We start from the raw sequence: 54,515 nt of genomic DNA on the forward strand, positions 1-54,515 counted from the left end.
CGGTCGAAGGTACGGCTGACGGTGTCCGAGAAGATCAGGCTGCCGGCCACGAAGGCCACCGACAGCACGACCGCCAGCGCCGAGAGCAGCAGCCGGCCCTTGTGCGCGAGGAAGCTCCTGAGAGTCGCCTTGAGCACGGCGGGCCTCAGTCCTGGCCGCGGGGGGTGTCGGAGGGGGCGCCCGGCGAGGCGTCGGAGGACCGGCCGGGGGCCGAACCGGGGGACTTGACCCCGGGGCCTGCACGTTCGGCCTTCTCCTCCGAACCGGGGGCCTGATCGCCGTGACGGCCGGCCTGCCCGTCCGGGCCGGGGGCGAGGCCCAGACCGACCGCGGTGGCCGACCCGCCGTGCGGTGCGCGGATCGTGTCGAAGCGCTTCATCCGCTCCAGCACCGCTTCCGCGGACGGCCTGGCCATCTCATCCACGATCCGCCCGTCCGCGAGGAAGAGCACCAGGTCGGAGTGGGCGGCGGCGCCCGGGTCGTGGGTGACCATCACCACCGTCTGGCCGAGTTCGTCGACCGCCTCGCGCAGAAAGCCGAGGACCTCGAGCCCGGCGCGCGAGTCGAGGTTGCCGGTCGGCTCGTCCGCGAAGATCAGCTCCGGCCGGGAGGCGAGCGCCCGGGCGCAGGCCACCCGCTGCTGCTGACCGCCGGAGAGCTGGGACGGCCGGTGCCGCAACCGGTCCCGCAGCCCCAGGGTGTCGATCACCCGCTCGAGCCACTCGCCGTCCGGCTTCTTTCCCGCGATGTCCATGGGCAGCGTGATGTTCTCGGCCGCGTTGAGCGTCGGGATGAGGTTGAACGACTGGAACATGAAGCCGATCCGGTCCCGGCGCAGCCGGGTGAGCTCGCGCTCCTTGAGCCCGGTGATCTCCGTGTCACCGAGCCATACCTGACCGCCCGAGACGGTGTCGAGCCCCGCCAGGCAGTGCATCAACGTGGACTTGCCGGAGCCGGACGGACCCATGACGGCCGTGAAGCGTCCGCGCGCGATGTCCACGTCGACCGAGTCGAGCGCCAGTACGGTCGTCTCACCCGAACCGTAGGCCTTGGTGAGACCGCGGGCGCGGGCGGCGATCCCGTCCGCGTCCGTACGGCCGGGGGCGTGCGTCGCAGCGGGAGTGGACAAGGCGCCTCCTTGGTCGGACTCCGGTGTCCTCGCCGAGCCTAATGTGATCCACGGCACATCGGGTATCCCTCCCAGGTCCCGGTCAGCCTCCTGCGCAGGTCGGGTGCCTCGGGGTCCGTGTAAGGGGCACTCGAACGGTGGGTCTTCTGAGGTCGTGCGACGGCGCGGGGGGCGGTCGGTGGACCCGCCGTCTTGCGGGTGCTAGCACTTCGGCGCTAGCGTCGAGACATGGCCAAGACCCAGCTGAACGTCAGGGTGGACGAGGACACCGCCCGGGCCGCCCGTGAACGCGCCACGGCCCGCGGCATCAGTGTCAACCGCTACATCGAGGAACTGGTGAAGCAGGACACCGGCGAGGTGGGCCACACGTTCGTGGAGGCCGCCTCCGACTTCATGAAGCAGTACGAGTCCGTGTTCGCCGAGGAGTTCGGCCCGGAGCGAGAAGGTCGTCGCTGAACCCTTGGACGTCTCCATCGACCTCGCCTGGCTCCTCATGATCGCCGAACAGAAGACGCCCGGAGACCCCCAGGTCACCGACTGGGGAGCACTCGTGGCAGCCGTCAGCCGCCACGAGGCGGAGATATTCGGCGTCCCCGTCTACGACACCCCGCACGCCCGCGCCGCCGCCCTGCTGCAACTCCTGCTGCACGTACCGGCCCTGGAACGCTCGAACGCCATGTTCGCCTCCGCCGTGGCGTACGCCTACCTCGTCGCCAGCGGCGTCAAGGTCGTCACCTCGCCGGAGCAGGTGCGCGACCTCGCCCGGCTGGTGAAGAACGGAGAGGCCTCCGTCGGCGACATCGCGCGCGAACTGCGGCAGTGGAGCCTGTGACCGCCGCGCCAGGGGCCTTCCATGGGGCCCCTACTCCTCGGCCACTGGCCGCCGCGCCGCCCCCAGCACACAGTAGGAGCTGGGCAGCCGCGGTCCCCTCTCGGGCATCAGTATCCGCCGGTACAGCCCCAGTTCGAAGCCGGCATCGCGCAGTGCGGCGACCGGGTCACGGGAGAGATGACAGCCTCCGGCCAACGGCGGCCAGACAGTGCGGTCCAGCAGCCGCTGCGTGAACTGCATCGCCGGTCCGCCGCCCTTGCCGTGCTCGAAGAACCGCACGGCACCGCCCGGCCGCAGTACCCGCCGCACCTCGCCGAGGGCCCGGCGCACATCGCGGACGCTGCAGAGCACCAGTGAGATCACGGCGGCGTCGAACGCCTCGCTCTTGACCGGCAGCGCCTCCGCGGTGCCCGGCACGACGTCCACCGGGACCTCCGCGCGCAACGCCGTGGTGACCGCCAACTGCCGCAGCAGCCGCTCCGGTTCGATTGCCACCACCTCGGAGACCGGGCCCGGGTAGTGGGCGAAGTTGAGACCGTTGCCCGCGCCGATCTCGATGACTCGCCCGGAAAGCCCGGTGAGCAGCCGGTCGCGTACGGCCGCCATTCCCATCTTCGTCTCGGCCGCGACGCTCATGCGCGCGTAGTACCGGGCGAAGAGCGGATGGTGGACGGGGGGCTTTCCGGTCTTGGTGCCGCTCGGGAGCATCATGGACCTCCCCTGTGGGAACGCCGTTACCGCGATTGTCCCCCTCTTGTGGACCGCTCACGCGAACTCGGTGTTCACGCGCGGGTTCTCAGGAGGCCTCGCGCTCCGTGAAGGACCGACCGTCCCAGGTCCCGCCCAGCTCCGGGCCCAGCCACCCCGGCGCCTGCGCACGGAAGTCGGCCGGGCTGCGCGCTCCCGCCCCGGCCGGTATGGCACCCACCAGCGGCGCCCCCGCCACCACGGGGAAGTCGCACAGATTGCACCGGGATGCCAGATCCGGCTCGGCAGGCCAGCTGCCCACCACCACACCCGTCAACCGCAGGCCACGGGACCTGAGTTCACGCGCCGTCAGCTCCGTGGCGTTGAGGGTGCCCAGACCCGCCGACGCCACCAGCAGCACCGGCGCGCCCAGGAGCGCCGCCGCGTCCGCCAGCGTCCCGCCGCGCTCGTCGAACCGTACGAGCAGACCTCCGGCGCCCTCGACCAGCACGAGGTCGTGATCGGTCGCCAGCTTCTCCGCCGCCTCGGCCACGGCGCCCGGCCGCACCGGCGCCAGCCCGGACCGCCGCGCGGCCGTCGCCGGGGCCAGCGGCTCGGGGTAGCGGGCGAGTTCGACGGCCGTCACTCCACCCGCCAGCCACACCACCTCGTCGGCGTCGCCCCGCTCCTCGGCCAGCACCCCGGTCTGCGCGGGCTTGAGCACGGCGACGGACCGCCCGGCCGCGAGCGCCGTCGCCGCCACCGCGGCCGTCGTCACGGTCTTGCCCACCTCGGTGCCCGTCCCGGTCACCACGAGGACTCCCGGGACCCGGTTCGCCTCCGGGGCGCCCGTGCCGGTGTCGGCAGCTCGCCTCACGCCGCCCTCCTTCGGTTCACTCGCCTCATGTCGCCCGTCGGACACCGCCCTCACCCCGCTTCCGCCGCCGCCCGGACCGCCCGTGCGATACGTGCCAGGTCCGCGTCGCCCGTGACGTACGGCGGCATCGTGTAGACGAGGTCGCGGAACGGCCGCAGCCACACACCCTCGGCGACCGCCGCCCGGGTCGCCGCCGCCATGTCCACCGGATGGTCCAGCTGGACCACGCCGATCGCGCCCAGGACACGTACGTCCCGTACGCCCGGGAGTTCCGCGGCCGGGGCCAGCCCCTCGAGCAGGCCCGTCTCGATCCGCTTCACCTCCGTCTGCCAGTCCTGCCCGAGGAGCAGGTCGATCGACGCGCAGGCGACGGCGGCGGCCAGCGGGTTGCCCATGAACGTGGGGCCGTGGGCGAGGACCGGGACCTCGCCGCGCGAGATGCCCTCGGCCACCCGGGCGGTGCACAGCGCCGCCGCCAGCGTCAGATAACCGCCGGTCAGCGCCTTGCCCACGCACATCACATCCGGTGCGAGTCCGGCGTGGTCCGCCGCGAACAGGGCGCCCGTACGGCCGAAGCCCGTCGCGATCTCGTCGAAGACCAGCAGCACGTCGTGCTCGTCGCAGGCCTCCCGCAGCACGCGCAGATACGCGGGGGAGTGGAACCGCATCCCGCCGGCCCCCTGCACCACCGGCTCCACGATCACCGCGGCCAGTTCGTGGGCGTGCCGGGCGATCAGCTCGCGCAGATGTCCGGCGTACGACTCCTCGTACGCGGTCGGCGGCGGGTCGGCGAACACCTGCCGGGGCAGCACCCCGGACCACAACTCGTGCATCCCGCCCTCGGGGTCGCACACCGACATCGGCTGCCAGGTGTCGCCGTGGTAGCCGCCGCGCCAGGTCATGAGGCGCCGCTTGGCGGGACGGCCGAGGGAGCGCCAGTACTGAAGGCACATCTTGACCGCGACCTCGACCGACACCGAACCGGAGTCGGCGAGGAAGACATGCTCCAGACCATCGGGCGACATGTCGACAAGACGTTTCGCGAGCCGTACGGCCGGCTCGTGGGTGAGACCGCCGAACATGACGTGGCTCATCCGGGACAGCTGCTCGCGCACCGCGTCGTTGAGGACCGGGTGGTTGTAACCGTGGATCGCGGACCACCAGGACGACATCCCGTCGACCAGCTCGCCCGAACCGTCCGCCATCCGCAGCCGCACCCCGCTCGCCGACGCGACGACGAGCGGGTCCTGGCGGCCGGGCATGGGGCCGTACGGGTGCCAGACGTGCTGCCGGTCGAGCCTCAGCAGCTCGTCCACGGACAGAGCGGGCAGGTCAGGCATTGGGTGCGAGATCCGTTCCGGCTCCCCGGCGGCGTACCGCGACCAGGTCGGTCCGAGCCTCGTTGACCTGCGGTTCCGCCGCCGCGGCCGGGGCGGCGGAACCGCACACGCCACCGCCCGCGTGCGAAACGCATCCGGAGCTCTCCCCGGACCCGCACCCCGAGCTCTCCCCGGACCCGCATCCGGCCCCTTCGGGGGACTCGTGTCCCGTGCCGTCGTGCGACCCGCATCCACCGGCCGCCGCCCGGTGCCCGGGGAGGGTCACCCGGTCCGTGCCCTCGACCTCGAACCCGGCGTCGGCGATCATCTCCAGGTCGGCCTTGCCGGCCTGGCCCTCGCTGGTGAGGTAGTCGCCGAGGAAGATCGAGTTGGCGAGGTGCAGGGCCAGCGGCTGCATCGTGCGCAGGTGGACCTCGCGGCCGCCCGCGATGCGGACCTCGACGTCCGGGCAGACGAACCGCACCATCGCGAGGATCCGCAGACAACGCTGCGGGGTCAGGTTCCACTCCTTGCCCAGGGGTGTGCCCTCGAACGGGATCAGGAAGTTCACCGGCACCGAGTCCGGATCCAGTTCCCGCAGCGCGAAGACCACGTCGACGAGGTCCTCGTCGCTCTCGCCCATGCCCGCGATCAGACCCGAGCAGGCAGACAGGCCCGCCGCGTGCGCCTTGGTCACGGTGTCGACGCGGTCGGCGTAGGTGTGGGTGGTGGTGATGTCGCCGTAAGTGGCCTCGGAGGTGTTGAGGTTGTGGTTGTAGGCGTCCGCCCCCGCGGCGCGCAGCCGTTCGGCCTGGCCGTCGGAGAGCAGACCGAGACAGGCGCACACCTCCACGCCCTCGTTCTGGTCCTTGATCGCCTTGATGGTCGCGGAGACCCGTTCCACGTCCCGGTCGGTGGGACCGCGTCCACTGGCCACCAGACAGACCCGCTTGGCACCGCCGGCCAGACCGGCAGCCGCGGCCTGCGAGGCCTCGTCCGGCTTGAGCCAGCTGTACTTGAGGATGCCGGCGGTCGAACCCAGGCGCTGAGAGCAGTAGGAGCAGTCCTCGGGACACAGCCCGGACTTGAGGTTGACCAGGTAGTTGAGTTTCACCCGTCGCCCGAACCAGTGCCGGCGCACCCGGCCCGCCGCGGCCACCACATCGAGCAGTTCGTCGTCGGAGGTGGCCAGTACGGCCAGCGCCTCGTCACGGGTCGGCAGTTCGCGCCGAAGCCCCTTGTCCACCAGCGTGCTCAGCAGGTCCATGGGGTCTGATCCTGCCTTGTGGGAGCACCCCGGGCCAAGGAGGATCCGCACAAGTGGTGGCGGTGGGAGGTGTGGGTATTGCCACATCATGGGTGGTCCGATGGGCGGCTAGGGTCTGTCCGTTACCTACAAAAGGCCCCGGAGGACCCATGGGCGCAACGCCGTTCGAGTGGATCGACGAGCAGGCCCGGCTTCGCCGGGAGGCCGGGCTCGTACGCACCCTGCGTCCCCGCCCCGCCGACTCGCCGTTGCTCGATCTCGCGAGCAACGACTACCTCGGACTGCACCGCCACCCCGAGGTGACCGCCGCGGCGGGGCACGCCGCACGGCGCTGGGGCGCGGGGGCCACCGGCTCCCGGCTGGTCACCGGTTCCACCGAGCTGCACGCCGAACTCGAACGCGAACTGGCCGAGTTCTGCGGCTTCGAGGCGGCCCTCGTCTTCTCCTCCGGCTACGCGGCGAACCTCGCGGCGGTCACCACGCTCGCCCCGCACGGCTCCCGGATCGTCTCCGACTCCGGCAACCACGCCTCACTGATCGACGGCTGCCGGCTGGCCCGCGGTACCACGCACGTGGTCGCGCACGCCGACCCCGACGCCGTCCGCAAGGCGCTGGACACGGGCCCCGGACCCGCCGTCGTCGTCTCCGACACCGTCTTCTCGGTGGACGGGGACCGGGCGCCGCTGGCCGAACTGGCCGGTGTCTGCCGGGAGTCCGGCGCGGGTCTGCTGGTGGACGACGCCCACGGGCTGGGCGTGCTGGGCGAGGGCGGCCGGGGCGCCCCGTACGCCGCGGGCCTCGCCGGCGCGCCGGACGTGGTCACCACGGTCACCCTGTCGAAGTCGCTGGGCAGCCAGGGCGGGGCCGTGCTGGGCCCGGCGCGGGTGATCGACCATCTGGTCAACGCGGCCCGGACCTTCATCTTCGACACGGGGCTCGCCCCGGCCGCCGTGGGGGCGGCGCTGGCCGCGCTGCGGCTGCTGCGCCGCGAACCCGAGCGGGCGGCACGGGCCCGTGAGGTGGCGGGTGCCCTGTACGCGCGTCTCACGGCCGAGGGCTTCGAGGCGGTACGCCCGGACGCGGCCGTTGTCTCCGTCCGCGCGCCGTCGCCGGACGAGGCCGTGGGCTGGGCGGCCGCGTGCCGGGAGGCGGGACTCGCGGTGGGCTGCTTCCGGCCGCCGTCGGTGCCCGACGGGATCTCGCGGCTGCGGCTGACCGCCCGCGCGGATCTCACCGACGAGCAGATCGACCGGGCCGTACGCACGATCGTGCGCGGTGCGCCCGGACGGGGGCGCACCGCGACACGCTGATCGATTCGTCGTGGGTGGTGGGGGGTCGGTATCGGGACGCCGTCGTCCCCGGGCGCAACGGTGTGTTCATCGCCGGGCGGCGGCAGTGGGGGCCATCGTCACCGGAGGGTGGCGAGGAACGTCTCCCAGGCGGCGGGGGCGAACAGGAGCGCGGGTCCCGCGGTGTTCTTGGAGTCGCGTACGGCGAGCAGTCCGGCCCAGCGGACGGAGCCGGGGCGGGCCGTCTCGACGCAGTTGTTCATGCCCGTGCTGTAGCTGCTGCGCAGCCAGCGCACGTCGTGCAGATCGGTGGTGGCGGGTACTGACCGAGGCATAATCGGCATGGGTGCCTCCTTGCACGCCGTCAGACTAATCCGGCGATGAAATCCAACGAGTCCTCGGGGGAAAGGGCCTGGATCTGTAGGGAAGTGAAGGCTTTGTTGTAGGCCTGAAGGTCCTCTTTCCCTTCGAGATAGAGGCTACTCGTCATATGGTCGAGAACAACCACATCCAGATCGGTTGTGTTTGGAAAAGACAAAATTACGAACGGGCCGGTCACTCCGATGTGCTCCCCGCCGGCGAACGGCAGCACCTGGAGCCGGACCTGCGGCAACTGCGCCGCCGCCAGCAGCTGTTTCAGCTGGGCCGGCATCACCCCGGGCCCGCCGACGGCGCGGCGCAGCACCGCCTCGTCCAGCACCGCGTCCAGCCGCAGTTGGTTCGACCGCAGTACGTCCTGTCTGGCCAGCCGGACCTCGACCAGCGCGTCCACCTTGCCGTCCGGCAGCCCGGTCACGGAGGCCCGGGTCACCGCCCGGGCGTAGTCCGAGGTCTGCAGCAGTCCCGGGACCACACAGGTCTCCAGCGTGCGGATACCGCAGGCTTGCGACTCCAGGCTGATGAAGTCGCGGTACGTCGTCGGCAGCAGGCCCCGGTACGCGTGCCACCAGTGGTGCCGCCCGTCCACCTCCGCGCCCGCCAACACGGCGAGCACCCGCCGCACTTCGGGGTCCTGGACGTCGTAGGCCTCCAGCAGCAACCGCACGTCCGCCGGCTTCACACCACTGCGGCCCGTCTCGATACGGCTCACCTTCGACTGGTGCCACCCCACGAGCCGGGCGGCCTCGCCGCTGGTGAGACCGGCGCGGGCACGCAGTGCCCTTAATTCCGCGCCGAGTTTGCGGCGGCGCACCGCGGGACCGTACTGCATCACCGTCTCCTTCCGGCCGGTGCGCGGCTGTCACGCCGACCGTAGAGGAAGAGCAGGTCATACACCCAAATACGATCGGCCGTCGCAGAGTTCACCGCTTCGGGCGACAGATATATGCATATCTTGGGGGATCGCCACCCGTGACCATGCTGGTGATGGCACTCTGGCGCGAAGCACCAAGTCCGGGACCGTACTCGAACCATCCGCTCCGTGTCGGACTCCGGTCCCGTGGGAAAGGGACGACGTCGCCATGGCAGACCATCAGGAAGCGTCCGTTACTCTGCCGAGCGATCCCGCCTCGGTCTCCGCCGCCCGAAAATACGTCGCCAACGTCCTCACCGAGTGGGGCATGCCGGGAGATTCGGAGATCGCCGACACCATCCGGCTGATCGTCTCCGAGCTCACCACCAACGCGGTCCAGCACACCTTCGGGCAGTCGCCCACCTTCACCGTCGACATCGAGCTGGACCGCGACGAGCAGTTGCGGATCGGCGTCACCGACAGCGATCCGCGGTTTCCGAAACGTTTGCCCGCGGCAGTACAGCAGGACAACGGCCGGGGCATGGTGATCATCCGCTGGCTCGCCGCGGAATGCGGCGGAAAGCTGGACGTGAGGCGGACTCCGGAGGGCGGGAAGACCGTGGCCATCGTGCTGCCGTGGACGGCGCCGGTGGAACCAATTTCCTGACGTCGCATCACATCACCGTCGACTGAGCCGACTTGACCGGCCCAGCGCGGTTCCCCGAGCGCTCCGCGGCATCCCCGTGCGGTCAACTCCGCTGTCCCGCGCGGCCGAAGGCGCCCCGCAGCAGGGCCCGAAAGGCGTCGGCCGCGGGTGCCGACTCGTCCACCCGGTGGACGACCGAGATCGTACGGCGCAGGTCCCCGGGATCCAGCGGACGTACCCCCACCGGGGTCGCCGCCCTCCGGGCCACCATCTCCGGCACGACCGCGACTCCGAGGCCCGCACTGACCAGGGCGCAGACGACGGCGTACCCCGGCGTCTCCACCAGGACCGAGGGGACGGCTCCGGCGCGGGCGAGCGCGGCCTCCACGCCCCGGCGGGGCGGATGCGCGGGCGCCATGCTGATCAGTGGCTGGCCGGCCAGCTCCGACGGCGGCAGCCGGGACGCCGTCGCGGTGAGGACGTGGCCGGGGGCGGTGATCAGGACGAGTTCCTCGACCAGCACCGGCTCCGCGGCCACCGAGGACGGCAGCGGATGGGGGACCGCTGGTTCGTAGTCGTGGGTCAGGGCGAGGTCCACACGCCCCTCGGCCACCGCGGTGACTCCGTCCGGCGGCTCGTACTGCGACACCGCCAGTTCCACGTCCGGGTGCGACCGGCGGAAGGAGCTGAGCACCGGCGGGAGGAGGTGGATTCCCGCGGTGGGGAAGGTACCGAGCCGCAGGGTGCCCCCGGACAGGCCGGAGAGGCGGGCCAGTTCGAGACGGGCCCGCTCCAACTCGTCGAGGACCCGTCGCGCACGCGCCACCAGGAGCTCACCGGCATCGGTCAGCCGGGCGCCACGGTGGTGACGGACGAGGAGGGAGGCCCCGGCCTCCCGCTCCAGCTTCGCGAGCTGCTGCGAGAGCGCCGGGGTGGTGTAGCCGAGCCGCTCGGCGGCCCGCGTGATCGACCCGGCCTCGGCCACGGCAACCAGGGCGGCGAGACGCGTCGGATCGTACATACGGCCCCTGACGAAACGGTCGGCACGAAGAGCCCTGATCAAGCCCTGCCTAAAGCTCTGCTTAAGGCAGGGCCAGAATATTCGACATACCTTCTGAAGGCCTGGTGAATGCACGCTGGACCCATGGACGCACAACTGGTCGCCTTCACCGGGGTCGCCGCGGGCATGATCGCCATGCCGGGCGCGGACTTCACGGTCGTCGTGCGCAACGCCCTGCTCTCCCGCCGCGCCGGAGTCGCCTGCGCGCTGGGGATCACCGCGGGCCTGCTCCTGCACACGGCACTCGCGGTGGCGGGGGTGGCGGCGGTCCTGTCCGCCGTACCGGCGCTGTTCGACGCGGTGCAGCTCGCGGGCGCCGGCTATGTCCTCTGGCTGGGCGTGCGCGCGTTGCGGTCGGCGCGGTCCGGCGCGGCACGGCCGGCGCCCGCGGCGGACTCTTCCGAGGGGTCGGGGCCGGGGCCGGTACTCGGGCCGGTGCAAGGGGCCGGGCCGGAGCGTCGGCGTGTGGTGCTCGCGGCACTGCGGGAAGGCTTCGTGACCAACGCGCTCAATCCGAAGGCACCGATCACGTTCCTCAGTCTGCTGCCGCAGTTCGTGCCCGCGGGCAGTCCCGCCATGCCGCGGACGCTGGTGCTCGCGCTGATCATCGTCGTACTGGGTCTGCTGTGGTTCCCCGCCGTGGCCCTGCTCGTGGACCGGCTGGGGCGGTGGCTGCGGCGGCCCCGGGCCGCGCGCGCCGTGGCGACCGTGACGGGCACCGCGCTCACTGCTCTGGGCGCCCTGCTCCTTCTCGAGGCTCTCTGGACCTGAGGCTGCGCAGTACCAAACGGGGCAGCGCTCCCCACAACCCGATACAGACGAGCAGCGTCCCCACTCCGGCGGCTATCCCCGCACCCCGGTTCAGCGTCACGTCCACGACCAGCAGCACCGACCCGGTGAACGCGAACATCAGCACCACCAGCCCCGCCGAGGCCAGCCGGGAGGAGACGTGCACGATCGTGGGTTTCGCGCCCTGTTGGAAGAGCGAGCGGTGCAGAGCGGCCGGTGCCGTGAACAGGGTCGCGGCGATCACCGCAAGCAGCAGCGTGGTCACGTACATGGCGCGCTGCGTGGTGTCCAGGGAGGGGAAGCGCGGTGTGAAGGCCAAGGTCAGCAGGAACGCGAACAGGATCTGTACTCCGGTCTGGGTGACCCGCAGCTCCTGCAGCAGTTCGTTGAAGTTACGGTCGGCGCGCTCCAGCGGAGTCTCGCGGCGCGCCTGTGCAAGTCTCTCGTCGAGTCTCTGGTCGCCCATGCCCTGGTGAGTAACCGTTTCGGACTGACCCAGACATGCAGCGGGTGGCGGCGGAGGCACCGCCGCCACCCCGTTGATCAGGCGACTCGCCCGTACCAGACGCTCTTCGACCAGATCTTCGACAGCTTCACCACGTCCCCGGTCTTCGGGGAGTGCCAGATCTTGCCCTTACCGGCGTAGATACCGACGTGGTAGACGTTCGATCCGGAGTGGAAGAACACCAGGTCACCGCTTCTGCGGTTGGACGCGGAGATGTGCTTCGTCTTGTTGTACTGGGCCTGGGCCGTGCGCGGCAGCTTCTTGCCGGCGCGCTTGAACGAGTACAGCGTGAGACCGGAGCAGTCGAAACGACGCGGTCCGGCGGCGCCCCACTGGTACGGGGCTCCCTTTTTGGAAGCAGCCACCTTGAGTGCCTTCGTCGCCACGGTGGCGGCGTCCGCCTCGGACGCCATTCCGGGGACCACCAGGGTGCCACCGACGGCGGCGAGGGTGAGAGCCGAGGCGGTACCGGCCCTGGTGAGCAGCGACGGGACACGATTGAGCGCAGTCATGCGCAACCCTTCGTCAGCCGCCTGTGAAGGATGACCTGTCGGATTCGGGCTGGCGAAGTTGCCCGGCCGCATCGCTGCGGCTTCACCCCAAGGGCCTGGCCCGGACGTTGTGCTCTTCCGGCGGCCCGTCGTGCTTGGGTCCTCCACTCCTGCCGATGCACTTCCTGTCGACCGGTCATCCGGGCGGCGGCAGGACTCGGCGTCCGCCCGGACCGCCCCGCCGCTGTGGCGGGGGCTTGTCGTCGACAGGGATCTTGACTCATCCGTGACTGAAAAACCGAATCGAATCGGCGTTTTGTGGGCTTACTCACCACTCACTCGTTCGGGTGGACAGTGCGATTTTCGAGCCACAGGCGGCCAGGGTGAGGACCCCCGCACCAGCATCGGAACGCTTCATTCCGCCAACTGCCTACGCGTCTTGCGCAACTCCCTTGGTGCTTTTGGCGGGAGAGGCATCTCCACCGATTTGGGGTATCCCATTTGGTCCGTTCAGGGAGCAGACCGGACACGCGCTTCTCTGCTAATCGGGTGGTGCGCTCGCGTGGCCGGAGGTCGTGCGCCTCACCGGTAGTCGGTCTCGCTCGGCACGCCCACCCGCGCCGCCCGGCGCTCCCCGTCCAGCACCCGCAAGGCGCGGGCCAGCGTGGGGGCGTGGACCTCGCTCTCGCCGCGCTGATGCATCGTCGCCAGCGCGTCACGCAGCGCCGCGGCGCGGCCGACCAGGGCCTGGGCGGCGCGCAGTCCACCATAGGTGTCGCCGGGGCGGGCCGGGTTGATTCGGCCGAGCAGGTCCACCACTTCCAGATAACGATCGATCAACTCGCCCTCGGCGCGCGTCAGCGCGGGCAGCGGAGGCAGCTCGGGAGGCAGCATCGGCGCCGTCACCTCGCGCCCGGGGTGGTGCGCGAGGTCTTGCGGCTGGGGATCACCCGGTCAACCAGGCCGTACTCCAGGGCTTCCGCGGCATCGAGGACCTTGTCCCGCTCGATGTCCGCCGTGATCTGCTCACGGCTGCGGCCGGTGTGCCGGGCGAGCATCTCCTCCAGTTGCTCCCGCGTACGGGTCAACTCCGCGGCCTGGATGAGCAGATCGCTGGTCTGACCCCGGACCGGCCCCTCGAACGACGGCTGGTGGATCAGCGCCCGGGCGCCCGGCAGGGCGAACCGCTTGCCCTCGGCCCCCGCCGCCAGCAGCACCGCGGCGGACGATGCGGCCTGGCCCAGACAGACCGTCCCCACATCGCAGGCGACGAAGCGCATCGTGTCGTAGATCGCGGTCATCGCGCTGAAGGAGCCGCCGGGGGAGTTGATGTAGAGCGAGACGTCGCGGTCCGGCGACGCGTACTCGAGGTGCATGAACTGGGCGATCACGTCATTGGCCGAGGCGTCGTCGATCGGCGCCCCCAGGAACACGATCCGCTCCTCCAGCAGCTTCGAGTACGGATCGAGCGTGCGCTGACCCGAAGTGGTGCGCTCCGTGAATTCCGGCAGGACATGGCGTGCGGTCGGTCGGTGCATGGCTGGCGCCTCCTTCATACGGCTGTGGAAAATGTACAGGATGTACAGAACTCTGGGCGGGTGCTCGCTGACAGCGAAAATCGCGGCGGCGCCTAAGCTGAGGGACATGGCCTACGAGATTCCGGTGACGCAAGCCCGGGCGGAGCTCGCCGAGCTGATCAACCGTGTGGTGTACGGCGGCGAGCGGGTCGTGGTGACGCGGCACGGCAAGCCGCTCGTCGCGCTGGTCTCCGCCGCCGACCTGGAGCGGCTCGAGGAGCTGGAGAAGCCCGAGGAGGAACAGGTCGTCAGCTCGGTCTCCAGCGTTCGTGAGGTCGCCGCGGCGCCGCGGGAGCGGCAGCGGTTCGGCATCACCGCCGAACACCGCCCCGGGGCGGGCTGACGGATCGTTCGCACCCTCCGCCCGAGTCACGTCCCGTCCCCTGTTCCGTCGGAGGCTGCCGCGCCCGGACCGCCGCACCGGCTCTGCGGCCTCGTCGTGGAAAAAACGCCGGACGGGCTGATGATTCAGCCCGTCCGGCGTTCGGGGAGCGGGGCCGGGGCGGCGTCCCCGGAGTGATCAGCTCGCCGGCGCACGGCCAACCGCGGTGACCGACAGCTGCTCAGCGTCGCAGGGGGCCGGGTGGTCGCCCGCGACCGACGTGCCGCTCGTCCTGACCGCCGCCACCTTCCGGAAAGGCGTGCGCATTGCCGGCAGCCGCCGGCCGGAATGGGCGAGCCTTGTCGAGAAATGTTCTTTTGCCGGCAGCCGCCGGCAACGAGGAACTGTCAGCCGTGCTGAACGATACCTACGGCAAGGTCCGCGCGGGCTGGGTACACGTCGTCGAGTGGTACCAGGACGCCGGGATGATGCGCTCGGGCATCCCCGCGGAGCACGTGGCCCGCACCCTGGTCGCCACGGCCCAGGGGGTTCGTCGCGCAGCAGGCACTTCTCGGGGCCGGGCCGCTCGATGTGCTGCGCGGCGGTCTGCGCGGGGTGATGAGCATGGGGGAGGCCGGGTGACGGTCCGTGCCGCGGTCCGTGCCGGTTAACGTGCCTGAAACTCTCCCCAACTAGCCTCCATCACCACGTCACCAGGGCTTTTGCAACCGCATCAGACGTTGCAGCCGACCCGTCGCGGTGGCCGCGGCAACCGGACCCCGCACGGTCCGGAGCGAGGACTGTGAGGTGGGACGCCGTGCAACTGACCCCGCACGAGCAGGAGAGGCTGCTCATCCATGTGGCGGCCGACGTCGCCGAGAAGCGCCGGGCCCGAGGGCTGAAGCTCAACCACCCCGAGGCGGTGGCCCTGATCACGTCGCACATCCTCGAAGGCGCGCGTGACGGCCGTACCGTCGCCGAACTCATGTCCTCCGGACGGAAGTTGCTCACCCGTGACGACGTCATGGAGGGCATCCCGGAGATGATCCACGACGTCCAGGTGGAGGCGACCTTCCCCGACGGCACCAAACTCGTCACCGTCCACGACCCGATCGTCTGACGGGGGAGCGGCCACCATGATTCCCGGAGAGGTCCTGTTCGCCGAGGAGCCCGTCGCCTTCAACGAAGGCCGCGAGGTCACCCGGCTGACCGTGCTCAACGCCGCCGACCGGCCCGTCCAGGTCGGCTCCCACTACCACTTCGCCGAGGCCAACCCCGGCCTGGAGTTCGACCGTGCCGCGGCGCGCGGCAAGCGGCTCAACGTCGCGGCCGGCACCGCCGTGCGCTTCGAGCCCGGGATCCCCGTCGACGTCGAACTCGTTCCGCTCACCGGCGCCCGTGCGGTGCCGGGACTGCGCGGTGAGACCGGAGGTGCTCTGGATGCCTGAGTTGTCACGTGCCGCGTACGCCGATCTGTTCGGCCCCACCACCGGTGACCGGATCCGGCTGGCCGACACCGATCTGCTGATCGAGATCGAGAAGGACTTGAGCGGCGGCCCCGGGCGCGCCGGTGACGAGGCCGTCTTCGGCGGCGGCAAGGTCATCCGCGAGTCCATGGGACAGTCACGCGCTACGCGCGCAGACGGCACCCCGGACACGGTGATCACCGGTGTCGTCATCGTCGACCACTGGGGGATCGTCAAGGCCGACGTCGGTATCCGCGACGGCCGGATCACCGGCATCGGCAAGGCCGGCAACCCGGACACCATGGACGCGGTGCACCCGGACCTGGTCATCGGGCCGGAGACCGAGATCATCGCGGGCAACGGGCGCATCGTGACCGCCGGTGCCATCGACGCGCACGTCCACTTCATCTGCCCCCAGATCGCCGACGAGGCACTGTCCGCGGGCATCACCACCCTGGTCGGCGGCGGCACCGGCCCCGCCGAGGGGTCCAAGGCCACGACCGTCACCCCCGGGCCGTGGCACCTGGCGCGGATGCTGGAGTCGATGGAGGCCTACCCGCTCAACATCGGCCTGCTCGGCAAGGGCAACACCGTCTCACACGAGGCGATGCTGTCGCAGATCCGCGGCGGCGCGCTCGGTCTGAAGCTGCACGAGGACTGGGGGTCGACCCCGGCCGTCATCGACGCCTCGCTGACCGTCGCCGACCAGACCGGCATCCAGGTCGCCATCCACACCGACACGCTCAACGAAGCCGGCTTCGTGGGTGACACCCTCGCCGCCATCGGCGGGCGCGGCATCCACGCGTACCACACCGAGGGTGCCGGCGGGGGGCACGCGCCCGACATCATGACCGTGGTCTCCGAACCGCACGTGCTGCCCAGCTCCACCAACCCCACGCGCCCGTTCACCGTCAACACCGCCGAGGAACACCTCGACATGCTGATGGTGTGCCACCACCTGAACGCGGCGGTTCCCGAGGACCTGGCCTTCGCGGAGTCACGGATCCGGCCCTCGACCATCGGAGCCGAGGACATACTGCACGACCTCGGCGCCATCTCGATCATCTCCTCCGACTCCCAGGCCATGGGACGGGTCGGCGAGGTCATCATGCGGACCTGGCAAACGGCGCACGTCATGAAAGCTCGGCGCGGCGCGCTCCCCGGGGACAGGCGTGCCGACAACCACCGGGTGCGTCGCTATGTCGCCAAATACACGATCAACCCGGCGCTCGCCCAGGGCCTCGCCCGGGAGATCGGGTCCGTCGAGACCGGCAAACTCGCCGACCTGGTGCTGTGGGAACCCGCGTTCTTCGGGGTCAAACCGCACCTCGTCATCAAGGGCGGGCAGATCGCCTACGCGCAGATGGGCGACGCCAACGCCTCCATCCCGACGCCGCAGCCGATCCTGCCCCGGCCGATGTTCGGCGCGATCGGGCGGGCGCCCGCCGCGAACTCGGTCAACTTCGTCGCCCCACTGGCCATCGAGGACGGGCTGCCGGAGCGGCTTGGGCTCGGGAAGCGGTTCGCGGCGATCGAGTCCACCCGCGGGGTGACCAAGGCCGACATGCGCGAGAACGACGCGCGGCCGGCGGTCCGGGTCGATCCCGACAGCTTCGCCGTGCACATCGACGGGGAACTGGTGGAGGCCACACCGGCCGCCGAACTGCCCATGGCCCAGCGCTACTTCCTCTTCTGATGTCACGGGCCGCTCTTCTCGTCCTGGCCGACGGCCGCTTTCCCGCCGGAGGGCATGCGCACTCCGGCGGCGCGGAGGCGGCCGTCAAGGCCGGGCGGATCACCGGGACCGAGTCGCTGGAGGAGTTCTGCCGGGGGCGGTTGTATACGGCGGGACTGGTGTCGGCCTCGCTCGCCGCGGCGGCCGCACTGGGGCTCGACCCGGTGGCGCTGGACACCGCGGCGGACGCCCGTACGCCGTCGCCCGCGTTGCGGGTGGCCGGGCGCAAGCTGGGACGGCAGATGATGCGCGCCGCGAGGGCTACTTGGCCGTCCGCCGAACTCGACGCGCTCGCCCGGGAGTTCCCCAAGGGGGCGCACCAGCCGGTGGTGCTCGGGCTCGCCGCCCGGTCCGCCGGGCTGGGGGCGGAGGACGCCGCATACTGCTCCGTGTACGAGAGCGTCAGCGGGCCGGCTACCGCTGTTGTGCGGTTGCTGAGCCTTGATCCCTTCGATGCGACGGGGGTGCTGGCCCGGCTGGCGCCGGAGCTCGATCTTGTCGTCGGGCGGGCCGTGGAGGGGGCTCGGCGGGCCCTCGACGACGGGGTCGACGCGCTCCCCGCGGCGTCTGCGCCGCTTCTGGAGATCGGGGCGGAGGTGCATGCGGCTTGGGCTGTGCGGTTGTTCGCGTCGTAGGGTTCTCGCCCCCGCCGCCCCTACCCATCCCTTCCCGGGGCTGCCGCCCCCGGGCCCCCGATTCTCGGGGGGCTGCGCCCCCTGGGCTGTTGTTCGCGGGGGCTGTCGTCCGCGGGCTGCTGTTCTCTGGGGGTGTGGTCTCCGGGTTGCTGTTCTTGGGGGCTGCCGTCCCGGGGCCCCGTTCTCGGAGCTGCCGTCCGCAGGCCGCTGTTCTCGAGAGGTGTGGTCCCCGGGCAGCTTTCCTCGGGGTCTGTCATCCCCGGGCGCCCGTTCTCGGGGCGGCCGCCCCCGGACCCCGCCATCGGCCTGGGCCCTGTCGTCAAATTCCCGTCTGCCGCGCGACGCCATGCACGCTCCCCCAAGCTCTCCGAGCAGGGGCCCCCACTCGCCGCACCGGGCGAAAACCCAAGTACATCCAGTACGAGGACTTCCGCCCGACACTCCCCCAGCCTCCGGCCGGGGGTACCCCCAGAGCACGCTCCCCCAAGCTCTCGACTTCTCCCCCACTCTCGGCTGCGCTCGAGCAGGGGGAGCCCAGGACCCCATAACGGGCTGAAAACCCTTCGTCCGTGCTGAAACCTCCAGCTGGAGCCGCCCCATGCACCTCGACCACTCCCACGACATCGCCGGGAACGCCGTGAGCGCCGACGCGCACCGACCCGACGGGCGGCGCCGTGCCCTGCGGATCGGGCTCGGCGGGCCCGTCGGGTCCGGTAAGACCGCTACTGTCGCGGCGCTCTGCCGGGCGCTTCGGGACGAGTTCTCGCTCGCCGTCGTCACCAACGACATCTACACCCGCGAGGACGCCGAGTTCCTGCTGCGGGAGGCCGTGCTGCCGCCCGAGCGGATCAGCGCGGTGGAGACGGGGGCGTGTCCGCACACCGCCATCCGTGACGACATCTCCGCCAATCTGGAGGCCGTGGAGGATCTGGAGGACGAGGTCGGTCCGCTCGACCTCGTCCTCGTGGAGTCCGGCGGTGACAACCTCACCGCCACCTTCTCCAGGGGGCTCGTCGACGCGCAGATCTTCGTCATCGACGTGGCCGGCGGTGATGACATCCCCCGGAAGGGCGGGCCCGGCGTGACGACCGCCGACCTGCTCGTCGTGAACAAGACCGACCTAGCCCCGCACGTCGGCTCCGACCTCGCCAGAATGGCCGCCGACGCCAAGGCGCAGCGCGCCGAACTGCCCGTCGTCTTCCAGTCGTTGCGCTCCGAGGCCGGAGTGCGGGACGTCGCCGCCTGGGTGCGGGAGAAGCTCGCCGCGTGGGCGGCATGACGGCCGGGGTCCGCGCCGGCGCCCGGATCGTCGCCGTGCCCGACGGCCGGGGCGGCACCGCTCTGCCCGTCCTCGACGGTGCGGGACCGCTCGCCCCGCGCCGCACCCGGGCGACCGGTGACGAGGCCAGGGTGATGCTCGTCGGCGCCATGAGCGGCCCGCTCGGAGGTGACCACTTCGCCGTCGAGGCGGAGGTCGCCGACGGGGCTCGACTGCACCTCGGCTCGGCCGCCGCCACCATCGCACTGCCGGGGCAGGCGAAGGGCGAGGCACGGTACGACGTACGGCTGAGGGTCGCGGCCGGGGGCGAACTGCGTTGGTTGCCCGAGCAGTTGATCTCCGTGAAGGGCAGCGAGCTGACGGTGTCGACCCGGATCGAACTCGGCGACGGGGCACGCCTGGTCTTCCGGGAGGAGCAGGTGCTCGGGCGCGCCGCGGAGGAGCCCGGGCGGCTCACCAGCCGCCTCACCGTGCGCTCGGCCGGCCGGGTGCTGCTGGACCAGGAGTTGGCCTGCGGCCCCGGCGCACCCGGCGGCTGGGACGGTCCCGCGGTGTTGGCCGGGCATCGGGCGGTCGGTCAACTCGTCGTCGTACGACCCGAGTTCGAGAAAGAGCCGATGGCGCCACGGCTTCTCGGGGACCGCGCATCGCTCGTTCCGCTGTCCGGGCCCGCCGTGCTGGTGACCGCGCTCGCGGCCGACGCGCTGCTGCTGCGGCGAGTGCTGGACGAGGCGTTGCTGACCATCGGCTGAAACAACCCGGCACATCCGATATCCGCTCAGCGGACCGCTACTGACCGGTTATCGGATTGGCAAAGAACCCCCGTCACGTCTGTTCTCAGAGACCCCACAGCCGCAAGGATCGCTCTGTCAACACTCAACGACGTACGGGGAGGTCCCACTTGAGGGGTATGAGACCGACGAACCGGGCGACGGTGCTCGGTTCGGCCGGGGCGCTCATCTCGGCCACGCTGATAGCGGGCGCCGTCGCGGCCCCTTCGGCCAGCGCTGACACACGCCATGGCCAGGACCGTGAGCAGAGGGGTGCGGCCATCGCCGCCGCCCGCGCCGCGCAGGCGGGCATCGACTGGCAGGACTGTCCTGCCGACTGGGGCCTGGAGAAGCCGATCCAGTGCGGCTGGGTCACCGTTCCGCTCGACTACGCCAAGCCGAACGGCAAGCAGATCAAGCTCGCCGTCGACCGCATCGGCAACACCGGCACCAAGGAGGAGCGCCAGGGCGCCCTCGTCTACAACCCGGGCGGCCCCGGTGGTTCGGGCATGCGTTTCCCGCGCCGGGTCACCACCAAGAACCCGATCTGGGCCAACGTCGCCAAGGCGTACGACTTCGTGGGCTTCGACCCGCGGGGTGTCGGCCACTCGGCGCCCATCTCCTGCGCCGACCCGCAGGAGTTCGTCAAGGCGCCCAAGGCGGACCCGGTCCCGGACTCCGAGGCCGACAAGCTCGCCCAGCGGAAGCTCGCCCGCCAGTACGCGGAAGGATGCGCCGAGCGCAGCGGCAAGGAGGTGCTGGCGCAGATGACCACGCCCAACACCGCCCGCGACCTCGACGTCATCCGGGCCGCACTGGGGGAGAAGAAGCTCAACTTCCTCGGCGTCTCCTACGGCACCTACATCGGCGCGGTCTACGGCACGCTCTTCCCGGGGCACGTGCGCCGCATGATCGTGGACAGCGTCGTCAACCCGTCGCGCGAGAAGATCTGGTACGAGGCCAACCTCGACCAGGACGTCGCCTTCGAGATGCGCTGGAAGGACTGGCAGGACTGGGTCGCCAAGAACGACGCGACCTTCCACCTCGGCGACACCCGCGCCGAGGTCCAGGAGCAGTGGCTGAAGCTGCGCGCCACCGCGAAGAAGAACCCCATCGGTGGTGTCGTCGGCCCGGCCGAGCTGATCTCCTTCTTCCAGAGCGCGCCGTACTACGACTCCTCGTGGGTGCCCGTCGCCACGGTGTTCAGCAAGTACGTCGCCGGTGACACCCAGGCGCTCGTCGACGCGGCCGCGCCGGACCTCTCCGACACGGCAGGCAACATCGCCTCGGAGAACGGCAACGCCGTCTACACGGCCGTCGAGTGCACCGACGCCAAGTGGCCCACCAGCTGGAAGAAGTGGGACCGCGACAACACCCGGCTGCACCAGAACTACCCGTTCATGACCTGGGCGAACGCCTGGATGAACCTGCCGTGCGCCACCTGGCCGGTGAAGCGGCAGACCCCGGTGAACGTGAAGTCGGGCAAGGAACTGCCGCCGGTGCTGATCGTGCAGGCCGAGCGGGACGCGGCCACCCCGTACGAGGGTGCCGTCGAACTGCACGAGCGCTTCAAGGGATCCCGGCTGATCACCGAGAAGGGCGCCGGTTCGCACGGTGTGACCGGTCTGGCCAACCCGTGCATCAACACCCGGGTGGACGGCTATCTGCTCACCGGCAAGACCGACACCAAGGACGTGACCTGCACCCCGCACGCCACGCCCGCACCGTAGTGTCCCGCCGCAGTACCACCTGATGAGGGGCGGCCCGAAGTCTCCGGGCCGCCCCTCGTTCGTGCGCCGTGGGGGTGTGGCAGGCCGTCAGCTCAGCGGCAGACGCGGGAACTTGCGCTCCTTCGCCGCCTCGGCCTGCTCCGCCTTGGCCACCGCCGCGTACTGGTCCACGTACTCCTGTTCGGACAGGGCGAGGATCGCGTACATGATCTCGTCGGTGACCGCACGCAGGATCGCCTTCTCGTTCTCCATCCCGGCGTAGCGCGAGAAGTCCAGTGGCTTGCCGAAGCGGATCGTCACGGGGTGGATGTTCGGGATGACCTTGCCGGGCGGCTGGGCCTCGAAGGTGCCGATCATCGCGCACGGGATCACCGGCACGCGGGCCTTCAGCGCCATGACGGCGACGCCGACCTTGCCCTTGTAGAGCCGCCCGTCGTGCGAGCGCGTCCCCTCCGGGTAGATCCCGAGGAGCTCGTCCTTGCTGAGTACGCCAAGACCCTCGCGGATCGCGGCCTGCCCCGCCTCCTTCCCGGAGCGGTCCACGGGTATCTGCCCGGCGCTGCGGAAGAAGGAGGCGGTGAGTCTGCCCTTGATACCGGGCCCGGTGAAATACTCCGCCTTCGCCAGGAAGGTGATTCTCCGCTTGAGGACCGCGGGCATGAGGAAGTGGTCCGAGAACGACAGATGGTTCCCGGCGACGATGGCAGCGCCCGACGCCGGCACATGCTCCAGCCCCTCGATCCTGGGCCGGAAGACCACCCGCAGCAGCGGCCCCAGGATCACATACTTGAGCAAGTAGTAGAACACGGGGCTGCTCCTCACTCCGCGTGGCCGGCCGCAGACGGGTGTTTTCCCTGTTCAGCGGGCTTCTCCAGGGGATCAAGTGTAGGTGCAGGCGGGTGCCTCTGCGACCCCTGGGAGCCGGAACTGCGAGCAGAGCGGGTGTTGTTCGAGTTTCCCGCGCCGAGGCGTACGGGCCCTGGGGCGCGTGCGCAAGGTTTCGGCAAGGTTCTGGTCCGACGATGTGATGCGTGCGAAGCGCGGGCGCGAGGGCCCGCGGCGGCGTGTGTCGTACCCGGGACGGCCGTGTGGCCGTTCCCGGTCCAGAGCGCGCCGGCGGGACTCCGCCGCACGTGGTGAAACCAGAAGGGGAAAACCGATGTCCGTACGCTCGATCCGCAGGCCCCGGTCGCGGACCACAGCCGTCTTCGGCCTGGCGGCGACCGGGATGCTCGTCGCGGCGGCTCTCGCGCCGACTCCGGCCGCCGCGGACGACGGTGACCGCACCAGGACCGTCGACTGCGCGGCACTGTACGTCTCCGACAGGGACGGAACCGTCCACGCCAGGACCCGGAACTGCACGGTGACCTGGGGGAAGAACATCTTCGACAACGTCTACTGGCAGACGGTGAAGTTCCAGCTGCGCGACGAGGAGACGGACGGGGTGTGCGCCAAGGCGAGGGCCATCGCCTCCGACTCGGGGCGCAGCGCAGCGTTCAGCGAGTGCGACGGGGTCTGGAAGACGAAGACCGCCACCCTGAGCGGCCGCAGCTCGAACATCTTCATCCGGGTCGCCTACGGTGACACCTCGGTGCACGGCAAGATCAGCACCAACGTCCCCGCGCCCTCCGGGTTCTGAGCCCCCTCCGGTTCTGAGCCTCATGCGGGTTCTGAGCCCCATGCGGGTTCTGAGCCCCATGCGGGTTCTGAGCCCTCTGGTTCTGAGGCGTCCTGCACCCAAGTCCGTCCGGGCTACGGAACACTGGCGAATCGTCACGGACACCGTCGTCACGTCCAGTGCTCCGCGGCCCAGGCGGTCTCGGTGGCCGGCCCGATCAGCCGATGCCCGAGAGGACCTTCTCGACGGACCCCAGCGCCCCGCGCAGTTCCTCCTCCGTGATCGTCAGCGGTGGCGCCAGACGGATCGTGGAACCGTGGGTGTCCTTGACCAACACCCCTTCCCGCATGAGGCGTTCGCTGATCTCCCGGCCGGTGCCGATGGCCGGGTCGACATCGACGCCCGCCCACAGGCCGCGGGAGCGGAAACCGACGACACCCCGGCCGACCAGCGCCTTCAGACTGTCCCGCAGAACCACGCCCAGTTCCGCCGCGCGGCGCTGGAACTCGCCCGTCCGCAGCAGGTCCACGACCGCCGAGCCGACCGCCGCGGCGAGCGGGTTGCCACCGAACGTCGAACCGTGTTCGCCGGGGCCCAGCACTCCGAGGACCTCGCGGCGGGCCACCACCGCCGAGACCGGGACGATCCCACCGCCGAGCGCCTTGCCCAGCAGCAGCACGTCCGGGACGACCGACTCGTGCTCGACGGCCAGCGTCGTCCCCGTACGGCCCAGGCCGGACTGGATCTCGTCGGCGATGAACAGACAGCCCGCCCGGTCGGTCAGCGCCCGCACCCCGCGCAGATAGCCGTCGTCGGGGATGATCACGCCCGCCTCGCCCTGGATCGGCTCGATCAGCACGGCCGCGGTCGTCTCGTCCACGGCCGCCTCGAGCGCGCCGAGGTCGTTGTACGGGACGATCCGGAAGCCCGGCGTGAACGGGCCGAAGCCCGCGCGGGCGGACTCGTCGGTGGAGAAACTGACGATCGTGGTGGTACGGCCGTGGAAGTTGCCCGCCGCGACCACGATCGTCGCCCGGTCGGCGGGCACGCCCTTGACCTCGTACGCCCACTTGCGGGCCACCTTGACACCGCTCTCCACTGCCTCCGCTCCGGTGTTCATGGGCAGCACCATTTCCTGGCCCGTCAGCTCGGCCAGCGCCTCCGCGAACCCGGCCAGCCGGTCGTTGTGGAACGCGCGCGAGGTGAGTGTCAGCTGGTCCAGCTGGTGGTGCGCGGCCTCGATCAGCGCCGGGTGGCGGTGACCGAAGTTGAGAGCCGAATACCCGGCCAGCATGTCGAGGTAGCGGCGGCCCTCGACGTCCTCGACCCAGGTGCCCTCGGCCCGGGCCACGACCACGGGCAGCGGATGGTAGTTGTGCGCGAGTACCGGTTCCTCCGCACGGATCAGTTCGGCGGACGAACGGGCGGCGGACAGCGTGGGAGCGGTCATGGGCGGATCTCCTGGGTGCAGCACTTGATGCCGCCGCCGGCTTTGTGGAACTCCGACAGGTCGACGGGGACGGGAACGTAACCGTGGCGGTCCAACTCACCGGCCAGCGCCTCGGCGCGCGGTGCGATGAAGACGTGGCGGCCGTCCGAGACGGAGTTGAGGCCGAACGCCATCGCGTCCTCGCGGGTCGCGATCACGGCGTCGGGATACAGGGCCGCCAGGACCTCCCGACTGCCGGGGGAGAAGGCCTCCGGGTAGTACGCGATGTTTCCTTCGCGCCCGCCGTCGAGGACGAACAGCGCGGTGTCGAGGTGGTAGAAGCGCGGGTCCACCAGCTGCAGACTGATCGTCGGCACGCCGAAGAACTCCTGTACCTCGCGGTGTGCCCTCCGGGTGGTGCGGAAACCGGTGCCGGCCAGGAGATAGCGCCCGGTCCACACAAGATCGCCTTCCCCCTCACACACGGAGGTGGGCTTCCGGACGTCGAAGCCGGCCGTCTTGAACCAGGTCTCGTACGCGTCCGACTCGGGGCGCCGCTGCGGGGCGCGGAAGTAGGAGCCGAAGACGCGGCCCGCCAGCACGAGGGCTGCGTTGGCCGCGAACACCATGTCGGGCAGCCCGGCAACCGGCTCGACGGTGTCGACCGTGTGACCGTGGGCCCGGTAGGCGCTGATCAGCTCCTGCCACTGGCCGCGGGCCAGGTCGACGTCGACCCGCGTGTCCTCATGCATCCAGGGATTGATGGCGTACTGCACGGCGAAGTGTCTGGGATCGCAGACCAGAAAGCGCCTCGGGCGCGGCACACGGTTGGGCACAGAGGGGTCCCTCCGCTCTCTGCGGCTGACTACGAGGGTTGCCTCAACGGTAAGAAGTCCAGGGAAGGGCCGACAAGGAAAGAAAGCTGCGCGTGTACGCAGGGTTGCTGCGCAAATCCAGGCATGAACGCAGCTTCACTGCGTTTGGGCGAACGATCTCCAGGACACCCGCCACGTCCTTCTCTCGCGTCCCAGTACGAAGCTCAGGGAAGCCGCGGGCTTGCCGTTCCCGAGGGCGGAGCCGGCTGGCTCGCGCCGGCCTCCGGGCTCTCCGGCAGAAGGTGGGACAGCACCATGTAGCTGATCGTCTTGCGGATGAACGGCTCGGTCCGGATGCGCTCCAGAACCTCCTCGAAGTGCTCCACGTCCGTGGCCCGGACGTGGAGCAGGGCGTCGGCCCCGCCGGTCACCGTCATCGCCGCCGTGATCTCCGGATGGTTGCGCACCACCTCCGCGAGCCGCCGCGGAGGCGCGGCACCCTCGCAGTACACCTCCACATACGCCTCCGTGCGCCATCCCAGCGCCGACGGCCGCACGGTGGCGGTGAACCCGGTGATCACATCCGTCTCGCGCAGCCGGTCCACCCGGCGCTTGACCGCCGTCGCCGACAGGCCGATCGTCGCGCCGATCTCGGCGAAGCTGGTCCGGGCGTTCGCCATGAGCGCGGTGACGATCTTTCGGTCCAACTCGTCGAAAGGTGCCGCTTTGGTGGTCATGGCGTCACCGTACCCAGCGGCGACGGACACCGTGCCCTGCGTCGACGCGCCACCGTACCCAGCGCAGACGTACACGCAGCGCACATGTGCACACGTACGGATTGCTCCTACACTCCACCTTCATGCTGCGCGCCCTCGCCGTCGACGACGAACAACCCTCACTCGAGGAACTGCTGTATCTCCTCAACGCGGACCCCCGGGTGACCAGCGTCGAAGGGGCGAGCGACGCCACCGGGGCGCTGCGCCGGATCAACCGGGCCCTGGAGTCGGGCCCCGACGGCCCCGACGCGATCGACGTGGTCTTCCTCGACATCCACATGCCGGGGCTCGACGGGCTCGACCTGGCCCGGCTGCTGACGGGGTTCGCCAAACCGCCGCTCGTCGTCTTCGTCACCGCCCACGAGGACTTCGCCGTCCAGGCCTTCGACCTCAAGGCGGTCGACTACGTCCTCAAGCCGGTGCGCAAGGAGCGGCTCGCCGAGGCCGTACGCCGGGCCGACCAGCTCATGGACAAGACCCCGCGCATACCCGTGCACGAACCCGACCCGGACCACATATCCGTCGAGCTCGGCGGAGTGACCCGCTTCGTCGCCGTCGAGGACATCACCCATGTCGAGGCCCACGGCGACTACGCCCGGCTGCACACGGGCCAGGGCAGTCATCTCGTACGCATCCCCCTCTCGACGCTCGAAGAACGCTGGCGCTCGCGCGGTTTCGTGCGCATCCACCGCAGTCATCTCGTCTCCCTCGGGCACATCGGTGAGCTCCGCCTGGACGCCGGAACCGTGAGCGTCCTCATCGGCGACGTCGAACTGCAGGTCAGCCGTCGGCACGCACGCGAACTGCGGGATCTGCTGATGCACCGCCGGACCACGGGATAGGGAAGCCGGGACATGCCACAGGACCCCACCGAACGCCGTGTCGTCGTCACCGGCGTACCGCGCCGCACCCGCCGGCTGACCGGGTACCGGCCGCGCACCGAGATCGACGAGCAGACCACCCTCGGTCACACCTACGTCCGCTCCCTCATGCGCAGCCAGCTGCGCACCGCGCTCACGGTGCTGGCCGTGCTGGCCCTGCTCGTCGGCCCGCTGCCGCTGCTCTTCGCCGCGATGCCGGACGGCGCCGGCCTGGAATGGACCGTCCTCGGCTTCTGCGTCTACCCGCCGCTGGTCCTGCTCGCCCGCTGGTACGTGCGCCGCGCCGACCGCAACGAGAAGGACTTCGCGCGGCTGGTGGAGGACCGCTGATGGTCACGGGCAGCGGGCTGCTGGTGCCCGAGAGGACGTACCGGACGCCGCCCCTTGACGGGCGAACGTTGCCTGCCGGGGCACTAGGGGGCGCCCGGCACGCATTCTCGCCGCACCGGCCGAAAGCCCAAGTACGTCCAGTACGAGGGCTTTCGTCCGGCACTCCGAGAGCACGCACCGGACACCGCGGGCACCGCACAGGACTTTCGAAGCACCCCCTAGCCGTGCCCCGCCGGGGCGGGGGCGCCGGTCCCGGGGGCCGGAGCGAACCGTGAACGAGAACTACGCCGTGCCCGCGGTCGCCCTCGTCGTCGTCGCGACCGTCCTCGTCGGCGCCTTCGGGCTGCGGATTTCGCGGACGACGTCCGACTTCTACGTCGCCTCCCGCACCGTCGGCCCACGCCTCAACGCGGCCGCCATCAGCGGCGAGTACCTCTCCGCGGCGTCCTTCCTGGGCATCGCGGGGCTGGTGCTCATCCAGGGCCCGGACATGCTCTGGTATCCGGTCGGCTACACCGCCGGATACCTCCTCCTGCTGATCTTCGTCGCGGCACCGCTGCGCCGCTCGGGTGCCTACACGCTCCCCGACTTCGCCGAGGCACGGCTCGACTCCCAGGGCGTACGCCGTCTCGCGGGCGCGTTCGTGGTCGGCGTGGGCTGGCTGTACCTGCTGCCGCAGCTGCAGGGAGCCGGGCTCACGCTCGCCGTGCTGACCGATGCGCCGGACTGGATCGGTGCCGTGCTGGTAGCGGCCGTCGTGGTGGCGACCGTGGCGGCGGGCGGCATGCGCAGCATCACCTTCGTGCAGGCGTTCCAGTACTGGCTCAAACTGACCGCGCTGCTGGTCCCCGCCCTCTTCCTCGTCCTGGCCTGGCAGGGCGACGGGGCCCCGTCCCACGCCTTCGACGAACCGGCGACCTTCCGTGAGCAGCGGGCCGTCAGGATCGAGGAGGGACTCGACCTGAGGCTCGCGCGCCCCCTGGAGGTGGTGGCGAACGGCACCGTCGACGAGCGGGACTACACGGAAGAGCGGGTGTCCCTGTCGGCCGGGGTGCACCACATCGCGCCCGGCACCCGGCTGACCTTCGCCGAGGGAGACCCCGTGCCCGCCGCGCGCTCCGACGGGACAGCGACCTCCGGTGAGGCCAGCATCGCCACCTCGCTCGCCTCCGAGGAGCGGCCGTTGTACGCGACATACGGGCTGATCCTCGCGACCTTCCTCGGCACCATGGGACTGCCCCATGTGGTCGTCCGCTTCTACACCAGCCCGAACGGGGTCGCCGCCCGCCGCACCACGGTCGTCGTGCTCGGCCTGATCGGCGCCTTCTACCTCCTGCCACCCGTCTACGGCGCACTCGGCCGGATGTACGCCCCCGAACTCACCCTCACCGGGGACGCGGACGCGGCGGTCCTGCTCCTTCCGGACCGGATCATCGGCGGGGTCGGCGGAGATCTGCTGGGGGCACTGGTGGCGGGCGGGGCGTTCGCCGCGTTCCTGTCCACGGCGTCCGGACTGACCATGGCGGTGGCCGGGGTGCTCACCCAGGACGTGCTGCCCTCCCGGGGCGTACGGCACTTCCGGCTCGGCACCGTCCTCGCGATGGCCGTACCGCTGGTGGCCAGCGTGCTTGTGGGCGGGCTGCCGGTCGCCGACGCGGTCGGCCTCGCCTTCGCCGTCTCCGCCTCCTCCTTCTGCCCCCTGCTCGTCCTCGGCATCTGGTGGCGCCGGCTGACCCCGCCGGGTGCGGCGGCCGGAATGCTGGTGGGCGGCGGCTCGGCCCTGGTCGCGGTGGCCGCCACGATGGCCGGCTACCCCGGCACGGGAACCCTCCACGCCCTTCTCGCCTGGCCCGCACTCTGGTCGGTACCGCTCGGCTTCCTCACGATGATCCTGGTCTCCTTCGCCACCCAGGGCCGGGTCCCACCGGGGACGGCGGCCATCCTGGCCCGCTTCCACCTGCCGGAGGAACTGTCCGGGGGCGGCGCGGTCCGGGCGGCCGTGAACGTGAAGGAGACGGAGACATGAGAGCCCTGCCGAGACCGGCCGGTTTCCGCGCCCCCCGAGGCGCGGGGCCGTGTCGATCCGCGGCCCCGCCCCGGGGCGCGGCACCTCCCACGGGAGGCCCGTGGGTCGCCTGCCGGGCGGGGGCGGGCGCACCCAGGGGCGCGGGAAACCGCGCGATCAGCCCCCGGCGGCCCGCGGCCGCGGACCGCACCGGGCTCCCCCGGCCCTCGGGCGGGCACGCGGTGGACCCGGCTGCCGAGTCCGGCGCCGTGGCGGGAGCCGCGTACGGGGCGCGGGCCACCGCCCCACACAGGAAGGAGGACGCTCCATGAGCGGATTCCTCGCCGGGCTCTGCGTCGCCGTGCTTCCCCTGCTCGCCGCCGGCTTCTGGCTGGGCCGACGCACCGCGCGTCCTCGGCAGCTCGGAGACCTGGGCACGCCCGTCGAGCACGCCACCTTCCTGACCCTGCACACCGCTTCGCTCGCCGCACCGCCCCTGCGCGCCGGACTCACCGAGGAGACCGCCCGGAAGTCGCTGCGACGGCTGCGCACCCTGCTCGGCACGGACGCCCTCTGTCTCACCGACCGGGAGTCCGTACTGGCCTGGGACGGCGTGGGCGAACACCACCGCACCCAGCTCATGGAACGCCTCGGCGGCCCGCTGGACAGCGGCCGGGGCGAGGCCTTCCGGCTGCGGTGCGAGGAACCGGACTGCCCGCTGCGCTGGGCGGTCGTCGCGCCGCTCACCGTCGACGACCGTGTCCACGGCGCTCTGGTGGCCTGCGCACCGCGCGAGTCCGCCGTGCTCGTCCGCGCCGCGGGCGAGGTCGCCCGCTGGGTGTCGGTCCAGTTGGAGCTCGCCGACCTCGATCAGTCCCGCACCCGGCTGATCGAGGCCGAGATCAAGGCACTGCGGGCGCAGATCTCCCCGCACTTCATCTTCAACTCCCTCGCCGTGATCGCCTCGTTCGTCCGTACCGACCCCGAGCGCGCCCGGGAACTCCTCCTGGAATTCGCCGACTTCACCCGCTACTCGTTCCGACGGCACGGCGACTTCACGACGCTCGCCGACGAACTCCACGCCATCGACCACTATCTGGCGCTGGTCCGGGCACGCTTCGGCGACCGCCTCTCGGTCACCCTCCAGATCGCCCCCGAGGTGCTGCCGGTCACCCTGCCCTTCCTCTGTCTGCAACCCCTCGTAGAGAACGCCGTGAAACACGGGCTGGAGGGCAAGACCGACAAGAGCCACATCAGCATCACCGCGCAGGACGCCGGCGCCGAGGCCCTGGTCGTCATCGAGGACAACGGCAGCGGAATGGACCCGGAACGGCTGCGGCGCATCCTCGCCGGACACGCCGACGCCTCCGGCGGTGGTATCGGCCTGTCCAACGTCGACGACCGGCTGCGGCAGGTCTACGGGGACGACTACGGACTCGTCATCGAGACCGCGGTGGGAGCGGGGATGAAGATCACGGCCCGGCTGCCCAAGTACCAGCCGGGCGTGCACCCCCAGGGCCGACTGCCCACCGAGTGACCGTCAGGTGTTCCGCGACACGATCATGCCTAGCGTGATCAGTCCGAGGACCACCCAACCGAACCACAGCCATCCGTTGCTGCCGAGCGCCACCGTGTAGGCCGTCACCACGACCAGCCCTCCGACGGTGAGCACCCCCATCGTCTTCGTAGAACCGGGCATCGCACGCACCCTCCTCCTCGGCGGCTCCACCGCCTCGGCCCATCCTCGCCCGGCAGGGCGCACTCCGCCAGAGGCCGCCCAGGACAGAGGGGAGTTTCACGACCCGTCGGTGCTTACGGCTCGGTGCTTACGGCTCGGCGCTTCCGGGCTCAGGGCTCGTCCTTGTCCATGGCCGCCCCGTCCTGCCGCTTGACGGTGCACACCACGAAGTGCGGGCCGGCCTCCCAGTAGCCGCTGAGCCAGAACGCGCTCTCGTAGGAGTTCGGGTCATAGCCGTACTGGCTCGGTGGCACGTCCCGTTCGCAGGCGTCCAGGGAGGTGCGCCGGGCCTGGTCAGGGCTGGTGCCCGGGCTCAGCCGGATGAAATTCAGCACCCGCTGGTCGTGCCGGCCCTCGCAGGAGACCAGCAGCGCCGAGCGGGCCGAACGCCGGTCGAGGCAGTCCTGCTTCTGCATGTTGGCCGTGTCGTCGAACGCCATGCCCGGCTCGCGGTGCTCCCCGAGCGGACCGAACACGGGCCCGTGTGCGCCGAGCAGCAGACAGGGCGTGCGCCGTCCCGCCGCCTCGAAGCCGTCCTCGGTCGGCAGCAGGGCGTAGCCGCGTACGTCGGCGAGCATTCTGCGGACCTCCTCGGTCCGCTCCTCGCACTGCGCGGGCGCCTGTGTGCGTGCCTGCTCGGCCGACGCGGACTCGACCACGGCCATCACCTGGCCGTCCGGCGACCTGTCCCTGCAGGTGGGGTCGACCGTGAGCTTCGGGGTGCCCCGGAACGGTCTCTCCGGCCAGTCCGCGATCACGCAGTCCCCGTTCTTGAGCGGCTCCGCCAGCCCGACCGCGCTCCCGTACGGCAGCCCCGAATCGTCCTGCACGCGGTTGGCCATGGCGTACCAGACTCCGCCGAGGGCGAGCAGCGTGCCCAGGAACCCGCCCAGCAGGGCGTGCAGGACCCGGGGCCGCTGCCGACGCCGTGAGCCGGGGGAGGAGGAGTGGACCGGGCCCTGCGGGGAGCCTCCCGGCCCGTACGGATCTCCGTCGCCGGGCCAGGCGCCCGGACCGCGCCCGGTCGCATGGCCCTCACCGGGCCGGGCCGCCGGACCGCCGTGGTGCCCGGCGGCCGTGCCCCACCGGGCCTCGTCCGGACCCGAACCTCCGGACGCGCGGTCGCCCTGCCCGGGAGGCACCGGCTCCCCGCCCGGTGCGCCGTTCCCGAGCGGTCGGACGGGGGCCCCGTGCGCGGTCGCGGTCGGTGGCTGCGTCTGAGGGTGCCCGGGTGACTGCGGGCCGGGCCAGGGGCGTGGGAAGCCGTGCTCGGACGGTGCGCTTCCGTATCCGTGACCGGGCTGCCCTGCCGGGGGATTCCCGCTCGCCCACGGCGGCTCCGAGCCGATGTCCACCTGCGTGCGCGGATGCGTCTGCGGGGTGATGATCTGCGCGAGCGCCGCGGCGGTCTCCGCCGCCGAGATCCGCCGCACCGGATCCTTGGTGAGCATGGCCTGGAGCAGCGGCTCCAGCGCGCCCGCCCGCAGCATCGGCCGTGGCTCGTCGAGGACCACCGCGGTGACCCCCGCCAGATCGGAGTCGCGCTCGAAGGCGCCGATGCCTTCGACGGCGAAGTAGAGCGTGCAGCCCAGCGAGAACAGGTCGGCGGCGGGGGTCGGCGGCCCGCCGGTGGCCCGCTCCGGTGCGAGATATCCGGCTGTGCCCACCAGAACCGACTGCAGGGTGTAGCGGGTCTCTCCGGCGTCCGGCTGTACGGAGATGCCGTAGTCGGTCAGCAGCACCCGTGCGTACGGGGCGCCCGTGCGGTCGGGCGCCAGCAGGATGTTGGCCGGTTTGACGTCCCGGTGCATGATGCCGCGGTCATGGCCGGCGGTCAGCGCGTCCAGCACCGCGAGACCGATCCGGGCGGCCTCGGCGGGTGCCAGCGGGCCGCGCCGGGCGACCAGGTCGCGCAGGTCGAGCGCTCCGGACACGTACTCCATCACGATCCACGGCAGCCCCTCGTGTTCCAGCACGTCGTGCACGGTCACCACGTGCGGATGGCCGCGTAATCCCGCCGCGTGCCGGGCCTCGGCGCGCGCCCGGGCGACCCGTGCCGAGCGCTCCTCCCCGGCTTCGGCAGGGTTGCGGAACACGATCTCCTTCAGCGCCACCTCGCAGACCAGGCGCTGGTCGTGGGCGAGCCACACATGGCCCATGCCGCCGCTGCCGAGGCGGTTCAGCAGCAGATAACGGCCGCCGATGACCCGGCCCACTCCCGAGTGCGGTGCTCCCGCTGCCATCCGGACCTCCCGATCTCAGGCCGTGCTCGTGCTGGGCGCACCGCTGGTGACGGTGGCGCTGCTGCTGGGCCGCGCGCTGACGACGGGCGGGTCACCGACCGCCGTGGGGACGGCACCCGAGGGCTCGGACCCCGCGCTGCCGGTGGGCGTGCCCGTGCCCCCTCCGGCGGCCGAGGTTCCGCCGCCGCCCGTGGGCGCTCCGCCGCCCCCGGCGGAGGTGCCGCCGCCATCGGTGGGTGTGCCACCGCCGCCTGCCGAAGTGCCGCCCCCACTGCCGCCGTCCGGGGGCGTGCTCCCGCCGCCGGCGGAGGTGCCGCCCCCGGCCGAGGAGCCGCCCCCGCTCGCGACCCCTCCGTCCGTGGTGGTCCCTCCGTCCGTGGCGGTTCCCCCGCCCGCAGCCGCCCCTCCGTCCGTGGCGGTCCCTCCGTCGGTCGATGAGCCGCCGTCCGTTGATGAGCCCCCGGCTGCCGACGACGAGCTCCCGCCGGTGGGCGAACCGGAGCCGCCGCCCGATGCCGACGGTGATGCGCCACCGCTCGACCCCGACTCCGAGGGCGAGCCGGAGGGCCCGGCGGACGGCGAGCCGCCTCCGCTCGGCGAGCCGCCTCCGCCCGGTGAGCCGCCGCCGGACGGGCTCTCGTCCGGCGTACCGCTGGAGGACGACGAGCCGCCGCCCGTCGGCTCGTCCGTCCCACCGCTTCCGCCGCCGTCCCCACCGGACGACGAGTCCCCGCCCTCGGACGGAGTGGTGCCCCGGCTCCCGGAGTCCACCGAGAGGGTCACGTAGTCACCCCACCGCAGTCCGGCCCCGGCCGGAGGCTGTGAGCCGGTGACCGCCGCGTCGTCCGGCGGTGGTGCGTCCCCGGCGTAGGCGATCGCCAGACCCTGGTCCATGAGCCGTCGGCTCGCGGTGGCGTACGTCATCCCGCTCACGCCGGGAACCCGCAGCTCCGCCTGGGCGTCGAAAGTGCGGTCGTCGCGCCCGTCGGTGCCGACGGGGCGGTCGAGGCCGCGGCCGGGATCCTCCACGTCGACGAGCGCCAGCCGCTCCAGCCTGCGGGTCGCGGGCTGAACGGCCACCACGGACCGCTCGTCATAGCCCCGCCAAGGAGTGTTGCCGTCCTCGAACGTCACCGAGATCTTCCGGGTGTCACCGTCGAAAGCACGCAGCGGATTTCCGCATGAACACTTCACTGCAGGAAGTCCCTGGTCGTCCACCAGAACCGCGATTCCCGCCTCCAGCAGGGCGTTGTAAGCGACGGCCCTGCCTTTCTCGTAGTCGTGGTTCTTGACGAGAGTGTCGTGACGCAACAGAACAGGAGTGAGGTTGTCGAGGTAGCGCGTGATCCCATCGGGTGAAATTCCGATCACGCGTGCCCATTCCAGCGCCTTTTGCCGGTTCTTCGGGTCGGTGAGGAATTTTTTCAGTCGTTCGATGTCGCAGACCCGCGGTTTACGTGTTCCCCCGTACAGTCCAGGCGTGTTGCCCTGCTGGAGGCTGCCGCGGGGCCGCCGTGACGAGATCTTGGCGTCCTGGCCGAGACCGCTCGTCCGTTCGTCGAAGAAAGGTGCGAGAGACGGCACGCCCGCCGCCACGGCCTTCACCACGATCATTTGGTCGGCTCTGCTGCAGCCGCTGAGGATCAATACGGAAACCAGCAGAACAGCGACCCTACGCAGCGCTGATTTCCCGGCCCTTTGCATGGATGCGCACAATGTCATTACCGCTCCCCCCGGCGGTTCCCCCGTCACCCTGCAGAGCGGAAGCAGGGTGTCGAGCCTCATGCTACTGAATGAGAAAGGCTTTCAGTCAAGGGAGAAAGAACTGGGCATGGGAGAAAGAAGAGGGCACCCTGCGCCGACGGGGGATCCAGCGCGGTAAAGGGGGTTCCCGGGCTGAAAGCAGCTCAGCGGCCGCGTGCGTTCAGCGAGGCGAGATAGGCGTTGTACGCCTCGAGTTCCTTGTCGCCGTCCCGGTCGGCCGCCCGGTCCGTGCGCCTGGCCTGCCGCTGCTCCGAGCGGTACCACTGGAACAGCAGCGCGATGAGGACCAGTACGGACGGGATCTCACTGAACGCCCAGGCGATACCGCCGGCGGCGTTCTGGTCGGCGAGAGCGTCGATGCCGAGCGAGGCGGGCGGATCGCTGTAGGTGCCGACCATCGGCGACGACGCCATCATCAGCGCGATGCCGAAGAACGCGTGGAACGGCATACCGGCGAACAGCAGCAGCATGCGCATCAGATGGCCGGGGCGGTGCGGCCCCGGGTCGATTCCCATGATCGGCCAGAAGAAGACCATGCCGACGGCGAGGAAGTGCACCATCATCGCGATGTGCCCGGTCTTGGACCCCATCAGGGAGTCGAAGAGCGGGGTGAAGTACAGCGCGTACAGGCTCGCGATGAACATCGGGATCGTGAACGCGGGATGCGTGATGATCCGCATGTAGCGGCTGTGCAGCAGCATCAGCAGCAGCTCACGCGGCCCCTTGCGGTTCCCTCCGGCGGTCGGCAGGGCGCGCAGCGCCAGCGTGATCGGCGCACCGAGCAGGATCAGGATCGGCGACAGCATGCTGATCACCATGTGCTGCACCATGTGCACGCTGAACATGACCATGCCGTAGTCGTTGAGTCCGGTGCACATGACCAGCAGCACGCTCAGCACACCCGCGGTGAACGAGACGGTGCGCCCCACCGGCCACTTGTCCCCGCGCCGCGTCAGCCGCGCCACGCCCCATGCGTAGAGCCCCAGCCCCACCAGGCAGGCGATGAGGAAGAACGGGTCCGCCGACCATTCGAGACCTCGGCCCAGGGTGAAGGGAGGCAGTTCGGTGGTCGTGCCGTGCCCGCTGTGATCCATCGGCAGGCTCCTGATTCGTGGGGGTTGAGCGCTGTCTGTCCGCACCAAGAGTAGAACCGCCCCCGGCCGCGGCTGCGACCGGGGGCGGCCCGAAGCCCCTGGGATACCTGCTACAGGACGCACTCCGCCTCGGCGTACCGCTCCTGAGGGACCGTCTTCAGCGTCTCGACGGCCTCGGCGAGCGGCACCATGATGATCTCGGTGCCGCGCAGCGCGGTCATCCGGCCGAACTCTCCCCGGTGCACGGCCTCCACGGCGTGCCAGCCGAAGCGGGTGGCGAGGACGCGGTCGTACGCGGTCGGGGTGCCGCCGCGCTGGACGTGCCCGAGGATCACCGGACGGGCCTCCTTGCCGAGCCTGGCCTCCAGTTCCAGCGACAGCTGCCGCGCGATGCCCGCGAACCGCTCGTGGCCGTAGACGTCCTTGCCGCCCTCGTCGAACTGCATGGTGCCCGGGCGGGGCTTGGCGCCCTCGGCGGCGACCACGATCGCGAACCGCTTGCCCGCGGAGAAGCGTTGGCCGACCCGAGCGGCCAACTCCTCGATGTCGAAGGGGCGTTCCGGCACCACGATGGCGTGCGCGCCCGCCGCCATGCCGGAGTGCAGGGCGATCCAGCCGGTGTGCCGGCCCATGACCTCCACGATCAGCACGCGCTGGTGGGACTCGGCGGTGGTCTTCAGCCGGTCCAGCGCCTCGGTCGCCACGCCCACGGCGGTGTCGAAACCGAAGGTGACGTCCGTTACGGCGATGTCGTTGTCGATCGTCTTCGGCACGCCGACGATCGGCAGGCCATTGTCCGACAGCAGCCGCGCCGCCTTGAGCGTGCCCTCACCGCCGATCGGGATGATCGCGTCGAGACCGAGTTCCGCGACGTGGCCCCTGGCCCGCGCCACACCGTCCCGAAGGTGCTCGGGCCGGACCCGGGAGGAGCCGAGGATCGTGCCGCCGCGAGCCAGGATGCCGCTCACCGCGTCGAGGTCGAGCTTGAGGTAGTCGCACTCCAGGAGGCCCTTCCAGCCGTCTCGGAAGCCGATGACCTCGTCGCCGTGGTCGACGACGGCGCGGTGCACGACGGACCGGATGACGGCGTTCAGCCCTGGACAGTCGCCGCCGGAGGTGAGGACACCAATGCGCATAGCCCGAGATACCTTCGCAGTGTGGGCCGGGGACCGGACCGCGTTGTCCGGCGGGATCGCCGACACACTACCGGCGGCGGGGGCCGGGGCCGACCCGCGTCCGCCTGCTGGACGCGAGCGTTCACCGGCCCTTCGGGCGGGCTTCACATTCGTGCCGCGCGGCGCCCGCGAGGACCCCTTACGCGTGCTCACGCGCTGCCCGCGAGGATCGCTGGCGCGGGCTACTGTGCTGCCCACGAGAACCTCTTGCGCGGGCTGCCGCGCGGGGCGCCCGCGAGGAACCCGCTACGCGGGCTGCTGCGCCGCCGAGATCCGCTCGTTGCGCAGGGCCTCGTACCAGCGGTCGTCGATGGGCGGCAGCGCGTTGACGTCGAGGGCCAGCTTCAGCAGCAGGTCCGCGATCTGCGGGTTGCGGGCGAGTACGGGACCGTGCATGTAGGTGCCGAAGACCGTGTCGTTGTACGCGCCCTCCGTGCCGTCGCCGGTTCCGTTGCCCTTGCCCAGACGGACCTGGGCGAACGGGCGGGCGGTCGGGCCGAGGTGGGTGATGCCCTGGTGGTTCTCGAAGCCGGTCAACTGGGGCAGTCCAAGGCGCGCGTCGATGTCCGCGAGGACGTCACCGACACAGCGCTCGCCCTCGCCGCGCGTCGTCGTCACGTCCAGCAGACCGAGACCGGGCTCGCGCTGGCCGAGGTCGTTGATGAACTCGTGACCGAGGATCTGGTAGCCGGCGCACACCGAGAACACGATGGCGCCGTTCTGCACCGCCTGGTACAGGTGCCCGTCGCGGCGCAGCCGCTCGGCGGCGAGCCGCTGCGGCCGGTCCTCGCCGCCGCCGATGAGGTAGATGTCACCGGAGGTGGGGATGGGCTGGTCGCTGCGCACGTCGAGGCGCGCCACGTCGAGACCGCGCTGCCGGGCCCGGCGCTCCACGACGAGGGCGTTGCCCTGGTCGCCGTAGGTGCTCAGCAGATCCGGGTAGATCCACACGAGACGCAGGCTGTTGTCGGCCATGCTCAATGTCCTTCGTCCTTGGTCAACCGCCCGCCGTGGCGGACTGGGGTCGGGGACCCGGGTTACAGGTCAGTTGCCGACGCGGCGGCGCAGGTCCTGGAACGCGGTGTAGTTCGCGATGACCTCGATCCGGCCGGGCGGCGCCATCTGCACCGCCTGGTCGAGGTTCTCGCAGACCTGGAAGCTCTGGCCCGCGACCTCCAGGCGCACCGCGAGGTCCAGTTTGCGGTCGCCGAGCACGAAGATCGGGTGGCCGCCCAGCCGGGTGTAGTCGACGTCCCACAGCCAGGAGGTGTCGGTGCCGTCGGCGCCGCGCGCGTTCACGGACAGGATCACCGGGGTCGGCGGCGGGTCGATCAGCGAGAACGTCTCCAGCCAGCCGGCGGGGTTCTTGGCGAGCAGCAGCCGCAGATCGCGGTTCATGAACTGCACCACGTCGTAGCGGCCTGCCACCGCCTGCACCTGGTACATCCGTTCCAGGGCGACCTGCGGTGGCACACCGAAGACGGCGGCGACGGCGGCCGAGGACGCGGCGTTGGCCTTGTTGGCGCGTCCCGGCAGCTGGAGGTGGATCGGCCAGGCCGAGCCGTGCGGGTCCAGCACGTGGTCACCGGAGAGGGCCCAGCTGGGGGTCGGGCGGCGGAAGCCGCACTCGCCGCAGTACCAGTCGTCGCCGGGCCGCTGCATCACACCGCCGCAGGACGGGCAGGACCAGGCGTCGTCCTTCCACATCTGACCGGCTGCGACCCAGATCACATTGGGGGAGGACGACGCGGCCCACACCACCAGCGGGTCGTCCGCGTTGGCGACCACGACCGCCTTGGAACCCGCCAGCCCCTCGCGCCAGTGCTCGGCCATCATCCGGGTCTCGGCGGCACGGTCGAGCTGGTCGCGGGAGAGGTTGAGCAGGGCGATGCACTTGGGGTCGGTGTCGCGGGCGACACCGGCGAGGTACTTCTCGTCGACCTCGATGACCCCGAACTTGGCGTCCGAGCCGCCGGCCAGCGCGGAGGTGATGCCGGCCGGCATGTTGGCGCCGAGCGCGTTGGAGACCACCGGGCCCGCGGCCCGCAGCGCCTCCGCGATCAGCCGGGTGGTGGTGGTCTTGCCGTTGGTGGCCGAGACCAGGACCACGTCCAGATGCTGGGCGAGCGCCGCCAGCAGGTCGGGGTCGAGTTTGAGCGCCACCCGGCCACCGATCACCGATCCGCTGCCACGGCCCGCGGCGCGCGAGACCGCCGCGGCCGCCTTGCCCGCCGTCACGGCCAGCTTGGCCCGCGGAGACAGCGGCTCCGAGTTGCCTGCCATCAGTTCTCGATCCTCCTTGCGTACGGTGCCTCGCCCTGCTTCCGGCAACGTGTGGGCCTCAGCCTATCGAGATCCATTAACGCACCGAACCGCGGCACCACCACGGGCGCTGCTGACGAGAGGGGGCCGGGCCCCTCTCGACTGGGAGGACCGTACCCTTGCCGCCATGCGAAACCGCTCGATTCCGGGCGCCATGGGGCGCGTTCGGCCGCTGAAGCTGTTCGGGGACCCCGTTTTGCACACATCGTGTGAAGACGTCAAGGAGTTCGGGCCCGCACTCGCCGGGCTGGTCGAGGACCTGTTCGCGACGATGTACGCGGCGCGGGGAGTGGGCCTGGCGGCCAACCAGATCGGCGAACCGCTGCGGGTGTTCGTGTACGACTGCCCGGACGACGAGGACGTCCGTCATCTCGGGCACGTGGTCAATCCGCGCCTCGTGGAGGCGGACGGCATCTCGCTGCGCGGGCCTGAGGGGTGTCTTTCCCTGCCGGGGCTGGAGGCGGGGACGGAGCGGTTCGACCGGGCCGTGGTCGAGGGGTTTTCTTCCGACGGCTCACCGGTGCGGGTGGAAGGCACCGGGTTCTTCGCGCGGTGCCTTCAGCACGAGTGTGATCACCTCGACGGTGGGGTGTACGCGGACCGGGTGAAGGGGTGGCGCAGGCGGCGTCTGCTCAGGGCTGCGGCGAAGGCTTCCTGGGCCGCTGAGAGCACGGCTCGCCGGGGTCGTTGAGAGTTCGGTGGTGCTGCGGTTCCTCGGCTGCGCCGTCCGCACGCGGCTCCGCCGCGTGGCCGCGCACGGCCCCGGACGGTCCGAAGTCGCCCGACTGCCGTACGGGGAGGGGGCCGGGACCGTCAAAAGCCGGGCCCGCCCAGCTTGTCCGCCACGGCGGCGAGCCGGCCCCACAGGAGATCCGCCAGGATGCGGACCAACTCCGCTCGGGAGCAGGGGCGTTCGCCGAGCCACCAGTCGCCGGCCGCGTGCATCATGCCGACGATCCCGTGGCCCCACACGCGCGCCACGCGCTCGCTGTCCGGGCCGAGGTCGACGCGCTCCTCGATGACCTGGGCCAACTCCTCGCCGAGCCGGCGCAGCAGGGGAGCGGAGTGGACGCCGACGTCGAAACCCTGGTCGTTCTGGCCGCCCTCCGCCGGATGCATCAGGAAGCGGTACACCTGGGGACGAGCCTCGATAGCCGCGAGATAGGTGTCGAGAGTGGCCTCCACGCGCTCCCTGCGGTCCGCCGGGGCGTCCAGGGCCGCGCGCAGCGAGGCGAGCAGGGCGTCGGTGTGGCGCTTGGCGAGGGCCGCGTAGAGTCCGCCCTTGTCGCCGAAGTGCCGGTAGAGGATCGGCTTGGTGATGCCCGCCTCGGCCGCGATGGCGTTCATGGAGGCGCCGGGGCCGTCCCGGAGCACCACCCGGTCGGCGGCCTCCAGCAGCTCGCGCCGGCGGCGGTCGGCGGACCGCTGTTGCTCGGTCCGCTGCGTGGTGTCCATGAGTTCTCCCCACCCGTGCTGATTTGTGACGCCTGCGCAACGTAACACCCACTGTCCGAGGAGTATCGAACGGCCTGGGGGTGCGGGTCGGGAGTTGACATTTACTACCGGCCGGTAACACACTCCATGTTACCGCTAGTAACATATGCTGGGCGTGACGCTGGAGGGAATATGGCCGAGTTCACCATGGATCTCAACGACGAACAAAAGGAGGTCAGGGACTGGCTGCACGGCTTCGCCGCCGATGTGATCCGTCCCGCGGCCGCCGAATGGGACGAGCGTGAAGAGACCCCGTGGCCGGTCATCCAGGAGGCCGCGAAGGTCGGCATCTACTCCCTGGACTTCTACGCCCAGCAGTACTTCGACCCCACCGGCCTCGGCATTCCGATGGCGATGGAGGAGCTGTTCTGGGGCGACGCCGGCATCGCCCTGTCGATCGTCGGCACCGGCCTCGCCGCCGTCGGCGTCCTCGCCAACGGCACCGACGAACAGATCGGCACCTGGATACCCCAGATGTACGGCGACGTCGACGACGTCAAGGTCGCGGCCTTCTGCTCCTCCGAGCCCGACGCCGGCTCCGACGTCGCCTCCATGCGCACCCGCGCCGTCTACGACGAGGCCAAGGACGAGTGGGTGATCAACGGCACCAAGACCTGGGCCACCAACGGCGGCATCGCCAACGTCCACGTCGTCGTCGCGGTCGTCGACCCCGAGCTGGGCTCCAAGGGCCACGCCTCCTTCATCGTCCCGCCGAACACCCCGGGTCTGTCCCAGGGCCAGAAGTTCAAGAAGCACGGCATCCGCGCCTCGCACACCGCCGAGGTCGTACTGGACAACGTCCGCGTCCCCGGTTCCTGCCTGCTCGGCGGCAAGGAGAAGCTGGACGAGCGGCTCGCCCGCGCCCGGGAGAAGGCCAGGAAGGGTGGCGAGCGCTTGAAGAACGCCGCGATGGCCACCTTCGAGGCGTCCCGTCCCGCGGTCGGCGCCATGGCCGTGGGCACCGCCCGCGCCGCGTACGAGGAAGCCCTCGAGTACGCGAAGACCCGCGAGCAGTTCGGCCGCCCCATCATCGACAACCAGGGCGTCGCCTTCCAGCTCGCCGACATGCGCACCTCCGTCGACGCGGCCCGGCTGCTGGTGTGGCGCGCATCCTGGATGGCGACCAACGGCAAGCCGTTCACCGCGGCCGAGGGCTCCATGTCCAAGCTCTTCGCCAGCGAGACCGCCAAGAAGGTCACCGCCCAGGCGATCCAGATCCTCGGTGGCAACGGCTACACCCGCGAGTACCCGGTCGAGCGCATGCACCGCGACGCAGCCATCTACACGATCTTCGAAGGCACCAGCGAGATCCAGCGCCTGGTCATCGCCCGCACACTGGCGGGACTGCCGATCCGCTGACGCTACCGGCAGGGCCGTGCGCAGGCCCGCTCGCCGGGTGGTTCCCCCATGACACCCGGCGACACGCCCCGCACCCCTGCTCGGACCCGGCCCCCTACGTGGCGCCCCCGCTGCTGTGGGCGATGCACGCCACGTCGATACGGTCGGCCAGCTTCGCCAGTTCGATGGTCAGGGCGGCCACCGTGTCCTCGTCGAGGCCGTCCTCGCCGGCCTCGACCAGCCGCACCCACCGGGTGCCGACCGTACGCAGCAGCTTGCTCACGTCGGCGGCGGCCACCTGCAACGTGCCGCGGTCGTCGACGATCAGAGGGAGTGTCACTTCGCGGTTCACAGTCGGGATCGTAGCCCTCGCGGAGCGTCAGCGAGCGGACGTGGCGCTCGCGGGAGGGTCAGGCCCCGAGCCACACGGTCGTGATGTTGCAGAACTCCCTGATCCCGTGCCCCGCCAGCTCCCGCCCGTATCCCGACCGTTTCACGCCGCCGAACGGGAACGCCGGGTGGGAGGCGGTCATGCCGTTGACGCAGACGCAGCCGGCCTCCAGGTCCCCGGCGAAGCGGTCGATCTCCGCCTCGTCGCGGGTCCAGACATTGGAACTCAGCCCGAAGGGTGTGTCGTTGGCGAGCGCCACCGCCTCGTCGAGATCCGCCACCCGGTACAGCGTGGCCACCGGACCGAACGCCTCCTCGTGGTGGATCCGCATGTCGGGGGTGACGTCGGTGAGCACCGTGGGCGCGTAGTAGTAGCCGTGCTCCGGGCCGTCCGCCGGGCGCTCGCCGCCGCACAGCACGGTCGCGCCGTGCTCCACCGCGTCGTCGACCAGCGCCTCCAGGTCGTCGCGGCCCTGCTCGCTGGAGAGCGGTCCGACCTCGGTGTCCTCGTGCAGCGGATCACCCACCTTCAGTGCGCTCATCCCCTCCACGAACCGCCGGGTGAACTCGTCGTACACGTCCTCGTGCACGATGAACCGCTTGGCGGCGATGCAGGACTGGCCGGTGTTCTGCGTCCGGGCGGTCACCGCGATCTTCGCGGCACGCTCGATGTCGGCCGACGGCATCACCACATAGGGGTCGCTGCCACCGAGCTCCAGCACGGTCTTCTTCACCTCGTCCCCGGCCGTCGAGGCGACCGCGCGCCCGGCCGGTTCACTGCCGGTGAGCGTCGCGGCCCTCACCCGGCCGTCCCGCAGGACCTTCTCCACGTCCCGCGAGCCGATGAGCAGCGTCTGGAAGCAGCCCTCGGGGAAACCGGCACGGTGGAAGAGGTCCTCCAGGTACAGGGCGGTCTGCGGCACGTTCGAGGCGTGCTTGAGCAGGCCGACGTTGCCCGCCATCAGCGCGGGCGCGGCGAACCGGACCACCTGCCAGAGCGGGAAGTTCCACGGCATCACCGCGAGCACCGGGCCGAGCGGCCGGTAGCGGACCAGGACGCGGGACGCGCCGGAGTCCTTGACGTCGGTGTCGGCGGGCTGCTCGTCGGCGAGGAGTTCCTCGGCGTGGTCGGCGTACCAGCGCATCGCCTTCGCCGACTTCGCGGCCTCGGCACGGGCCTGCTTGACGGGTTTGCCCATCTCCGTGGTCATGATCCGGGCGATGTCCTGCTGGTCCTCGTCCAGCAGCTCCGCGGCCCGGTGCAGCAGCCGGGCGCGCTCGCCGAACGTGGTCGTCCGGTACGTACGGAAGGTGGTCTCGGCGGTCGCGAGCCTGCGCTCGAGCTCCTCGGCGCCCATGGCGTCGTACGTCTTGAGCGTCTCGCCGTTCGCCGGATTGACGGTCGCGATGGGCATGGCTGGCCTCCTGAGGCAGGCTGTGTTCCGACCCTCCCGCGCCGCGGGGCACCCCGCAACGCGGTACTCAGCCCGAGTGCTCCGCCAGCCGGTCAAGAAACGCGGACTGCGCCTTCACGATCACCGCCCGCGCCCGCTCCAGGTCCAGCCACGCCACCCGGTCCAGCTCCGGGAACTCCTGGAACCGACCCGACCTCGGCGGCCACTCCATCGTGAAGGTGCCGGGCACCATCGTCTCCGGGTCCAGGTCCGCCTCCACCGCCCAGGCCTTGACGATCTTCCCGCCGGTCTGCCGGACCTCCCCGAGGGCGACGGCCTCGCCGTCCGGCGGAGGCAGGCCCAGCTCCTCCTGGAACTCGCGGCGTGCGGCCTCCCAGGCCGGCTCGTCCGGCTGGTACTCGCCCTTCGGCACGGTCCAGGCACCGGCGTCGCGCCGCGCGAAGAACGGTCCGCCCATATGACCGAGGAGCACCGCCAGGCCGCCGTCGGCGTGGCGGAACAGCAGCAGACCCGCGCTGCGCCTCCCGGGGCGGGCCGGCCGGGCGCCCGTCACGGCCGCACCTCCGGGTGCGCGGCCAGCAGTGTCTCGACGGTGTCGGCCTCCTCCGGGCGTTTGTCCTCGCGGTAGCGCACCACCCGCGCGAAGCGCAGCGTGACCCCGGCGGGATAGCGCGTGGACCGCTGCAACCCGTCGTAGGCGATCTCCACGACGAGCTCCGGGCGTACGGTCACCACGTACCCCTTCTCCTCCACCGCCAGCTCCCGCAGCCGCTCGGTCTGCCAGGCGAGCATCGCGTCGGTCATGCCCTTGAACGTCTTGCCGAGCATGGCGAAGGAGCCGTCCGCGTTGCGGGCGCCGAGGTGCAGGTTGGAGAGCTTGCCGGTGCGCCTGCCGTGGCCCCACTCGGCGGCCAGGACCACCAGGTCGAGCGTGTGCACCGGTTTGACCTTGAGCCAGGAGGCGCCGCGACGGCCCGCGCTGTAGGGGGCGTCGAGAGCCTTGATCACCACGCCCTCGTGGCCGCGTCCGAGGGTCTTGGCGAGGAACTCCTCCGCCTCGGCCAGATCCTCGGGCCCTTCGGCCAGCGCGCGGCGCACCCGCATCGGCTCGGGCACCAGCCGCGCCAGCTCCGCGTGCCGCTCGGCGAACGGAAGGTCCAGCAGGTCCTGGCCGTCCACGGAGAGCGCGTCGAAGAACACGGGGGAGACTGGCACCGCCGCAGCGGCCGTCGCCACGTCCACCCGTGAGCCCACCCGGCCGGCGGTCTCCTGGAACGAGCGCGGCCTCCCCGCCTCGTCCAGCGCGATCACCTCCCCGTCCAGTACGAACCGCTCGCCCTTCAACTCCAGTGCGGCGGAGGTGATTTCGGGCAGCCGGTCGGTGATGTCGTCGAGGGTGCGGGTGTGGATCCGTACGGTACCGCCGTCGCGGTGGACCTGGACGCGGATGCCGTCCAGCTTCTCCTCCACCGCGCAGGCGCCGAGCTTCCCGAGCGCCTCGGCCACCGACGAGGCGCTCTGCGCGAGCATCGGCTGGACGGGGCGGCCCACGGTGAGCCGGAACCGCTCCAGCGCCCCGGGTCCCTCCGCCAGCAGCGCCTGCGCCACCGTCTGCAGCGAACCGGCGAGCATCACCGCCCGGCGCACATCCGCCGGGGGTGCCCCGGTCGCCTCCGCCAGTCCCTCGACGGCGACGGCGTCCAGCGCCCCCTGGCGCACCTCGCCGGTGAGCAGCCCGAACAGGAAACGCTGTTCGTCCGCGGTGGCCGAGGCCAGCAACTCCCCGACCAGCCGCCTGCGTTCGGCCTGCGAGCCGGTACCGGTGACCGAGCCGATCGCGGTCAGCCGGGCGTCCACGTCCAGGACACTCAGGCCGGGGTCCGAGGCGGGCGGGACGCCCTGGTCGAGCAGCTTCCACCCGATGCCCAGCCGGCCCTGCGGGAGTCTGCCCGCCAGATACGGGATCACGACGGGTACGTCCGCCGCGTCCGCGGCCCGGAACAGGTCGCCGAGCAGAGCGATCTTCCGGGACCGCGCCGACGTGGCGGCGACCTCCTGCGACACCTGTACGAGCCGGGAGAACAACATGGGGCCATGGTGCAACGGTGGCGCCGGTTCCGCCCCATGGCTGGTGTCGCCAGTGTTTGCGGCGCCCGTTGGCTGCTGTCGTCAGGGCTTGCGCCCCAGGGCTGCTGTTGTCACGGCTTGCGCCCGTTGGCTGCTGTCGTCACGGCCTGCGGCGCCCGCTGGCCGCTGTCGTCAGGGCTTGCAGCCCGCTGGCTGCCGTCGCACGGCTTGAGCCCGTTGGTCGCCGTCCTCGCGGTTTCCGCCCCGTGGCCGCCGTCGTCAGGGCTTCCGTGCCGGGGACTCGAGATCGCCGAACACCAGCTCCGTGTTGATCGCGATCCCCGCCAGGTGCCCGGCGCTCGCCGCGTTGATCACCTGTGCCTGCATGGTCGCCGCGTTTCCCGCCGCCCAGACCCCGGGAACCGTGGTCCGCCCGGTCTCGTCGACCACCGGGAACTTGCCGAAAGGTGTCTCGCGCAGTTCGGCGCCGAGCCGTCCGAGCAACTCGGTCCGGGGCCGTATCCCCGGACCGACGAACAGCACCTCACGCGGGTGGACACGGCCGTCGGCGAGCCGCACCCCGGTGAGCCGGTCCTCCTCCACCACGAGCCCGCCGACCTCGCCGTCCACCACCTCGATGCCCGCCGCGGCGAGCCGGCCGAGCTCGTCCTCCGCCTCGAGCGTGTGCCGGAAGAACACCACGTCCTTCGACCACTGGCTCACCAGCAGTGCCTGGTGCACGCTCATCGGCCCGGTGGCCAGCACACCGAAGGCCCGGTCGCGGACCTCCCAGCCGTGGCAGTACGGGCAGTGCACGACATCCGGCCCGCCCCACCGCTCGGCGATCCCGGGCACGTCCGGCAGTTCGTCGACGAGGCCGGTGGCGATCACCAGCCGCCGGGCGCCCACGGACCGTCCGCCGGAGAGGGTGACCGTGAAGCCGTCGGCACCGTCCCGTGCGGCGTCCAGCACCCGCTCCCGGACCAGCTCGACCCCGTACCCCTGGATCTCCCGCCGCCCTTCGGCGAGGAAATCGGCGGGCGGCATGCCGTCCCGGGACAGATAGCCGTGCATGTGCGCGGCGGGCGCGTTGCGCGGTTCGCCGGCGTCGACGACGAGCACCCGGCGCCGGGACCGGCCGAGGACCAGTGCCGCGGCGAGCCCCGCCGCGCCGCCTCCGACGACGACGACTTCGTACTGCTGGGTCATGGTGACCACCTCCACGAAGAAGGTCGCCCGACCACCGCGGGATTGACAAACTACTTTGCTGATTCTGCAATAGGTGCCATGAGTGACACGGTGCAGCAGACCGATGAGGTCCTCGCGGAGGTCGGTCCGCGGCTCCGGCGTATCCGCAAGGAGCGCGGTGCCACGCTGGCGGGGTTGTCGCAGGCCACCGGGATCTCCGTGAGCACGCTCTCCCGGCTGGAGTCGGGGCTGCGCAAGCCCAGCCTGGAACTGCTGCTGCCGATCGCCCGCGCGCACCACGTGGCGCTGGACGAACTGGTCGGCGCGCCGCCGGTGGGTGATCCGCGCGTGCGCGCCCGGCCGATCGTGCGGCACGGGCGCACCTATTGGCCGCTGACCCGGCAGCCGGGCGGACTGCAGGCCTTCAAGGTGCTGGTGCCGCAGGGCAGTCTCGAACCGGAACCGCGCACGCACGAGGGCTACGAGTGGCTGTACGTGCTGGCCGGGCGGCTGCGGGTGGTGCTCGGCCAGCACGACGTGGTGCTGTCGGCCGGGGAGGCCGCGGAGTTCGACACCCGGGTGCCGCACTGGTTCGGATCGACGGGGGAGGGGCCGGTGGAGTTCCTCAGCCTGTTCGGGCCGCAGGGGGAGCGCATGCATGTGCGGGCACGGCCGTCCCGGTCGTGAGCGCTGTTCGGTGGTCCTGAGCGCTGTTCTCCGATCGTGAGCCGTCTTCTGTGAACCTGGGCCGTGTTCCGCGATGGTGAGCGGTGTTCTGTTTCGAGACACCCACGACTGTTCCCAGATGGGCAAGCGACCGCTTAGTATGCGGAGGACCCCGGTCCGACGGAGCAGTCCTGTGGAGGCCCCGCATGCAGGCATGGCAAGTGCACCGGAACGGCGAGCCGAGCGAGGTGATGACCCTCGAGGACGTGGCGCGCCCGGAACCCGGCGACGGCCAGGTGTTGCTCAAGGTGCGGGCGGCCAACATCAACTTCCCGGACGCACTGCTGTGCCGCGGCCAGTACCAGATCACGCCACCGCTGCCGTTCACGCCCGGCGTGGAGATCTGCGGCGAGACCGAGGACGGCCGACGGGTGATCGCCAACCCCGTACTGCCCCACGGCGGCTTCGCCGAGTACACGGTCGCGGACGCGGCCGCCGTACTGCCGGCCCCGGACGCCCTGGACGACGCCGAGGCCGCCGCCCTGCACATCGGCTACCAAACCGGGTGGTTCGCGCTCCACCGCAGGGCCCGGCTGGAGGCCGGCGAGACGCTGCTCGTGCACGCCGCCGCAGGCGGGGTCGGCAGCGCCGCTGTGCAGCTGGGCAAGGCGGCGGGCGCCACGGTCATCGGGGTCGTGGGCGGCGCCGACAAGGCCGCCGTCGCATCCGAGCTGGGCTGCGACCTCGTCATCGACCGGCGCACCGAGGACGTCATCGCCACCGTGAAGCAGGCCACCGGCGGCCGGGGCGCGGATGTCGTCTACGACCCCGTCGGCGGTGCCGCGTACGCGCAGTCCGCGAAGGTCGTCGCGTTCGAGGGACGGATCGTGGTCGTCGGCTTCGCCAGCGGCTCCATCCCGAGCCCGGCCCTCAACCACGCCCTGGTGAAGAACTACTCGATCCTGGGCCTGCACTGGGGCCTGTACAACACCAAGAACCCCAAGCTCGTCCAGCACTGCCACGAACAGCTCACCGAACTGGCCGCGCGGGGTGCGATCAAGCCGCTGGTCAGTGAGCGGGTACCGCTGGGCGGCGCGGCCGACGCCGTGCAGCGGGTCGCCGACGGGCTCACCACCGGACGGGTCGCCGTCGTCCCCGGCGACACCGAAGGAGAAGCGGCATGACCGTCACGCCCGACGCGGCCGAACTGCGCCGCCGTACCCAGGAGTTGCTCGCCGCGCATCCTCCGGCCGACACCGGGCGGCTCGACTTCCTCAAGGCCCGCTTCGACGCCGGACTCGCCTGGGTGCACTACCCCGAGGGTCTCGGCGGGCTGGGCGCTCCCCGTTCCCTCCAGGCCGTCGTGGACGCCGAGTTGGAGGCCGCCGACGCGCCCGACAACGACCCGCGGCGGATCGGCATCGGCCTCGGCATGGCCGCCCCGACGATCCTCGGCTTCGGCACCGAGGAGCAGAAGAAGCGCTTCCTCAGGCCGCTGTGGACCGGCGAGGAGGTCTGGTGCCAACTCTTCAGTGAGCCGGGCGCCGGATCCGACCTCGCCGCGCTCGGCACGCGTGCCGTACGGGACGGCGACGACTGGGTCGTCAACGGACAGAAGGTGTGGACCTCGAGCGCCCATCTCGCCCGCTGGGCCATCCTCATCGCCCGCACCGACCCGGAGGTGCCCAAGCACCGCGGCATCACCTACTTCGTCTGCGACATGACCGACCCGGGCGTCGAGGTCCGGCCCCTGCGCCAGATCACCGGCGAGGCCGAGTTCAACGAGGTCTTCCTCACCGACGTGCGCATCCCCGACGCACACCGGCTCGGCGAGATCGGCGACGGCTGGCGGGTCGCCCAGACCACCCTGATGAACGAGCGCGTCTCCATCGGCGGCATGCGGATCCCGCGCGAGGGCGGCATGATCGGCCCGGTCGCGAAGACCTGGCGCGAACGCCCCGAACTGCGCACCCACGACCTCCACCAGCGGCTGCTGAAGCTGTGGGTCGAGGCCGAGGTCGCCCGGCTCACCGGCGAGCGGCTGCGCCAGCAACTCGTCGCGGGGCAGCCCGGCCCCGAGGGCTCCGGCATGAAGCTGGCGTTCGCCCGGCTCAACCAGGAGATCAGTGGCCTGGAGGTCGAACTCCGCGGCGAAGAGGGTCTGTCGTACGACGACTGGACCATGCGCCGCCCGGAACTGGTCGACTTCACCGGCCGCGACGCCGGCTACCGCTATCTCCGCTCCAAGGGCAACAGCATCGAGGGCGGGACAAGTGAGGTCCTGCTCAACATCGTCGCCGAGCGCGTCCTGGGCCTGCCGGCCGAGCCGCGCACCGACAAGGACGTCGCGTGGAAGGACCTGGCCCGATGAGCAGCACGAGCACACAGCCCGACCTGCTCTACACCGAGGAGGAAGAGGCCCTGCGCGCGGCCGTCCGTGGTCTGCTCGCCGATCACTGCGACGCGGCCGGCGTGATCGCCCGCACCGAGACGGACACGCCGCACGACATGTCGCTGTGGAAGGTCCTCTCCGACGGCATGGGGCTCGCAGGCCTGCTGGTGCCCGAGGAACTGGGCGGCCAGGGCGCCTCGCACCGCGAAGCCGCCGTCGTCCTCGAGGAACTGGGGCGATCGGTCGCGCCCGTGCCCTACCTCACGAGTGCCGTCGTCGCCACCGAGGCGCTGCTGGCCTGCGGAACCGAGGACCTGATCACCGAACTGGCGGGCGGCCGGGCGATCGGAGCCCTCGCCGTCGCGCTGAACGTGGCAACGGGCGGGGCCTACCGGCTCGTACGGCAGGAAAACGGAGCCCTGCACGGCGAGTTGACCGCGGTCGCGGACGCGGCCTGCGCCGACGTGCTGCTCGTGCCCGCGGACGACGGCGGCCTGTACGCGGTCGACGCCTCCGCCGTGACCGTCACGCCGCAGGTGTCCCTCGACCTGACCCGCCCGCTGGCGAAGGTCTCCCTCGACGGGGCGCCGGGACGACTGCTGGGGGACGCCGAACCCGCCGTGCAGCGCGCCCTGCGCGCCGGGGCCGGGCTGCTCGCCTCCGAGCAACTGGGCCTCACCGACTGGTGCTTGACGGAGACGGTCCGCCATCTGAAGGACCGCAAACAGTTCAACCGGCCCGTCGGCGGTTTCCAGGCCCTCAAGCACCGGCTCGCCCAGCTGTGGCTGGAGTCGGTCAACCTGCGGGCGGCGGCACGGAACGCGGCCGGCGCCCTCGCCACCGGCAGCGGGGACACCGACCTGGCGGTCGCGGTCGCCCAGGCGTACGCCGCACCCGTCGCGGTCCACGCGGCCGAGGAGGCAGTCCAGTTGCACGGTGGCATCGGCATGACCTGGGAACACCCCGCGCACCTCTATCTGAAGCGGGCCAAGGCGGACGCGATCGCCTACGGCACGGCGGGCGGCCACCGCGAGGCACTGGCCGGCCTCGTCGATCTGCCCGCGCCGTCCTAGCCCTGTCGTCAAACTTCGCCGACGATAGGCCGTCGACCCGGTGAGGCCTGCCCCGGCCGGGGGGCTGGGCAGGCCGTCACCGAGGTCGGCCGGGCAGGCGGGCCCATGTCCTGATGCCCCCGATGCCCCACCGATGCTCGGTAATCGGGCCGTGCCCGGATGCCGGACGCTGCGGCGGAACGCCGGTCTTCACACGCCGGATCTTCGCACGTTGGACGCCGGTCTTCCGACGTCGGATGCCGGACTTCCCACGCCGGACGCCGGACGCCCTACGTCGGACGCAGTAGGCCGGACCCAGGTGAACGCACGACGGCGGTCCGGCCAACTCCCCGCACAGCTCTGCTCCTTGCGGTCGTTTCCGCCGCATACTCGCTGGGATCCGTACGGCATTCCAGGGAGGCACGGCATGGCCCTCACCACCCGACGCAGAGCCCTCACCACCCTCGGCGCCGCCCTAGCGGGCTCCATCGCGGTGCCGTCGTACGCGACGGCGGGCGAGTCGAGGCGGCACCGACCGCGTCCGCTGTGGCGCGCCCACGCGCACAACGACTACGAGCACCCCCGCCCTCTCTTCGACGCCCTCGACCACCGCTTCGGCAGCGTCGAGGCCGACATCTTCCTGGTCGGCGGCCAACTCCTCGTCGCCCACGACCCGGTGGACCTCGATCCGCGGCGCACCCTCGAGTCCCTCTACCTCAAGCCGCTCGCCGCCCGGGTGAAGGCCAACCACGGCTGGGTCTACCGGGGGCAGCGCAGGCCGTTACAGCTCCTCATCGACATCAAGACCGAGGGCGCGTCGACCTATCTCGAACTCGACCGTCAACTGCTGCGGTACCGCAACCTGTTCACCACGTACGAGCACGGACGCATGTACCCCGGCGCGGTCACCGCCGTCATATCCGGCGACCGCGCGGCCCGTGTCCCCATGGAGGCACAGACCGTCCGCCGTGCCTTCTACGACGGCCGACTCGCCGACCTGGGAAGTGCGGCGCCCGCCTCCTTCATCCCGCTCATCAGCGACAACTGGACGCTGAACTTCACCTGGCAGGGTGTCGGCGCGTTCCCCGCGGCGGAGCGGGCCAAGCTGCACGACATCGTCAGGCGGGCCCACGACCGCTGGCAGAGGGTCCGGTTCTGGGCCACGCCCGACCTCGCCGGAGCGGCCCGTGACGCGGTCTGGGGCGAACTCCTCGCCGCCGGCGTGGACCACCTCAACACCGACGACCTCGCGGGCCTCGAAGCGTTCCTGGACGCCCGCCACCGGCAGTAACACCCGTTCGGCGGACACGCCGGTCGCCCGAACGCCTCCTCCGCTACGCCACACTTGCGGCCGAATGCCGCGAAATGGACGTGGCGGAGGAGGCGATGATGGCTATTTCCATCTCTGTGGTGCTGCTGCTGTTGATCCTTGCCCTGGTCTTCATGCGCAGCGGCGGCCTGAAGTTCCCGCACGCCCTGGTCTGCGTCCTGCTCGGCTTCCTGCTGGCGAGCTCCAGCGTGGCACCGACGATCCACAACGGGCTCGTCGGCACCGCGGAGATCGTCAGCGGCCTGCGGCCCTGAGCCTCGCCGAGCGCCACAGGACAGTGATCGCCGCCAGGCAAACCAACTGTTCTGTTCGGTAACGTGGGGACATGGCTGACCAGCCCCTGACCGCGCGCGGAGCCGCGACGTACCAACGCATCCTCGATGTGGCGACCCAGGAGTTCGCCGAGCATGGGATCGCCGGAGCGCGTGTCGAGCGGATCGTGGCCGCCGCTCGCACCAACAAGGCGCAGCTCTACGCCTACTTCGGCAACAAGGAAGGGCTCTTCGACGCCATCTTCCTCGGCTCGCTGGAGCGGATCGTGAACGTCGTCCCGATCGACGCCACCGACCTCGCGGACTGGGCGGTACGCCTCTACGACGAGTACCTCCGCCGCCCCGACCTCATCCGACTGGCCACCTGGGCACGCCTGGAGCGACGCCCGGCCGGCCACCTGGTCGAGGATTCCGACCGTCTCGACGACCCGAAACTGCGCGCCATCGCCGAGGCCCAAGCCGCCGGCCTGGTACGCCAGGGAGACCCGTTCGACGTCATGGCCATGGTTATCGCGATGTCCATGGCGTGGTCACCGGTCAGCAATGTCTACGCGGCGACCGCGGAGGAGCCCCCCGAACTGCACGAGCAGCGTCGCGCACTGCTCCGCGAGAGCGTCCGCCGCGCCATGACGGCGTCTGGCGGGGCTGTCGGTGATCCATAGGCGATTTGTCGGTGGCCGCTGGAACGGTGGGCGTCGAGTCGCACAGCGGAGCAGCCGCAGCCGCCGTCAACCGCAAGGGAGCCCCGTCGTCATGTCGTCCACGTCCTCCATCGTGCCCTGGGATGTCCAACGGCCGCCGCGTGCCGATGGCCGCGTCTTCCTGGTCACCGGCGGCAACGCCGGCATCGGGTACTTCGTCGCGGAGCAGTTGTCGGCAACCGGGGCGACCGTCGTACTCGGCAGCAGGAATCCTGCGAAGGCCGAGGTCGCCGCGGCCTCGATCCGCGCGCACGTCGCCGGCGCGCGGGTGCGGTCCGCGCGGCTGGACCTGGCCGACCTCTCCTCGCTCATAACAGCGGTGGAGTCACTGGAGGTCGGCTGCCTCGATGCGGTGGTACACAACGCCGGCGTCGCGCTTGACGA

The 54,515-nt window shown here is 71.1% G+C and carries 58 protein-coding genes and 1 riboswitch (2 of these 59 cut by a window edge); of the genes, 28 read left to right on the plus strand and 30 right to left on the minus strand.

Annotation, left to right across the window (positions count from 1 at the left end; translation table 11 throughout):
• On the minus strand, positions 1-137 hold the start of the coding sequence (locus tag EF387_RS15095; protein WP_128377065.1) for an ABC transporter permease. The gene continues 2,428 nt to the left of window position 1, outside the view; the window shows 137 of its 2,565 coding nt (coding positions 1-137); it begins with the start codon at positions 135-137; the stop codon falls past the left edge of the window.
• An 8-nt stretch (positions 138-145) separates the two neighbouring features.
• On the minus strand, positions 146-1,129 hold the full coding sequence (locus EF387_RS15100; protein ID WP_128377066.1) for an ABC transporter ATP-binding protein: 984 nt from the start codon (positions 1,127-1,129) through the stop codon (positions 146-148).
• 228 nt (positions 1,130-1,357) lie between these two features.
• Here EF387_RS15100 and EF387_RS15105 point away from each other — a divergent pair, with 228 nt between their 5' ends.
• Both EF387_RS15105 and EF387_RS15110 read left to right on the plus strand, forming a co-directional pair.
• Positions 1,358-1,585 carry a toxin-antitoxin system HicB family antitoxin gene (locus tag EF387_RS15105; RefSeq protein ID WP_128377067.1) on the plus strand — a complete coding sequence of 76 codons (228 nt, stop codon included), beginning with the start codon at positions 1,358-1,360 and terminating at the stop codon, positions 1,583-1,585.
• 37 nt (positions 1,586-1,622) lie between these two features.
• Positions 1,623-1,961, plus strand: a complete 339-nt coding sequence (locus EF387_RS15110; RefSeq protein WP_128377305.1) for a fic family toxin-antitoxin system, toxin component — start codon at positions 1,623-1,625, stop codon at positions 1,959-1,961.
• Between the two features lie 30 nt (positions 1,962-1,991).
• On the opposite strand, the gene EF387_RS15115 is transcribed toward EF387_RS15110, so the two are convergent.
• The 4 genes from EF387_RS15115 to bioB form a co-directional block, all read right to left on the minus strand.
• Positions 1,992-2,672, minus strand: a complete 681-nt coding sequence (locus EF387_RS15115; protein ID WP_128377068.1) for a class I SAM-dependent methyltransferase — start codon at positions 2,670-2,672, stop codon at positions 1,992-1,994.
• Between the two features lie 85 nt (positions 2,673-2,757).
• The gene (gene bioD / locus EF387_RS15120) at positions 2,758-3,525 is read right to left on the minus strand and encodes a dethiobiotin synthase (protein WP_128377069.1); all 768 of its coding nucleotides are present in this window, start codon (positions 3,523-3,525) and stop codon (positions 2,758-2,760) included.
• A gap of 50 nt (positions 3,526-3,575) precedes the next feature.
• Positions 3,576-4,865 carry an adenosylmethionine--8-amino-7-oxononanoate transaminase gene (locus tag EF387_RS15125; RefSeq protein ID WP_128377070.1) on the minus strand — a complete coding sequence of 430 codons (1,290 nt, stop codon included), beginning with the start codon at positions 4,863-4,865 and terminating at the stop codon, positions 3,576-3,578.
• On the minus strand, positions 4,858-6,111 hold the full coding sequence (gene bioB, locus EF387_RS15130) for a biotin synthase BioB (protein WP_128377071.1): 1,254 nt from the start codon (positions 6,109-6,111) through the stop codon (positions 4,858-4,860). The genes EF387_RS15125 and bioB overlap by 8 nt, the downstream gene beginning before the upstream one ends.
• Positions 6,112-6,260: 149 nt before the next feature.
• Between bioB and EF387_RS15135 the strand changes: the two genes are divergently transcribed.
• Positions 6,261-7,421: an 8-amino-7-oxononanoate synthase gene (locus EF387_RS15135; protein WP_128377072.1), complete on the plus strand. Its 1,161-nt coding sequence runs from the start codon at positions 6,261-6,263 to the stop codon at positions 7,419-7,421.
• 98 nt (positions 7,422-7,519) lie between these two features.
• On the opposite strand, the gene EF387_RS15140 is transcribed toward EF387_RS15135, so the two are convergent.
• Positions 7,520-7,744, minus strand: a complete 225-nt coding sequence (locus EF387_RS15140; protein WP_128377073.1) for a DUF397 domain-containing protein — start codon at positions 7,742-7,744, stop codon at positions 7,520-7,522.
• A gap of 20 nt (positions 7,745-7,764) precedes the next feature.
• Positions 7,765-8,610 carry a helix-turn-helix domain-containing protein gene (locus tag EF387_RS15145; protein ID WP_128377074.1) on the minus strand — a complete coding sequence of 282 codons (846 nt, stop codon included), beginning with the start codon at positions 8,608-8,610 and terminating at the stop codon, positions 7,765-7,767.
• A gap of 250 nt (positions 8,611-8,860) precedes the next feature.
• Here EF387_RS15145 and EF387_RS15150 point away from each other — a divergent pair, with 250 nt between their 5' ends.
• Positions 8,861-9,298 carry an ATP-binding protein gene (locus EF387_RS15150; RefSeq protein ID WP_128377075.1) on the plus strand — a complete coding sequence of 146 codons (438 nt, stop codon included), beginning with the start codon at positions 8,861-8,863 and terminating at the stop codon, positions 9,296-9,298.
• An 82-nt stretch (positions 9,299-9,380) separates the two neighbouring features.
• Here the strand turns inward: EF387_RS15150 and EF387_RS15155 are convergent, their stop codons facing one another.
• Positions 9,381-10,298, minus strand: coding sequence for a LysR family transcriptional regulator (locus tag EF387_RS15155; RefSeq protein WP_128377076.1), 918 nt, complete (start codon positions 10,296-10,298; stop codon positions 9,381-9,383).
• 123 nt (positions 10,299-10,421) lie between these two features.
• On the opposite strand from EF387_RS15155, the gene EF387_RS15160 reads away from it, so the two are divergent.
• Positions 10,422-11,108 (plus strand): LysE family translocator, encoded by a 687-nt coding sequence (locus tag EF387_RS15160; protein ID WP_128377077.1) that lies wholly within the window; start codon positions 10,422-10,424, stop codon positions 11,106-11,108.
• Here the strand turns inward: EF387_RS15160 and EF387_RS15165 are convergent.
• The 4 genes from EF387_RS15165 to EF387_RS15180 all read right to left on the minus strand — a co-directional run bounded on the left by EF387_RS15165 (position 11,062) and on the right by EF387_RS15180 (position 13,660).
• Entirely contained in the window at positions 11,062-11,592 is a 531-nt protein-coding gene (locus EF387_RS15165) for a DUF6328 family protein (RefSeq protein ID WP_128377078.1), read from the minus strand. The genes EF387_RS15160 and EF387_RS15165 overlap by 47 nt on opposite strands.
• Positions 11,593-11,669: 77 nt before the next feature.
• Positions 11,670-12,143 carry a C40 family peptidase gene (locus EF387_RS15170; protein ID WP_128377079.1) on the minus strand — a complete coding sequence of 158 codons (474 nt, stop codon included), beginning with the start codon at positions 12,141-12,143 and terminating at the stop codon, positions 11,670-11,672.
• A 3-nt stretch (positions 12,144-12,146) separates the two neighbouring features.
• Positions 12,147-12,313, minus strand: a riboswitch (cyclic di-AMP (ydaO/yuaA leader).
• 391 nt (positions 12,314-12,704) lie between these two features.
• Positions 12,705-13,016 carry a hypothetical protein gene (locus tag EF387_RS15175; RefSeq protein ID WP_128377080.1) on the minus strand — a complete coding sequence of 104 codons (312 nt, stop codon included), beginning with the start codon at positions 13,014-13,016 and terminating at the stop codon, positions 12,705-12,707.
• Positions 13,017-13,024: 8 nt separating this feature from the next.
• Positions 13,025-13,660, minus strand: a complete 636-nt coding sequence (locus EF387_RS15180; RefSeq protein ID WP_128377081.1) for an ATP-dependent Clp protease proteolytic subunit — start codon at positions 13,658-13,660, stop codon at positions 13,025-13,027.
• Between the two features lie 106 nt (positions 13,661-13,766).
• On the opposite strand from EF387_RS15180, the gene EF387_RS15185 reads away from it, so the two are divergent.
• From EF387_RS15185 to EF387_RS15225, 8 genes are all read left to right on the plus strand, one after another.
• A complete protein-coding gene (locus EF387_RS15185; protein WP_128377082.1) occupies positions 13,767-14,042 on the plus strand; it encodes a type II toxin-antitoxin system Phd/YefM family antitoxin in 276 nt (91 codons plus the stop codon).
• Positions 14,043-14,838: 796 nt separating this feature from the next.
• Positions 14,839-15,141: an urease subunit gamma gene (locus EF387_RS15190; RefSeq protein WP_010988499.1), complete on the plus strand. Its 303-nt coding sequence runs from the start codon at positions 14,839-14,841 to the stop codon at positions 15,139-15,141.
• A gap of 16 nt (positions 15,142-15,157) precedes the next feature.
• Positions 15,158-15,469, plus strand: coding sequence for an urease subunit beta (locus EF387_RS15195; RefSeq protein ID WP_128377083.1), 312 nt, complete (start codon positions 15,158-15,160; stop codon positions 15,467-15,469).
• Positions 15,462-17,183: an urease subunit alpha gene (locus EF387_RS15200; protein WP_128377084.1), complete on the plus strand. Its 1,722-nt coding sequence runs from the start codon at positions 15,462-15,464 to the stop codon at positions 17,181-17,183. Before EF387_RS15195 ends, EF387_RS15200 begins: the two co-directional genes overlap by 8 nt.
• Positions 17,183-17,857, plus strand: coding sequence for an urease accessory protein UreF (locus tag EF387_RS15205; protein ID WP_128377085.1), 675 nt, complete (start codon positions 17,183-17,185; stop codon positions 17,855-17,857). The genes EF387_RS15200 and EF387_RS15205 overlap by 1 nt, the downstream gene beginning before the upstream one ends.
• A 598-nt stretch (positions 17,858-18,455) precedes the next feature.
• Positions 18,456-19,136 (plus strand): urease accessory protein UreG, encoded by a 681-nt coding sequence (ureG, locus tag EF387_RS15215; RefSeq protein ID WP_128377087.1) that lies wholly within the window; start codon positions 18,456-18,458, stop codon positions 19,134-19,136.
• A complete protein-coding gene (locus tag EF387_RS15220) occupies positions 19,133-19,888 on the plus strand; it encodes an urease accessory protein UreD (RefSeq protein WP_128377306.1) in 756 nt (251 codons plus the stop codon). Before ureG ends, EF387_RS15220 begins: the two co-directional genes overlap by 4 nt.
• A 149-nt stretch (positions 19,889-20,037) precedes the next feature.
• Entirely contained in the window at positions 20,038-21,636 is a 1,599-nt protein-coding gene (locus tag EF387_RS15225; protein ID WP_128377088.1) for an alpha/beta hydrolase, read from the plus strand.
• A gap of 87 nt (positions 21,637-21,723) precedes the next feature.
• Here EF387_RS15225 and EF387_RS15230 read toward each other — a convergent pair whose 3' ends face one another.
• Positions 21,724-22,443: a lysophospholipid acyltransferase family protein gene (locus tag EF387_RS15230; RefSeq protein ID WP_128377089.1), complete on the minus strand. Its 720-nt coding sequence runs from the start codon at positions 22,441-22,443 to the stop codon at positions 21,724-21,726.
• Between the two features lie 352 nt (positions 22,444-22,795).
• Here EF387_RS15230 and EF387_RS15235 point away from each other — a divergent pair, with 352 nt between their 5' ends.
• Positions 22,796-23,275, plus strand: coding sequence for a hypothetical protein (locus tag EF387_RS15235; RefSeq protein WP_128377090.1), 480 nt, complete (start codon positions 22,796-22,798; stop codon positions 23,273-23,275).
• Between the two features lie 196 nt (positions 23,276-23,471).
• Here the strand turns inward: EF387_RS15235 and rocD are convergent, their stop codons facing one another.
• The 3 genes from rocD to EF387_RS15250 all read right to left on the minus strand — a co-directional run bounded on the left by rocD (position 23,472) and on the right by EF387_RS15250 (position 26,235).
• Positions 23,472-24,704: an ornithine--oxo-acid transaminase gene (gene rocD, locus EF387_RS15240; RefSeq protein WP_128377091.1), complete on the minus strand. Its 1,233-nt coding sequence runs from the start codon at positions 24,702-24,704 to the stop codon at positions 23,472-23,474.
• Complete coding sequence (gene ddaH / locus EF387_RS15245; protein WP_128377092.1) at positions 24,701-25,519, minus strand: dimethylargininase; 819 nt, start codon at positions 25,517-25,519, stop codon at positions 24,701-24,703. The genes rocD and ddaH overlap by 4 nt, the downstream gene beginning before the upstream one ends.
• Positions 25,520-25,722: 203 nt before the next feature.
• On the minus strand, positions 25,723-26,235 hold the full coding sequence (locus tag EF387_RS15250) for an Lrp/AsnC family transcriptional regulator (RefSeq protein ID WP_128377093.1): 513 nt from the start codon (positions 26,233-26,235) through the stop codon (positions 25,723-25,725).
• A 122-nt stretch (positions 26,236-26,357) separates the two neighbouring features.
• Between EF387_RS15250 and EF387_RS15255 the strand changes: the two genes are divergently transcribed.
• From EF387_RS15255 to EF387_RS15270, 4 genes are all read left to right on the plus strand, one after another.
• The gene (locus tag EF387_RS15255; protein ID WP_128377094.1) at positions 26,358-27,116 is read left to right on the plus strand and encodes a LytR/AlgR family response regulator transcription factor; all 759 of its coding nucleotides are present in this window, start codon (positions 26,358-26,360) and stop codon (positions 27,114-27,116) included.
• Positions 27,117-27,128: 12 nt separating this feature from the next.
• Positions 27,129-27,485: a hypothetical protein gene (locus EF387_RS15260; RefSeq protein ID WP_128377095.1), complete on the plus strand. Its 357-nt coding sequence runs from the start codon at positions 27,129-27,131 to the stop codon at positions 27,483-27,485.
• 271 nt (positions 27,486-27,756) lie between these two features.
• The gene (locus EF387_RS15265) at positions 27,757-29,511 is read left to right on the plus strand and encodes a sodium/solute symporter (RefSeq protein WP_128377096.1); all 1,755 of its coding nucleotides are present in this window, start codon (positions 27,757-27,759) and stop codon (positions 29,509-29,511) included.
• A gap of 307 nt (positions 29,512-29,818) precedes the next feature.
• Positions 29,819-31,027, plus strand: a complete 1,209-nt coding sequence (locus EF387_RS15270; protein WP_128377097.1) for a sensor histidine kinase — start codon at positions 29,819-29,821, stop codon at positions 31,025-31,027.
• 3 nt (positions 31,028-31,030) lie between these two features.
• Here the strand turns inward: EF387_RS15270 and EF387_RS47465 are convergent, their stop codons facing one another.
• The 7 genes from EF387_RS47465 to EF387_RS15305 form a co-directional block, all read right to left on the minus strand.
• Positions 31,031-31,189 carry a hypothetical protein gene (locus tag EF387_RS47465; protein ID WP_202918269.1) on the minus strand — a complete coding sequence of 53 codons (159 nt, stop codon included), beginning with the start codon at positions 31,187-31,189 and terminating at the stop codon, positions 31,031-31,033.
• A 149-nt stretch (positions 31,190-31,338) separates the two neighbouring features.
• Positions 31,339-33,471 carry a serine/threonine-protein kinase gene (locus EF387_RS48345; protein ID WP_238431530.1) on the minus strand — a complete coding sequence of 711 codons (2,133 nt, stop codon included), beginning with the start codon at positions 33,469-33,471 and terminating at the stop codon, positions 31,339-31,341.
• A gap of 15 nt (positions 33,472-33,486) precedes the next feature.
• On the minus strand, positions 33,487-35,085 hold the full coding sequence (locus EF387_RS15285) for a PASTA domain-containing protein (RefSeq protein ID WP_238431531.1): 1,599 nt from the start codon (positions 35,083-35,085) through the stop codon (positions 33,487-33,489).
• A gap of 293 nt (positions 35,086-35,378) precedes the next feature.
• Entirely contained in the window at positions 35,379-36,329 is a 951-nt protein-coding gene (locus EF387_RS15290) for a cytochrome c oxidase assembly protein (RefSeq protein ID WP_128377099.1), read from the minus strand.
• A 110-nt stretch (positions 36,330-36,439) separates the two neighbouring features.
• The gene (locus tag EF387_RS15295) at positions 36,440-37,465 is read right to left on the minus strand and encodes a 6-phosphofructokinase (RefSeq protein ID WP_128377100.1); all 1,026 of its coding nucleotides are present in this window, start codon (positions 37,463-37,465) and stop codon (positions 36,440-36,442) included.
• A 285-nt stretch (positions 37,466-37,750) separates the two neighbouring features.
• Positions 37,751-38,479: a type 1 glutamine amidotransferase gene (locus EF387_RS15300; RefSeq protein ID WP_128377101.1), complete on the minus strand. Its 729-nt coding sequence runs from the start codon at positions 38,477-38,479 to the stop codon at positions 37,751-37,753.
• 69 nt (positions 38,480-38,548) lie between these two features.
• The gene (locus EF387_RS15305) at positions 38,549-39,787 is read right to left on the minus strand and encodes a MurT ligase domain-containing protein (protein WP_128377102.1); all 1,239 of its coding nucleotides are present in this window, start codon (positions 39,785-39,787) and stop codon (positions 38,549-38,551) included.
• 166 nt (positions 39,788-39,953) lie between these two features.
• Between EF387_RS15305 and def the strand changes: the two genes are divergently transcribed.
• Positions 39,954-40,517, plus strand: coding sequence for a peptide deformylase (def, locus tag EF387_RS15310; protein WP_128377103.1), 564 nt, complete (start codon positions 39,954-39,956; stop codon positions 40,515-40,517).
• A gap of 122 nt (positions 40,518-40,639) precedes the next feature.
• On the opposite strand, the gene EF387_RS15315 is transcribed toward def, so the two are convergent.
• A complete protein-coding gene (locus EF387_RS15315; protein ID WP_128377104.1) occupies positions 40,640-41,281 on the minus strand; it encodes a TetR/AcrR family transcriptional regulator in 642 nt (213 codons plus the stop codon).
• Positions 41,282-41,452: 171 nt separating this feature from the next.
• Here EF387_RS15315 and EF387_RS15320 point away from each other — a divergent pair, with 171 nt between their 5' ends.
• A complete protein-coding gene (locus tag EF387_RS15320) occupies positions 41,453-42,679 on the plus strand; it encodes an acyl-CoA dehydrogenase family protein (RefSeq protein WP_128377105.1) in 1,227 nt (408 codons plus the stop codon).
• A 94-nt stretch (positions 42,680-42,773) separates the two neighbouring features.
• Here EF387_RS15320 and EF387_RS15325 read toward each other — a convergent pair whose 3' ends face one another.
• The 5 genes from EF387_RS15325 to EF387_RS15345 all read right to left on the minus strand — a co-directional run bounded on the left by EF387_RS15325 (position 42,774) and on the right by EF387_RS15345 (position 47,739).
• Positions 42,774-43,010, minus strand: coding sequence for a DUF6213 family protein (locus EF387_RS15325; protein WP_128377106.1), 237 nt, complete (start codon positions 43,008-43,010; stop codon positions 42,774-42,776).
• Between the two features lie 58 nt (positions 43,011-43,068).
• Positions 43,069-44,463, minus strand: coding sequence for an NADP-dependent succinic semialdehyde dehydrogenase (locus EF387_RS15330; RefSeq protein WP_128377107.1), 1,395 nt, complete (start codon positions 44,461-44,463; stop codon positions 43,069-43,071).
• Positions 44,464-44,530: 67 nt separating this feature from the next.
• On the minus strand, positions 44,531-45,016 hold the full coding sequence (locus EF387_RS15335; RefSeq protein ID WP_128377108.1) for an NUDIX hydrolase: 486 nt from the start codon (positions 45,014-45,016) through the stop codon (positions 44,531-44,533).
• On the minus strand, positions 45,013-46,551 hold the full coding sequence (locus EF387_RS15340; RefSeq protein WP_128377109.1) for an ATP-dependent DNA ligase: 1,539 nt from the start codon (positions 46,549-46,551) through the stop codon (positions 45,013-45,015). The genes EF387_RS15335 and EF387_RS15340 overlap by 4 nt, the downstream gene beginning before the upstream one ends.
• Positions 46,552-46,809: 258 nt before the next feature.
• Entirely contained in the window at positions 46,810-47,739 is a 930-nt protein-coding gene (locus EF387_RS15345; RefSeq protein ID WP_128377110.1) for an NAD(P)/FAD-dependent oxidoreductase, read from the minus strand.
• 78 nt (positions 47,740-47,817) lie between these two features.
• Here EF387_RS15345 and EF387_RS15350 point away from each other — a divergent pair, with 78 nt between their 5' ends.
• From EF387_RS15350 to EF387_RS15385, 8 genes are all read left to right on the plus strand, one after another.
• Complete coding sequence (locus EF387_RS15350) at positions 47,818-48,405, plus strand: helix-turn-helix domain-containing protein (protein WP_128377111.1); 588 nt, start codon at positions 47,818-47,820, stop codon at positions 48,403-48,405.
• A 185-nt stretch (positions 48,406-48,590) separates the two neighbouring features.
• Positions 48,591-49,568 (plus strand): NADPH:quinone oxidoreductase family protein, encoded by a 978-nt coding sequence (locus tag EF387_RS15355; RefSeq protein ID WP_128377112.1) that lies wholly within the window; start codon positions 48,591-48,593, stop codon positions 49,566-49,568.
• Positions 49,565-50,755 (plus strand): acyl-CoA dehydrogenase family protein, encoded by a 1,191-nt coding sequence (locus EF387_RS15360; protein ID WP_128377113.1) that lies wholly within the window; start codon positions 49,565-49,567, stop codon positions 50,753-50,755. The genes EF387_RS15355 and EF387_RS15360 overlap by 4 nt, the downstream gene beginning before the upstream one ends.
• On the plus strand, positions 50,752-51,849 hold the full coding sequence (locus EF387_RS15365) for an acyl-CoA dehydrogenase family protein (RefSeq protein ID WP_128377114.1): 1,098 nt from the start codon (positions 50,752-50,754) through the stop codon (positions 51,847-51,849). Before EF387_RS15360 ends, EF387_RS15365 begins: the two co-directional genes overlap by 4 nt.
• Before the next feature lie 406 nt (positions 51,850-52,255).
• Positions 52,256-53,119, plus strand: a complete 864-nt coding sequence (locus EF387_RS15370; protein WP_128377115.1) for a phosphatidylinositol-specific phospholipase C/glycerophosphodiester phosphodiesterase family protein — start codon at positions 52,256-52,258, stop codon at positions 53,117-53,119.
• A 98-nt stretch (positions 53,120-53,217) separates the two neighbouring features.
• The gene (locus EF387_RS15375; protein ID WP_128377116.1) at positions 53,218-53,412 is read left to right on the plus strand and encodes a hypothetical protein; all 195 of its coding nucleotides are present in this window, start codon (positions 53,218-53,220) and stop codon (positions 53,410-53,412) included.
• Positions 53,413-53,483: 71 nt separating this feature from the next.
• Positions 53,484-54,092 (plus strand): TetR/AcrR family transcriptional regulator, encoded by a 609-nt coding sequence (locus EF387_RS15380; protein WP_128377117.1) that lies wholly within the window; start codon positions 53,484-53,486, stop codon positions 54,090-54,092.
• A 91-nt stretch (positions 54,093-54,183) separates the two neighbouring features.
• Positions 54,184-54,515 carry the start of an SDR family NAD(P)-dependent oxidoreductase gene (locus EF387_RS15385; protein WP_128377118.1) on the plus strand. Its footprint extends 619 nt past the window's final position, so the window shows 332 of its 951 coding nt (coding positions 1-332); the start codon lies at positions 54,184-54,186; the stop codon falls past the right edge of the window.

The organism is Streptomyces cavernae (genome assembly GCF_004023625.1).
GTDB classification, from domain to species: domain Bacteria; phylum Actinomycetota; class Actinomycetes; order Streptomycetales; family Streptomycetaceae; genus Streptomyces; species Streptomyces cavernae.

Excerpts from the sequence above, each read along its gene's own strand:
- EF387_RS15285 (WP_238431531.1), bottom strand. The coding sequence starts at position 35,085 with ATGATCGTGGTGAAGGCCGTGGCGGCGGGCGTGCCGTCTCTCGCACCT.
- EF387_RS15165 (WP_128377078.1), bottom strand. The coding sequence starts at position 11,592 with ATGGGCGACCAGAGACTCGACGAGAGACTTGCACAGGCGCGCCGCGAG.
- EF387_RS15295 (WP_128377100.1), bottom strand. The coding sequence starts at position 37,465 with ATGCGCATTGGTGTCCTCACCTCCGGCGGCGACTGTCCAGGGCTGAAC.
- EF387_RS15305 (WP_128377102.1), bottom strand. The coding sequence starts at position 39,787 with ATGGCAGGCAACTCGGAGCCGCTGTCTCCGCGGGCCAAGCTGGCCGTG.
- EF387_RS15320 (WP_128377105.1), top strand. The coding sequence starts at position 41,453 with ATGGCCGAGTTCACCATGGATCTCAACGACGAACAAAAGGAGGTCAGG.
- EF387_RS15355 (WP_128377112.1), top strand. The coding sequence starts at position 48,591 with ATGCAGGCATGGCAAGTGCACCGGAACGGCGAGCCGAGCGAGGTGATG.
- EF387_RS15235 (WP_128377090.1), top strand. The coding sequence starts at position 22,796 with ATGTCCGTACGCTCGATCCGCAGGCCCCGGTCGCGGACCACAGCCGTC.
- bioB (WP_128377071.1), bottom strand. The coding sequence starts at position 6,111 with ATGGACCTGCTGAGCACGCTGGTGGACAAGGGGCTTCGGCGCGAACTG.
- EF387_RS15205 (WP_128377085.1), top strand. The coding sequence starts at position 17,183 with ATGTCACGGGCCGCTCTTCTCGTCCTGGCCGACGGCCGCTTTCCCGCC.
- EF387_RS15370 (WP_128377115.1), top strand. The coding sequence starts at position 52,256 with ATGGCCCTCACCACCCGACGCAGAGCCCTCACCACCCTCGGCGCCGCC.
- EF387_RS15255 (WP_128377094.1), top strand. The coding sequence starts at position 26,358 with ATGCTGCGCGCCCTCGCCGTCGACGACGAACAACCCTCACTCGAGGAA.
- EF387_RS15350 (WP_128377111.1), top strand. The coding sequence starts at position 47,818 with ATGAGTGACACGGTGCAGCAGACCGATGAGGTCCTCGCGGAGGTCGGT.
- EF387_RS15270 (WP_128377097.1), top strand. The coding sequence starts at position 29,819 with ATGAGCGGATTCCTCGCCGGGCTCTGCGTCGCCGTGCTTCCCCTGCTC.
- EF387_RS15150 (WP_128377075.1), top strand. The coding sequence starts at position 8,861 with ATGGCAGACCATCAGGAAGCGTCCGTTACTCTGCCGAGCGATCCCGCC.
- EF387_RS15365 (WP_128377114.1), top strand. The coding sequence starts at position 50,752 with ATGAGCAGCACGAGCACACAGCCCGACCTGCTCTACACCGAGGAGGAA.
- EF387_RS15220 (WP_128377306.1), top strand. The coding sequence starts at position 19,133 with ATGACGGCCGGGGTCCGCGCCGGCGCCCGGATCGTCGCCGTGCCCGAC.
- EF387_RS15200 (WP_128377084.1), top strand. The coding sequence starts at position 15,462 with ATGCCTGAGTTGTCACGTGCCGCGTACGCCGATCTGTTCGGCCCCACC.
- EF387_RS15375 (WP_128377116.1), top strand. The coding sequence starts at position 53,218 with ATGGCTATTTCCATCTCTGTGGTGCTGCTGCTGTTGATCCTTGCCCTG.
- EF387_RS15145 (WP_128377074.1), bottom strand. The coding sequence starts at position 8,610 with ATGCAGTACGGTCCCGCGGTGCGCCGCCGCAAACTCGGCGCGGAATTA.
- EF387_RS15175 (WP_128377080.1), bottom strand. The coding sequence starts at position 13,016 with ATGCTGCCTCCCGAGCTGCCTCCGCTGCCCGCGCTGACGCGCGCCGAG.
- EF387_RS15170 (WP_128377079.1), bottom strand. The coding sequence starts at position 12,143 with ATGACTGCGCTCAATCGTGTCCCGTCGCTGCTCACCAGGGCCGGTACC.
- EF387_RS15135 (WP_128377072.1), top strand. The coding sequence starts at position 6,261 with ATGGGCGCAACGCCGTTCGAGTGGATCGACGAGCAGGCCCGGCTTCGC.
- EF387_RS15115 (WP_128377068.1), bottom strand. The coding sequence starts at position 2,672 with ATGATGCTCCCGAGCGGCACCAAGACCGGAAAGCCCCCCGTCCACCAT.
- EF387_RS15125 (WP_128377070.1), bottom strand. The coding sequence starts at position 4,865 with ATGCCTGACCTGCCCGCTCTGTCCGTGGACGAGCTGCTGAGGCTCGAC.
- EF387_RS15180 (WP_128377081.1), bottom strand. The coding sequence starts at position 13,660 with ATGCACCGACCGACCGCACGCCATGTCCTGCCGGAATTCACGGAGCGC.
- EF387_RS15155 (WP_128377076.1), bottom strand. The coding sequence starts at position 10,298 with ATGTACGATCCGACGCGTCTCGCCGCCCTGGTTGCCGTGGCCGAGGCC.
- EF387_RS15160 (WP_128377077.1), top strand. The coding sequence starts at position 10,422 with ATGGACGCACAACTGGTCGCCTTCACCGGGGTCGCCGCGGGCATGATC.
- def (WP_128377103.1), top strand. The coding sequence starts at position 39,954 with ATGCGAAACCGCTCGATTCCGGGCGCCATGGGGCGCGTTCGGCCGCTG.
- EF387_RS15300 (WP_128377101.1), bottom strand. The coding sequence starts at position 38,479 with ATGGCCGACAACAGCCTGCGTCTCGTGTGGATCTACCCGGATCTGCTG.
- EF387_RS15340 (WP_128377109.1), bottom strand. The coding sequence starts at position 46,551 with ATGTTGTTCTCCCGGCTCGTACAGGTGTCGCAGGAGGTCGCCGCCACG.
- EF387_RS15195 (WP_128377083.1), top strand. The coding sequence starts at position 15,158 with ATGATTCCCGGAGAGGTCCTGTTCGCCGAGGAGCCCGTCGCCTTCAAC.
- EF387_RS48345 (WP_238431530.1), bottom strand. The coding sequence starts at position 33,471 with ATGGCAGCGGGAGCACCGCACTCGGGAGTGGGCCGGGTCATCGGCGGC.
- EF387_RS15360 (WP_128377113.1), top strand. The coding sequence starts at position 49,565 with ATGACCGTCACGCCCGACGCGGCCGAACTGCGCCGCCGTACCCAGGAG.
- EF387_RS15250 (WP_128377093.1), bottom strand. The coding sequence starts at position 26,235 with ATGACCACCAAAGCGGCACCTTTCGACGAGTTGGACCGAAAGATCGTC.
- EF387_RS15330 (WP_128377107.1), bottom strand. The coding sequence starts at position 44,463 with ATGCCCATCGCGACCGTCAATCCGGCGAACGGCGAGACGCTCAAGACG.
- ureG (WP_128377087.1), top strand. The coding sequence starts at position 18,456 with ATGCACCTCGACCACTCCCACGACATCGCCGGGAACGCCGTGAGCGCC.
- EF387_RS47465 (WP_202918269.1), bottom strand. The coding sequence starts at position 31,189 with ATGCCCGGTTCTACGAAGACGATGGGGGTGCTCACCGTCGGAGGGCTG.
- rocD (WP_128377091.1), bottom strand. The coding sequence starts at position 24,704 with ATGACCGCTCCCACGCTGTCCGCCGCCCGTTCGTCCGCCGAACTGATC.
- EF387_RS15185 (WP_128377082.1), top strand. The coding sequence starts at position 13,767 with ATGGCCTACGAGATTCCGGTGACGCAAGCCCGGGCGGAGCTCGCCGAG.
- EF387_RS15110 (WP_128377305.1), top strand. The coding sequence starts at position 1,623 with ATGATCGCCGAACAGAAGACGCCCGGAGACCCCCAGGTCACCGACTGG.
- EF387_RS15380 (WP_128377117.1), top strand. The coding sequence starts at position 53,484 with ATGGCTGACCAGCCCCTGACCGCGCGCGGAGCCGCGACGTACCAACGC.
- EF387_RS15260 (WP_128377095.1), top strand. The coding sequence starts at position 27,129 with ATGCCACAGGACCCCACCGAACGCCGTGTCGTCGTCACCGGCGTACCG.
- EF387_RS15105 (WP_128377067.1), top strand. The coding sequence starts at position 1,358 with ATGGCCAAGACCCAGCTGAACGTCAGGGTGGACGAGGACACCGCCCGG.
- EF387_RS15345 (WP_128377110.1), bottom strand. The coding sequence starts at position 47,739 with ATGACCCAGCAGTACGAAGTCGTCGTCGTCGGAGGCGGCGCGGCGGGG.
- EF387_RS15140 (WP_128377073.1), bottom strand. The coding sequence starts at position 7,744 with ATGCCGATTATGCCTCGGTCAGTACCCGCCACCACCGATCTGCACGAC.
- EF387_RS15315 (WP_128377104.1), bottom strand. The coding sequence starts at position 41,281 with ATGGACACCACGCAGCGGACCGAGCAACAGCGGTCCGCCGACCGCCGC.
- EF387_RS15290 (WP_128377099.1), bottom strand. The coding sequence starts at position 36,329 with ATGGATCACAGCGGGCACGGCACGACCACCGAACTGCCTCCCTTCACC.